This is a genomic window from Anoxybacillus sp. MB8 (assembly GCF_011006755.1).
In the GTDB taxonomy this organism is placed as follows: domain Bacteria; phylum Bacillota; class Bacilli; order Bacillales; family Anoxybacillaceae; genus Anoxybacillus; species Anoxybacillus gonensis.
In genome coordinates this window covers 1-43650 of the sequence record NZ_RXXX01000021.1, presented here as the reverse complement: position 1 = coordinate 43650, position 43650 = coordinate 1, and the positions used below count along the sequence as shown (strand labels likewise).

Genomic DNA, 43650 nt, shown 5'->3' with positions numbered 1-43650 from the left:
GGTCAAGGGCGAATCCAATTCCACTATCCTCTTTATTTTCCTTCAACAGGTAGACCATGATGACTTTTCATAGATTTTTTGACGCTACCTTAATTGTACATACTCTTCTTCGCTCAGCTCTTTTGCTTTCCATAAAGCAAATGCTTTCTTTAAACATTCTTTATATTCATGTTCTGGTTGAGAATCAATAACGATTCCTGCCCCCGCCTGTACATAGGCAAGACCATCTTTCGCAATCATCGTTCGAATCGCAATGTTTAACTCCATATCGCCATTAAATCCGATCCAACCAATGGAACCTGTGTAAACACCACGTCGAACAGGCTCTAGCTCTTCGATAATTTCCATTGTTCGTACTTTCGGAGCCCCTGTAATCGTTCCACCTGGAAACACAGCGGATATCACATCGAACGCGTCTTTCCCTTCTTCAAGTCGTCCAGAAACATGCGAGACGAGATGCATTACGTGAGAATATTTTTCAATCACCATAAACTCGTCTACATGTACCGTCCCATATGCACATACACGTCCAAGATCGTTCCGTTCTAGGTCAACAAGCATTAAATGTTCCGCTCGCTCTTTTTCGTTTGCTAATAATGACTGCGCAATTTGTTCATCTTCTTGAATTGTTTTACCACGTGAACGCGTTCCTGCAATCGGACGTGTACTCACATACTCCCCCTTCTTTTTCACAAGTAACTCTGGGGAACCGCTTACGAGTTGAAATTCAGGAAAATGCATATATGCCATGTATGGTGATGGATTTAATGTACGTAATTTTTCATACACCGCAAACGGATGAGTAAGTAACCGTTTCGACTGTCGCACAGACAAGTTCACTTGAAAAACATCGCCTTGCGCAATATACGCACGCACTTTTTCGACAGCTTCCATAAACTGCTCTTCGCTCATTGATACCGTTTCTTCCTTCTCATAGTTCGGAATAAACGGACGAGAAGCATCAGCCAAGTCCGTTGTCCATAATTGCTCGTATCGTGCAAGACGTTCGTGCGCTTTCTGCTCTTCTCCGTCTACATAGTGAGTAATGAAATAAAGGGACGATTCAAAGTGATCATATACAAACACATCGTCAAATACGAGAAAATACAAATCGGGCATATTTAAATCGTCACGTGCGATCGAAGGAAGCTTTTCAATATACCGCGCACAATCGTAACTGATGTATCCAATCGCTCCGCCTTGAAAGTCTGGGCCTTCCTCTAATTTTTCTATCTTCCATTGATTGAACCATTTTTTTAATGATTGCAATATATTCCCTTCAAACGTCTCTGTGCGATGTTTCTGCCACACTGTCAACTTGTCATCTTTCCCAATGACAACCGCAAATGGTTGTAAACCGATAATACTGTATCGACCGTCCCGTCCACTCTCAAGCAAAACATGATGCAACTGTTTTCGTGACAATGCTTTATATTGAGAAAACCAATCACGTTGTGCGTATGTGATTTTTTTCATCATCGGTCGTCGCTTTTGCTGGGTCACAGATGTCCACTCCTCTCCATCAGTCCATACGCTTATTGTACAACGAACATATAGAAACAATCACGAAAAAAAATTCGGCAAGAATGTCCTTGCCGAATTATTCTTCAAACTGATATAGTGGTGTGCTCAAATAACGTTCACCGTTACTTGGAATAATTGCTAACACTTTCTTTCCTTTTCCTAATTTTTTCGCCACTTGCAACGCTACATGAATCGCTGCACCGGATGAAATGCCTCCTAAAATGCCTTCTTGGCGAGCAGCTAGACGAGCGGCTGCAAATGCTTCCTCCGTCTTTACAGTAACGACTTCATCGTAAATGGATGTATTTAAAATATCTGGGACGAATCCCGCACCGATACCTTGTATTTTATGCGGACCTGGTTTTCCACCTGAAAGCACAGGAGAATCAGCTGGTTCAACCGCATAAATTTTAATGTTTGGATATGCTTGACGCAACACTTCTCCAGCTCCTGTAATCGTTCCACCCGTTCCAATTCCGGCTACAAACGCATCTAATTGATCGCCCATTTGCTCAACGATTTCTTTTCCTGTCGTTAAACGATGCACTTCTGGATTTGCTTCGTTTTTAAATTGTTGCGGCATAAAATAACCGTGCTCTTGTGCAAGCTGCTCTGCTTTTTGAATAGCCCCTCGCATTCCTTCGCTTCCTGGGGTTAATACAAGCTCTGCCCCATAAGCACGAAGTAAGTTACGGCGCTCTAAACTCATCGTATCAGGCATAACGAAAATGGCTTTATATCCTTTTGCGGCAGCAACCATTGCTAAACCAATTCCCGTATTTCCGCTTGTCGGTTCAATGATTGTATCCCCAGGCTGAATTTTTCCGGCTTTTTCTGCTGCTTCAATCATCGCAAGCGCAATCCGGTCTTTTACGCTGCTTCCTGGATTCATAAACTCTAACTTCACATATACATCTGCGCTATCTTCATCAACGATGCGATTTAACTTCACTACCGGTGTTTGACCAATTAACTCTGTAATGGATTGTACTACACGCGCCATTTCATCCACCTCTAATCCCGAGTATTTTTATAGAATTTGTAACCAATTTATCAGTTATTTTCGAAATTGTCAATCATTTATTTTTGTTTTGCTAATTTTTTTAACTCCTCAAGATCTTCGGCCGAAAATGTGTACGTTTCATTACAAAAATGACAAGAGGCTTCCGCTTTCCCTTCCTCATCAATCATTTGTTGAATTTCTTCCGCTCCTAAGCTAATGATCGCATCTGCTACTCGTTCACGTGAACAACGACAAACAAATGATACAGGCATCGTTTCGAGAATTTTTACATTTTGTTCCCCACCAAGCAATTCATATAAAATTTGTTCCGGTGTTAAACCACTTTCAATCATTTTTGAGATCGGCGGAATAGTAGCCAAATTTTTTTCAATGTCGGCAATTGTTTTTTCTTCTGTACCCGGCATAAGTTGTAAAATAAAACCACCCGCCGCTAATATCGTATTATCCGGATTCACTAACACACCAACCCCAACGGATGATGGCGTTTGTTCAGAGGAAACGAAATAGTATGTAAAGTCTTCACCAAGTTCTCCAGATACGAGCGGAACTTGTCCTGTAAAATAATCGCGTAACCCTAAGTCTTTCACAACTGTTAATGTTCCATTTGTCCCAACTGCTCGAGCGACATCGAGCTTCCCATTCGCATTCAATTCAAAATGAACATGTGGATTGGATACGTAACCGCGCACATGTCCTTTGGCGTTACTATCAACAAGAATATGCCCAATAGGTCCGCCACCTTCAATTTTAATTGTAATTTGGCTATCTCCTTTTAACATCGCTCCCATCATCACGCCCGCTGTCATCGCACGACCTAATGCTGCAGACGCTGTCGGCCATGTTTTATGTCGCCGCTGCGCCTCCCGAACGGTTTCTGTTGTTCGTACGGCATACGCTCTCACTTGCCCATCGTATGCCAACGCTTTTACTAAATAATCTGCCATTGCTGTCACTCACCTTTCTTGTTTCGCTCATATAACAATTGCAATCCTTTTAACGTTAAAAATGGATCAACGATATCAATCACATTCGATTCATGGGCAATTAATGATGCTAATCCACCTGTTGCAATTACTTTTGGAGGAATAGTGCTTTTTTCTTTCATCCGTGACACAATTCCTTCTACTTGTCCAACATATCCGTATAAAATACCTGCCTGCATCGCACTCACTGTATTTTTCCCAATAATATCGTCTGGACGGGCAATTTCAATGCGTGGAAGTTTAGCAGCACGAGAATAAAGCGCTTCCGTAGAAATCGTAATACCTGGCGCAATAGCTCCTCCCATATATTGTTTATGCTCGTTAATATAACAGTATGTTGTTGCGGTACCGAAATCAACAATAATGAGCGGTGCCCCGTACAAATGAATGCCCGCTACAGCATTGACAATTCGGTCTGCTCCGACTTCTTTTGGATTGTCATACTTAATGTTCAGCCCTGTTTTAATGCCTGGACCGACAATGAGCGGCTTAATATGAAAGTATTTTGTACACATTCGCTCTAACGCAAACATAATTGGTGGAACAACGGAAGAAATAATGATACCGTCAATATCAGAAAAATGCAATCCGACATCTTGCAATAACATTTTCACGATCATCCCATACTCATCTTCTGTTTTGCTCCGGCTCGTTTCAATGCGCCAGTGAAACTTCAGTTCATCTCCGTCATATACACCTAGTACGGTATTTGTGTTTCCAACGTCTAATACAAAAATCATCGCTCATCCCCACTTTTCCACAATTTGTTCCTTTTTTCATCATACCATAAGCGGACGGTAAAAAAAGATGCCTCTATAAAAAGAGACACCTTTATTCTTCTTTTTTCGTTTGAATATTTACTTTTACCTCATCTTGTTGATTGCCATTTCGATTTGGTAACGTACCGTGCTCAAACAAATGCTTGATTTGTTCCGCATCAAGCGTTTCAACTTCAAGCAACGTATTCGCAATCAGCTCCAGCTTATCGCGATTTTCCGTTAATACGCGTTTCGCTTTTTCATAACATTCTTTAATAATGCGCTGCATCTCAAGATCGATTTCGTATGCGATTTGATCGCTATAATTTTGCTCGTTATGCAAATCACGACCTAAAAACACTTGACCGTGAGATTGGCCAAACTGCATCGGTCCAAGCTTATCGCTCATACCGAACTCCGTAACCATGCGACGAGCGATGCTTGTAGCACGTTGGAAGTCGTTATGTGCTCCTGTACTCACTTCACCAAATACGATTTCCTCCGCAACGCGTCCGCCGAGAAGACCTGTAATTTTATCAAGCAATTCTGGTTTTGTCATAAAATAACGGTCTTCTTTTGGTAGCATGACCGCATAGCCGCCTGCTTGACCGCGCGGTACGATCGTTACTTTATGTACCATTTCCGCATCAGCAAGCACCATGCCAATGACTGTATGACCTGCTTCGTGATAAGCGACAATTTTTCGTTCTTTTTCAGAAATGACGCGACTTTTCTTAGCAGGACCAGCAATGACGCGATCCGTTGCTTCATCAATATCGCTCATATCAATTTTTTTCTTGTTGCGCCGAGCTGCAACAAGCGCAGCCTCATTTAATAAGTTTTCTAAATCTGCACCAGAAAAACCAGGTGTACGCATCGCAATCGCTTTTAAGTCAACAGATTCATCAAGTGGCTTGTTGCGCGCGTGCACACGAAGAACGGCTTCACGTCCTTTCACATCTGGACGATCAACGGTGATTTGACGGTCAAAACGACCCGGACGTAAAAGAGCAGGGTCTAAAATGTCTGGACGGTTTGTTGCAGCGATAATGATAATTCCTTCATTTCCGCTAAATCCATCCATTTCAACGAGCAATTGGTTTAATGTTTGCTCCCGTTCATCATGTCCTCCACCTAAGCCGGCACCGCGTTGACGCCCGACCGCATCAATCTCGTCAATGAAAATGATACAAGGAGCGTTTTTCTTCGCTGTTTCAAATAAATCACGCACACGCGAAGCACCGACACCGACAAACATTTCAACGAAATCTGAACCGCTAATAGAGAAAAACGGAACACCTGCTTCTCCAGCAACAGCTCTTGCCAATAATGTTTTCCCTGTTCCAGGCGGTCCGACGAGAAGAACCCCTTTTGGAATGCGAGCACCAAGCTCGACAAACTTGCGAGGATCTTTTAAAAACTCAACAATTTCAACAAGTTCTTGCTTTTCTTCATCCGCACCGGCAACGTCTTTAAAGCGCACGCGCTTCTTATCTTCGTTATACAATTTCGCACGGCTTTTGCCAAAATTCATCACTCGGCTGCCGCCGCCTTGCGCTTGATTTAATAAAAAGAAGAACAAAATAAAAATGATGATAAACGGAATAATGGACGTAAAAAACGTCACCCATCCGCTCGTTTCATCAGCAGGCAACACTTCTACTTTCGCCTGCTTCGCCGCCTCATCGATTCGCTGAAGCACTTGTGGGCTGTTTGCGACATATGTTGTAAAAAACTGCCCTTCAGCGTAAGTTTTTAATTGCCCGCGAATCTCATAAACGCCTCGTTCTGGCTTCAATGAGACATACTTTACATCACCATTTTCTAGATGGGTAATGAACGCATCGTACGTCATCCGTTCCGCCCGTTGATTGCCGCCATTCAAAAAGCTGACAACGCCAATGACGACAAGGAAAATAAGTAAGTAAAAGATTGTATTACGGAAAATGCGGTTCATCTCCTACCTCCTCCCACACTTAAAACACGCTATAGTCAATAGTATCATAGAAAAACGTTCCAAAACAAACGATGTGCATGAAAAAATTATTTGCTATATACTTCTGGCTTTAACACACCGATGTACGGAAGATTTCGGTATTTCTCACAATAGTCTAACCCATAACCGACAACGAATTCATCTGGAACGATAAAACCGACATAATCGGCTTCAATATTTGCTTTTCGACCAGATGGTTTATCGAGCAAAGTCACGATTTTAATCGATTTCGCTTTACGATAACGGAATAAATCTGCTAAATAACTTAGCGTTAAACCGCTATCAATAATGTCTTCAATGATGAGCACGTCGCGGCCTTCAACTGATGTGTTTAAGTCTTTCAAAATTTTCACTTCTCCAGAAGACACTGTCGCGTTTCCATAACTTGATACATCCATAAAATCAATTTCTAAATATGTATCTATATGCTTAATTAAGTCTGCCATAAACGGCATAGCACCTTTTAGTACACCAACCGCAAGCGGAAAGCGACCTTCATATTCTTTCGTCAATAATGCTCCTAACTCTTTTACTTTTTGTTGAATTTGTTCCTCAGTAATTAAAATTTTTTCCATATCTTGATGCATACCCATATTCTTTCCTCCTACCATCATTCATTGCTTTTTATAGTGTAATACAATATAACGATTTTTTGTAATATTTGTTGCTGTATAAATCGATTTTTTCACACCAGGAATCCATATGATGTTCCCATTTGCATCTTCAACAATTGGCCATTGTTCCCGTTCGTTCGCTGGGATTTTTTCGTCAATAAAAATGCGGGACACTTTTTTCGGACGTTCCATTCCTTTTACTTTCATGCGATCTCCGCGCTTTCTCGTTCGCACCCGAAGCGGCAAAGCTAATTGATCAACATCAATCACTACATGCTCATCGTCTTCAATGACGGGATAACGATCAACAAACTGACTAGTGAGTTGACATCCGTTCGGCAATCGGAGCGTATCAGGAACTTGGAGAAGAAATTCATATCCATTCGTTTGTTCCTGGTGAAACGTAAATATACACACCTCGTATTGACGAATAAGCTTTAATCCATTTGGAAAATGAAGCATACCTGAAGGATGTTGTCGTTTTAAAAAAAGTAGCGCTTGGTTTATATGTATAGAAGATAACGACGATGGAACATTCCCATAAAGATAGTTTAATATTAGTTGAATCCCTCGCCTTTGTAAAGGTTTTGGCATGCGCATAAACAAAGGAATATCGATACGGACGTGCCCTTCTTGTTGATCAGCAACATCCTTCAATTTTTCTTTCGTTAATTGCTCTAAAAATGCTTCATCTTCGCTTATCATCTCGCTGAATTGTTGCACATGTTCATGAGCATGACTGTTTTCACTTTTTAAAAAAGGGAGAACGTAACGGCGAAAACGATTGCGCGTATAATCATCTTTTTCATTGCTCGGATCGTGACGAGCACGCAAACCATTCTTTTGACAATACTGTTCAATTTGCTGTCGATCAATGCATAAGAAAGGACGAATAATATATCCGTTTCCAAATGGACGCTTGATTGGTATGCCTGCATATCCTTTCGATGTGCTTCCGCGCACAAGTCGCATAAGCACCGTTTCCATCTGGTCATCCCCGTGATGAGCTAAAGCAATACAATGCGCTTTGTACTTACGCATCACTTGTTCAAAAAAGGCGTAGCGGCAATCACGAGCTGCTTCTTGCACCCCTTTTCCCGTTTGCTCCATATATAATTGGACGTTCAACTGTTTAGCCTCACATATAATACTACGTTGATCGCAAAAATGTTTCACAAAATGCATATCTTCTTCCGACTGTTTTCCTCGTAACATATGATCAACGTGTGCCACAACGATTCGAATGTCATATCGCTTTCGTTCGCTCCATAAAAAATGGAGCAACGCTAACGAATCCGGACCGCCCGATACACCAACAACGACGGTCGTATGACGCTCGAGCAATTGATGCTTTTCAATAAATTGGTGTACAACTTCTAACATACGCTCCCTCTTAACAACGTCGTTTTTTACAATCGTACCATATCTCATTCCTTATACTCAAAACGAACGCAGAAAAAAATTAAAGAATTTGAACGTACAAATAAACGACATACATAAATAAGACGCAAACAAACAAAAACATCGTCTCTACCCAACGAAATTTTTTCTTTTCTTTTACCCGCACTACTCTCTCTTCTCGTTTTTTTTCTTTCTGCATAGACGGTTGTTGTATACATTGCAATAGCTCTTTTCTCATTTCATAAGCGGAAGTATACTTTCCATCGAGTGCACGCCATAATATTTTTTCATATGTTTTTAAATATGGATGGGAAGAAATCATGAGACGCAACTGCTCTCGTCCATTTTCTTTTCTTTCAAATCGCTTTGGATAGCACATATTAATCATAATCATCGCTACGGCAAACAAATCATACGATGGCTCTGCTTTCCTTGTTCCCATCCCCCAATACCCTCGATCAAAAAACTCTGTAAATTCTTTAATTGCCCTTCCACGAATCGTCGTACCGCCCACATCAATTAACCGCACTTTTGGAACCTTCCCGGAAACAATTAAATTTTCCGGCTTTAAATCTCCAAACACCCATCCTTTTTCATGTAACTGATGCAAATCGCCTAGCAGCTGCAACATAATCACAACGATCCAGTCTTTTCCACGCTTTTGAATAAAAGTTAATAAGTCATCTCCTTCAATATACTCCATCACATAAAATGAATAAAATTTTTTTTCTTGCGGATAAAACCAATCATCTACATCTAATAAACAAGGTCCGAGGGCGACTCCCTGGACCTCTGAAAATCGTTTCAGTACATTTACTTCTGACATCATAGCTGTTGCTTCATTGCTTATTTTTAGCGCTACAAACGTTCGTCCTTCTTTCGCTAAATAAACAACCCCGTTGGCTCCTTTACCGAGCTGCTTAATAATTTCATAGCGACGTTTATGCCACTTTCCTTGTATGACCGTTCCTGTTCGGATATTACATAGATTGTTCGATGTATACATCGTCATCACCATCGTGAGTAAATAAACTTTTTAATGGACGTCTTTTTTGGAATTGTTGTAGCGCCTCGCGAATAGCTGGACCGGTCGGTGTAATTCCCCCAGATGTTAGCTTCGGAAATATACTTGAAATCGACTCCATTTTCGGCGTCCAATCTAAAATGCGGTCTACCTCTCCTTTTTTCCCGGGAAATACAAAAACAGAAAATTCATTATTTCCCAAACGAGCATTTAAACTAATTGATAAATCCAACAATGCTTCTTTCACAGTTTGCAACTTCGTCTTCATACTTCCGCTTGTATCTACTAATATTAAAACTTGTAAATTCACTGTTTCCCCTAATTCTTCGACAACTTCCATCACTTCTCCCCTTTTTTCTGGCGGAAGCTGCTCGATCGAAGCTTGCGATCCTAAAATTTGTTTCAACTCTCGATTAATGACCCCTTGCAACGTCTGTGTCATCGCTTTTCTCGTTACCATCTGTACCGTCTGTGACAATTGTTTAGCATACACAACTTGACTAATTCCACCACCTGACTGAGCAATGCCTTCAATTTCACGCAACCCTTGCTCATCAATGATGTCTTGGTCAAGAACACCGATCACATTTACTGTAATTCCTTGCTCTTTCGCTAATGCTGCCATAGCAATTGGATCTTCACCGTGATTTGAACAACCATCTGTAATTAATAAAATTTGACGTAACGTCCCTTTCCGCATACGTTTATCCCCTCCGAAAAAGTAGTATACTCCCATCATCGACGTTCAGAGGGGATTTTATACCTTTATTTCATATATTGATATGCCGGAATGACCGCCCATTTCGGTGTATTATGCTTAATGCGTGCAACAACAATTGTCATATCATCTTCAATTTCTCCACCATTGACACGAATGACTTCTTCTAACAGCAATTCTGATACTTCTTGCGGATCATTCGTTTTTAATTCTTTAATTTTCCGTTTCATCCATACATCATGATTTTCAATGTGCGACACGCCATCTAAAATGCCGTCGCTCATCATAATAAGCAAATCTCCTGCTTTTAATTGTTCTTCAATCATTTCAAACTCTACTCCTGTAATAATGCCAATTGGCAAATTACTCGATTCGATTTTCATCACGTTGTTTCCGCGTTTAATGAAGCTTGGCGAAGAACCGACTTTCAAAAATTTTGTTGTCGCATTTTGCAAATCGACAATAGCCAAATCTAGCGTCGAAAAAATTTCTTCTGTCGTCCGTAAAGCTAAAATGGAATTAATGGATTTAATCGCAATTCGTTCTTCAATTCCTGATTGTAAAATTTTTTGTAACAGCTTGAGCGTCTCTTTACTTTCATAATGCGCTCGTTCACCATTCCCCATTCCGTCGCTAATAGCTAACGCATATTTCCCTCCGCCAATCTCCATCATTGCATAGCTGTCGCCCGAAATGAATCCGCCTCCTTTTGCGACATACGCAACACCTGTGTCAATGACAAACGCTTTCGAAGAACTAAACGCAACCCGACAATCCCCATTCGGATATACAGAACAATCTTCTTTTTTTACAATGATCGTCTCACCTAAAATATCAGATAACATCGGTGCAATAAGCTTTTCGCACTCCCCTCTTCCATCGCAATACGGAACGACCATCTCAATGTCAACGCTTCCTTTATCTAAACTATAAATTTCAACATCGTTTACATCGATCCCAAACTGTTGAAGGGCATGTAAAATTTGTTCTTCCTGCACATAATAATTTTCACGTTCTTTTTGAATTTCTTTCGCAAAGTCTTCCATGACTTGCGATACACCTAATAACTGTTCTGCGACAAGTCTTCTGCTCTCTTTCATTTGTTGCTTTAATTTTTTATTCGCTTTATAAAACGAGACGTCTTTTTCAATAATTTGAACGACTTTATTCGCTTTCACACAATGTTTGTTCCATTCGCGTAACAACTTCGTATTCGTCATTTGATCATTTTCGCCTGCTTCTTGCATAATCTTTTTCATGTAATCATATGTTTTATCAAAGTGGGTGATCCAACATTGGTCTTTCTTAAAACACGTTTGACATGTTTTCGCGGCAACATCGCTTAAAAAGTAATCAATTTCACGTTCTTCCTCTTCCTCATGCGTAAGCACACCGTATGACGAGAAACTTTTCGATAACGCTTGAAACACATGAGAAAATTGTTCAACTCGTTGAGCTGTAACATCGCGAATTTTTCTTACATATTGTTGTTGCTCATTCGTATGCTCAACCGTTCCCGGCACATATTTCGCCATTTTGCTCGTTAACGATTGCGGAGTGATCATGAAAAGAAAAACCGCAAATAACGATTCGACAACATTTGGGATGATGTCTGCTATCCCTTGGCTATAAAGGGCAATGAGCAATGTTGCAACGACGAGACCAAATGAAACACCTAGCTTTCTTCCCTCCTTTAATAGTCCACCGAGCAATCCAGCGAAAGCTAGTAAGCTCATTTGGTATAAATTCGATACGTTCGCTAAGCTTAAAATGAGCCCTGTAACGACACCGACAGTCGAACCAACGGTCGCACCGGCGACAAAAGCGAACAAAAGCAATAAATAGCGCGCCGCCACATGCTCTAACGAAAGATCGTAAATCGACCAACCGACCATTCCTGTCAGCATGGAAGAAATAAGAATGACAAAAGAAATGACTTCTTCTGGCTTTAACGTTTGTTTATATTTTTGATGGTCAAATAACGGAACGCTTTGTAAAAAAATGAGCGTTAAAATGAAGGCAAGAGCAGCTTCAATAAACATCGTCATTCCTTCGTATATCGTCCATCCATCATTCCACGTATAAATCATGGCTGTTTTCGCAAAGACAGAGGCGAAAAAGACGACAACCGGCAATCTTTTCGGTGGAGCATCAATCCAATAAAACAAGCGATAAAAAACGAGAAACATAACGATCGAAGCAACAATAAATAAAGAGGTGGAAAAGGAAACGGTCAACGCTCCCGCAAATAAAGCAATAAACACAAAGCCTAACTTATCGCGACGAAGTAAATAAATTGCCGCAAAAAAAGGTAAGGCAAACGGAGTCATTTTCGTTAAAATGAGGGCTCGTCCAAGCAAAAAGCCAATGACTAAAAACAAAAATCCTTGCTGAAATAACAAATGGCTTAGACGAACCGTAAACCGTTGAAACCATTGCGAAACTGTTGTTCTTGTCTCACTTAAAGGTACTTCCGCCATTTGATTGACTAACTTCCGTTCTAATCTCTCCATATTCATCCTCTCCCTTTTTTCCATATATTCGTCTATTACTCTGTATTATACAGACTGAATTATCAAAATTTTGTCAAAAAAAGAAGATGAATCATATAAATCTTTCGACGGAATCCCACAAAAAACGGCTTACATAAACAAAAAAACACCAATTTCGTGACGAAATTGGTGTTTTTTTGATGACCCGTACGGGATTCGAACCCGTGTTACCGCCGTGAAAGGGCGGTGTCTTAACCACTTGACCAACGGGCCACTATATCATTTGGTAGCGGCGGAGGGAATCGAACCCCCGACCTTACGGGTATGAACCGTACGCTCTAGCCAGCTGAGCTACGCCGCCATGCAACGACATTCATTATACTAACACGTTTCTTAAACAAAGTCAATAGTTTTTTTCACTATGAAATTCAAACGAAAAAGCATCCACTCATGAAATGGATGCTTATATAAACTGCCTCATGTCTCATTCGGCAGCAAGTTAACCGCGTCGAGCACCACGACCTCCTCGTTTCGATTCAGTATGGCGTTTAAGGGATGCTAAGCGATCTTCACTTTCTTTTAAGAAACGGCTAATTTTCTGCTCAAAACTTTCTTTTGAAGCGCGATCATTTCCTTTATTGCGCGGACGTGAAGCTTGTTCTTTTGCCTTTTTGATCGATAAACCAATCTTTCCATCTTTCTCAACATTAATGACACGAACTTCGACAACATCGCCTACTTTAAGATGCTCGTTAATGTCTTTTACATAGCTGTCAGCTACTTCACTAATGTGCACTAAGCCTGTCGCGCCTTCTGGTAACTCAACAAACGCTCCGAATTTTGTAATGCCCGTTACTTTTCCCTGTAACTTGCTGCCTACTTCAATTGACATAAAAAAAGTGCTCCTCCTTAAAATCTGAAAAATCGTTTCTTTCATTATACATAATGAAAAAAACAAGTGTCAATAAGCCTTATGCCTATCTCTCTTACTCATCAGGAGTGATGAAAATAATTTCTCCTTCTTTCGACAAAAAATATTGTTTTCGCGCCAATTCGGCAATATATTTATCATCATTTAATTTTTTGATCTCTTCTTTTAACCTTTTTTCATCTTTTTGTAACGTGCGCAACTTTTCCTCTAGTTGCTCTTTCGTTTTTATTTGTTCATCGATTGCGGAAGATTGTGTCATCATCGTATATAAAAACAGCGAAGAAGCGGCTAACGCCATCGTTGCCACAAGGCTAAAGCGAATAACGATTTTTTTGCGACGTCGCGCCTTTTTATGTTCTTGTTTTTCTTGTTGAATAACATACGACGTTTGAATTTTTTTTACTTTGCTTTTTTGTGGGGCGCCCATGTTTTTCACCGCTCCTTCTTCATTACCCTTTTTTTCTAAATATATTCGTGATTTTGATGAGAAACCCTTTTCCAATATGAAAGAAACGTCCAACCGCTGCTTGAAAGCGAAGTGGGGTTTTTCGCCAAATGAAATGTCCAATCCATATAAATGGTTGCAATAAAAAGCGGATACATACATATATGGCTTTATATAAAATTTTACCAATAGATAAAACAAAATGACAAGTAGCGATCAATAAAAAAACAAAAAAACGGTAAAGAAGTCGGAGTGGAAATACGATGATGTAATAAAATAACCGCATAAGGAAACGATATAACGTCACAACGATGCGAATAATCTGTTGCAACAAGCGAACATACATATTTTGAAACAACGCTTGGTAAGCAGCGTACCCACATAAAATAGCTAAAAAAATGTACAAGCGAATTTGCCCATTATTCACGAGCAATAACGTGTAAAATACATATAGCGCTTGTACGATCCAAAAAAGAATATCTGCAATCCATACGATCAGCCGATGACGTTCGGAACGATGGAATATATGTGCGTATGTATCAAAAGATGCACCGATGATGATTCCTGTTCCAATCATCGCAAGCAAAGTCGTAAATTGCACATGTAAACTCATTTAAACAACTTGCTAAAGAATCCTTTAGCTTTCTCCGTATGGTGTTCGTCCAAGTAAACGATTTCGAAAATTTTCCCCTTAATTGACACAATTCCTTTATCTACGTCTAAGTTTTTCATTTGTAGATTTTGTCCTTTAATAGACAAAAAGCCCATAACCGTTTCTAATAAAAATTCTTCATTATCAAAGCTTTCGACTTGCTTCACACCCGTAATGTCTAACGTGCGGCGACCGCGCATCACAATGTCATGTTCTTGAATCGGCCCTTTATTTCCAATATTTTGCGTCATCATTGTCTCCCCCTCACAACGATCGTTTGTACAAGTGTATGAGGGGGAAAAATGGTTTAGAACAAGCTATTCCACTCGCTCTTCTTTTACGATTTCATATAAGGCGCTCGCTTCTTCTTTTTTCGCATGTTCTTGTAAGTCGACCACCTTCACTGTCACATGTTTTTGACCAAATTGGATCATAATTTCATCGCCTATTTTTACTGTTGAACTTGCTTTCGCTTGTTGACCGTTAATAAATACACGTCCTTGCTCAGCTACTTCTTTCGCTAATGTTCTTCTTTTAATGAGTCGAGAAACTTTTAAAAACTTATCGAGTCGCATATTATAACCCCTCCCTTTTTGCTTCTTCCCATATTTCATCTAGCTGGTCTAGCGAATATGATTTCCAATCTTTCCCGCTTTGTTTTACTTTTTGTTCAATGTATTGAAAGCGACGGTGAAACTTTTCGTTCGCCATTGCTAACGCTTCTTCAGGATTGACCTTATAATATCGACATACGTTAATAAGCGCAAACAATAAATCACCAAACTCCATTTTTAATTTTTGTTCATCCATGCGATTGGCTTCTTGTTTCACTTCATTCATTTCTTCTTCCACTTTACGCCACATCGACTCTACTTCCGACCAATCAAAACCAACTTCCGCTGCCTTTTTTTGATATTCATATGCTCGCAAAGTGCCTGGTAACGCTTTAGCCACCTCGTCAAGCAATGAATGGGACGCACTTTGTTTTTCTGCCTGCTTTATCGCTTGCCAATTACGCACAACTTCTTCAGCATGCTCGACATGAGTATCCCCAAATACGTGTGGATGACGACGAATCATTTTTTCTGTAATGACCCGAATGACATCATCAATCGAGAACATTCCTTCATCTTCTCCAATTTGAGCATGAAGCATGACTTGTAACAATACGTCACCTAATTCTTCAATCATGTTTTCATCGTCTTGCTGATCAATCGCATCCAGAAGCTCATATACTTCTTCAAGCAAATATTTTTTCAGCGACTCGTGCGTCTGTTTTCGATCCCAAGGGCAACCGTTTGGCCCACGCAATGTCGCAATGACACGTCGTAAAGTAATAAAATCATGGTACAACAGTTCATCTGTTTCTACTTTCGGCACATAGACGCTCGTCAAATTGCTAACGGTCATCGCCCGATCAAGCTCGTACAGCGGAACTTTTTCGATGCGCTCTTGTTTACTTCCTGCTGCATAAACGATAAAAACCGGATAATCGTGCGGTAATTTTTCTAATAAAGCTAGTTTGACATCGGATGCAATAAACGAATCATATACTTGGCAAAAAATGATATGATTTCGCAATTGAATTTCGTCCGATTGAAATGAAGTCGCATCAATCAATTGAAACCCTTCAATCGGATCGAGACGAACTGCGGCAAATAGCGCATCAAGAAAGCTTTGTCCTCCTTCAATGCGAACGGATATATGATCTCGTTTTTCAAGCAATAACTTTACTGTGCGCTCAGCAACAAGTGGGTGTCCCGGCACAGCATATACGATATCCCCTTTTTTTGCTTCTTCACATAAATAAGCAACAATATGTTCATACACTTGTTCAAATTGATCATATTTTTCATATATATCGTCAAATGATTGAGCGTGTATTCCTTCTGCCTCTAATTGTGCAACAACAGGATGATCTTTTGTTCTCACAAAGAGGCGCTCCGCTTGTTTTAACGTACGGTACACACCTAAAGACAACTGATCGATATCTCCTGCTCCGAGGCCGACAATTGTAATTGTACCCATGACTATCCAGCCTTTCTTTGTTTGATGTTTGTTAAATAGCGACCAAGTGGAATAGAAAGCAATTCCCTATCGGTGAAAACCCCTTTTTTAACGATCATTATAATATAAACAAATGCCCCTATAAAAACCCCAACAACTGCTTGAAGCGATGAAAACATCCTTCCTTGATGAACAGGTAACTCGTTCGTTAACATGATGTATCCGATTAAAATGATTGCCATTACTGCAGCCGCTTGCATCGTTCGCATGACCGTAGCGCCCGAAAACAAAGGACGGGACATTCTTTTTTGCACATAAAAAAGAGCGCTTGTACACATGACAACATATGCGATGAATGTTGCCATTGCTGCCCCAACCGTATGCCATAAAGGAACGAGCCATATATTTAACACCCACTTCGTTACCATCCCTATACATACGATGACAAGCGGACGAAATATATCCCCAAGTCCTTGTAAAATAGCAATAAACGTTAACGTTAACGAAGTAAAAAAAATACAAATAGACAAAATCATTAACTCCATTGCCCCAGCATGATCTTTAAACAACATGATATTCGCTTGTTTTAATATACAAACTAAACCAACTGCTGCTCCTAATCCAATAACAAAAGCTACCCGAACAGCTGTATATATCCCTTCACGTTGTGCTTGTTCGCGTGATAACATCGGCACAATCGCTAACGAAAAAGAAGTAGCGACTACGGTTCCAAGTTGAATGAACGGTTGACCACGATCATAAATTCCTTTCGCCGTTTTAGCTAGCTCATGTAATCCTGCTTGTTGCAGCAAAGGTAAAAGAGTAAATGAATCAACGAGCTGCATTAAAACGAGCATCATGTTCGCTAAGCAAATCGTCACTCCGTGAATCGCTAAAAATGACAGCACTTTTCGCTTTTCCTGTTTTGGCAATTGTATTCGCGTATAGGCATTCATTCGTCTTCGCAACATATATGCAACGAGAACGAAAAGCGCTGCAAAACTTCCCATGAGCGAGCCAAACATCGCACCAGCTCCTGCTTCATAAACGGTAAATCCGCGATGAAGCAAAAGAAAAGATAGAAACAAAATGGCTACTACACGTATGAACTGCTCCACGACTTGTGAAACAGCTGTCGGAACCATCTCCTCTCTCCCTTGAAAATATCCGCGTAAAACAGATGTAAATGGGAGAAGCAAAAAGGCAAACGAAATCGCACGAATGAGCGAAGCTAATTGATCATCTCCCATCATGCTCGCAAGAAACGAAGCACCAAAATACAAAACGGAAAACATAATCATGCTGATAAATGATAAAAAATAAAAAGAAAGCCGCACAACCGCAAACTCATATGTTGACTGTTTATTTTCAGCAATCAGTTTTGAAATCGCAACAGGGTACCCATACGTTGATAAAGCAAGAAAAATACCGTAAAACGGATAAACTTGTTGGTAAATATAAAATCCAACATCGCCCGCAATATTTTGATACGGAATACGATAAAAAGCGCTCAATATTTTTGTAAATAAGGCCGCAAGCGTCAATATGAACGCTCCACGCAACCAATCTTTTCTTTCCATCATCTTTCACCTTTTCAATCGCGTATAATGATACATCAAAAAAAGGTAGCGAGATGCTACCTTTATTGTTCCATTTGACGAGCAAGGAAGCTCGCTGCCGTTTCTGCTGCTTTATGCTCCACTTCGCCAAGTGTTTTATCTTTCGAGAAAATAATAACTGCCCCGATCGGATCTCCTCCGGCAATAATCGGTGCAATCACATATGATTGCATATGCTCTTCATGGGCTTGGGCAAATGACACGTTTGTTTCTTCTGTATGCAAAACGGACTGACGATCTTCCATCACTTTTTCAACAAGTTCACTGACGCTTTTGTTTAAATATTCTTTTTTCGATCCACCTGCTACTGCAATAAATACATCGCGGTCACAAATGAGCACAGGTTGTCCTAAGCTGTCAAATAGAGCCTCAGCGTACTCTTTTGCAAAGTCGCCTAGTTCGCTAATCGGCGAATACTTTTTCAAAATGACCTCACCATCACGGTCCACAAATATTTCAAGCGGGTCTCCTTCACGAATGCGAAGTGTTCTGCGAATTTCTTTCGGAATGACTACTCGTCCTAAATCATCGATTCGTCGAACAATACCTGTTGCTTTCATCTATCGATGCCTCACTTTCATGTAGTTATTAAAAATGGCACTGGTGAAGCAGTTGAATAATTCACCATTGTTGTGATTAGTATCCGTAACAAACGAAGTTATATACACAATGAAGGGGGATTTTTTTTAAAAAGTGAAAATCCCCCATCTTCATCATTGCCACTTATTTATAAACAATAAACATAAAACAATCAATTATTTTTTAGCATATTTTAACCCTTTTAGCAACTCATAAATGATCATCATCCATTGTTGTGGCTTCATTCCTTTCGCATGAACGACAATTTTAAATCGATCGCCGTCCATGCCAAACCCAACATCTCTTCCATACGGTTCACCGAGTTTAAACAATTTGCTGACATCAATTTGCTTTGTCGTTTCTTGTGAAAACAAAATCGTAATATCTTGTTTCGTTTGCTTAATGGACTCAATGAGATGCTGTTTTGCATATATTTTCATTTCTGCGATTTGGAATAAATACGCCACTTCATCTGGATACTCACCGAAACGGTCTAACATTTCCTCACGCAATTGTTCGAGTTCCTCTAACGAGTCAAGTGCGCGGAATCGTTTATACATCTCGATTTTTTGTTGTTCATTTGAAATGTAATGCTCTGGGATATACGCATCCACTTCTAAATCCATTTCCACTTCAAACGGTTTTTCTTGCTTCATTCCTCGTCGTTCCTCAATAGCTTCTTTCAACATTTGAGAATAAAGCTCAAAACCGACGGAATCAATAAACCCGTGTTGCTGTGCCCCTAATAAGTTCCCAGCTCCTCGAATAGACAAATCGCGCATCGCAATTTTAAATCCTGATCCAAGCTCTGTAAATTCCTTAATTGCCTGTAATCGTTTTTCAGCGATTTCATTTAGCACTTTATCTTTTCGATACGTAAAGTACGCATACGCAATGCGATTGGAACGTCCCACTCGCCCACGCAATTGATACAGTTGGGAAAGTCCCATTTTGTCGGCATCATAAACAATTAACGTATTCACATTCGGAATATCGACACCTGTCTCGATAATCGTTGTACTTACTAACACATCGTACTGTCCTTCTAAAAACGCAAGCATGACCGCCTCTAATTCATGTTCGGACATTCTCCCGTGCGCATACGTGACGCGCGCATCAGGCACGAGCATCGAAATTTCTTCCGCTTTACGATCGATATCTTCAATGCGATTATAAAGGAAAAACACTTGTCCTCCGCGCGCCATTTCGCGCTCAATCGCTTCTCGCACAATGATCGGACTATATTCCATCACATACGTTTGTACGGGGAAACGATTTTCCGGAGGTGTTTCGATGACAGATAAATCGCGGACACCGATAAGCGACATATGCAACGTGCGTGGGATCGGTGTAGCGGTTAATGTTAATACATCGATATTTGTTTTTAGTTGTTTAATTTTTTCTTTATGAGCAACACCGAATCGTTGTTCCTCGTCAATAATTAATAAACCTAAATCTTTAAACGATACATCTTTTGATAAAAGCCGATGCGTACCAATCACCATATCAATCGTGCCGTCTTTTAAACCTTGAATCGTTTCCGCTTGTTGTTTTTTTGTACGGAAACGACTTAATAAACCGACGTTAATCGGGTATCCTTGGAAACGTTCACGGACCGTTTCATAATGTTGCTGGGCTAAAATTGTCGTTGGGACGAGAAATGCGACTTGTTTTCCGTCCATAATCGCTTTAAATGCGGCACGCAATGCGACTTCTGTTTTTCCATAACCAACATCCCCACATAATAACCGATCCATCGGCCGCTCGCTTTCCATGTCCCGTTTAATTTCGCGAATTGAACGAAGCTGATCTTCTGTTTCTTGATATGGGAACGCTGCTTCAAATTCCCGTTGCATTTCATTATCAGGTGAGAAGGCATATCCTTTGCTTGCTTCTCGCTCGGCGTACAGCTTCATTAAATCTTCAGCAATATCTTGAACGGAAGACTCTACTTTCTTTTTTACTTTCTTCCATTCTGTTCCACCTAGTTTGTAAATTTTCGGTTCTTTTCCTTCTGAACCAACATATTTTTGGACGAGATCCATTTGATCAACAGGAACGTATAACGTATCATTCCCTTGATATTGAATATGAATGTAATCTTTATGAATTCCGTTAATTTCTAACGTTTCGATTCCTAAATACTTTCCAATTCCATGATTGACGTGAACGACATAGTCACCAACTTTTAAATCTGTATAACTTTTAATACGTTCCGCATTCGACAATTTTTGACGTCGCATAGGACGTTTCAATCGCTTTTTAAATAGCTCTTCCTCCGTAATGACAGCCAGTTTTTGCATCGACAATTCAAATCCTGCGACGAGCCCAGACGGAACGATTTGACATTTTCCATGTAATAACGCATCGTCTTTTCCAATTTGAATCGCATCAATCTCATAATCTTCCAACGTTCGCTTCAGCTTTTTCGCCCGTTCTTCGTCCCCCGCTAGCAACACAACAGCATAGTTTCCCTTTTGCCAACGTTCGATTTCCGCCTTTAACAATTGCATTTGACTATAGAACACTTGCATTTGCTTGCAAGATATATTGACAATATTTTGCGGATGTGTATATGGGATATGACGTAAAAATAAAGACAAATAAATGGTTTGCTTCATCCGTTTTTGTAGCACTTCGGGAAACGAATGAGAAATCGATACGTTTTGTACGATTTTTCCTTCTTCCAATAAGTTCGTATACCACTCTGCCTCTTCTTGCTCGAGTTTTTCTGCTACTTCTTGAATGCGACTCATTTCGTCAATGACAACTACACCGTTGTTTGGAATATAATCTAGCAAACTTGCAGCCGAAGGGTAAAAGAATGAGAAATACTTGTACATTTCTTCGATTGATTTTCCATTTTTCAGCTGTTCCAATTCAAACGACACATGTTCGTATAAGCGATTTTTCGTCTTTTCATCATGAATATGCTGCAACGTATCATGAAATTGTACTTCTAGTTTTTGAATAGCTTCAGCCATATGTTGTTGTTCAATAATGAGCTCCGTCGCTGGACCGATGAATACTTCTTCTATTTCAGCTACCGAACGTTGATCGTCAACTGCAAACGTCCGAATGGACTCAATCTCAATATCAAATAACTCAATACGATAAGGAAGTTCTGCAGTGAGGGGATAAATATCAATAATGCCTCCTCGAACGCTAAATTCCCCTGGCGTCGAAACGACTGATACACGCTCATATCCCATCGCAACAAATTGTTGCAAACAACGTTCGACATCGACTTGCTCACCAACACGAAAATGAAGTTGATAACGCTCCCATACATCTTTTGGTGGAAGTAGTCGTCGCAATGCTGCAATTGGAGCGATAACGATTCCTTTCTTCCGTTCACACCAATAGTTCAATACTTCTAAACGTTGTGCTCTCAATTCTGGACTAGCTACAGCTAATTCAGCTGCAATTAATTCATTGACCGGATAAAGAAATACTTCCTCCTCATCCACTAATTGAATCAGATCATCATATATTTTTTGTGCTTGAAATAAATTGTGCGTTACAATGCATAAAGGCCGTTCTGTCTCCTCATACAAAGAAGAAATAAAAACAGAACGGGCTGAACCAGATAACCCTGTTACAAGCTGCTCTTTTAACCCATTACGAATGCCTTCTGCAACCGATTGCATGTCCGCATGATTGATAAAATATTGTCGTAAGCCTCGCAAAAAACTCCCTCCTCTCCAAACATAAATACAAAAACGCTTTGGGAGCCCCAAAGCCAATTATTGAATGAATTTTTCATATTGATGAAGATCAGGATTCCGATCTAATGCCTCTTGGCAATGTTCGCAAATAGATTTCACGTAAACTTCTCCTGAAGGGAGATACTGAATCATATCTAATCGTTCTTCTTCCGTTAACTGATGAAAACCTAATTGCTCACTTTCTAAATCGAGCACATCAAGCGTCCCCATTTTCATGCCGCAATGGCGGCAATAATAGTGTAATGCCATATCGTATCCCCTCCTAAATGGTTAATTCAATCGAATACATTTTGAACCATTTAGGAGGAAATTATTCAACTACTTATTGAATTCATTCATCACTTGAGCAAACGGAATTTGTAACGATCGCTCGCACGCATCAGCTGCCTTTTGAATCGCTTGATCAATATTTATTTTTTCTTCAGTTGTAAACCGACCTAATACGTAGTCGCTCACTTTCATCCCATTTTTCGGGCGATCGATACCGATGCGGATACGTTTCAATTGCTCTGTTTTCAAATGATGAATAAGTGATTTCATCCCATTATGCCCGCCTGCACTTCCTTTTGGTCGTAAGCGAACCGTCCCTGTTGGTAAGTCTAAGTCGTCATAAATGACAATGACATCATCGACGTCAATGTCGTAATAATCCATCAACGGCCGAACACATTCGCCCGATAAGTTCATATATGTAAGCGGTTTGCATAATATGACTTTTTCTCCTGAAATGATACCACTTGCAAATATACCTTGAAACTTCGTTTGATTGAGGGCAAACCCCCAGCGATGAGCAAGTTCGTCAACGACCATAAAACCTACATTATGTCTCGTTTGCTCGTACTCTTTTCCTGGGTTGCCTAAACCAACAAACAGTTTTGCCATTTCCCCTGCTCCTTCTCTCCATACTGCAAAAGACGTAACCAATGATGGCTACGTCCGTCACGGCGTTGTTTCGCGTCCTTCTTCCGATTCCGGTTTTCCTGGTTCTTGTTCTTCACCGCTATGAATTTCTTCTTCTTGCTTCGGTGGCAAGATCGATGCGATCACTTCTGTCGGATCATGATTTATTTCGTAAACACCGTTCGTTTGAATATGTGAAACTGTAATGACATCGCCTACTTGTAAATTTGTTATGTCTATATCGATAGACGGTGGAATATTGGACGGTAGCGCCCGAATGGACAATTGATGCATGGCCTGTTGCAGTACACCACCGTCTTTTACACCTGCTGCTTCGCCAATCAAATGAATAGGAACGTGAACATCAATTTCTGTCTTTGCATCAACCGCTAAAAAGTCAATATGAATCACATCATGGCGAATCGGATGCTTTTGCATATCACGAACGATGATGCGAATATGATTGTCATTTAATTGAGCGTCTAAAAGGCCGCTCCCGCCAACAGCCCGCCATTGTTTCAAAAACTCGGCCGCATCAACAAAAACAGGTTGGCTATTCGTCTTTTTTCCGTACAAAACGGCTGGGATGTGACCTTGTTTTCGCATTTGTTTCACATAAGAACGTCGATGATCTGTACGTAATTGAAGTTGTAACAATGAAATCACCTTCCTATTTTAGAATCGCTCATAGCTTCCCCTAAAATAGGAAGGTCTAAACGCCATTAATCGAACAATGCGCTAATCGATTGTTCTTCGTGTACACGAATAATTGCTTCACCGATAAGCGGAGCAACAGATAGCTCTACAATTTTATTCATTTTCTTTTCTTCAGGAATCGCAATTGTATTCGTTACGACAAGCTCTTTAATTTTCGAGTTTTGAATTCGTTCAATCGCTGGACCCGATAAGACAGGGTGCGTACAACATGCATACACTTCTTTCGCCCCATGCTCAGCTAACGCATTTGCTGCTAAAGTAATTGTTCCAGCTGTATCAATAATATCGTCCACTAAAATCGTCGTTTTCCCTTGCACATTACCAATAATGTTCATCACTTCTGCCACATTTGGTTTTGGACGGCGTTTGTCAATGATGGCAATAGGCGCTTTTAGGCGATCTGCCATTTTCCGTGCGCGCGTCACACCGCCATGGTCTGGAGAAACAATCACAATATCATCAAGTTGTTTTTCTTTAAAGTAATCTGCTAAAATCGGAACACCCATTAAGTGATCGATTGGAATATCAAAAAATCCTTGAATTTGTGGTGCGTGCAAATCAAGTGTAATGACGCGGGAAGCACCTGCTGTTTCTAATAAATTGGCAACCAATTTTGCAGTGATCGGCTCGCGAGAACGGGCTTTCCGATCTTGACGAGCATATCCGTAGTACGGCATAACGATATTAATTGTTTTAGCAGACGCTCGCTTTAATGCGTCAATCATAATAAGTAGTTCCATCAAATGTTCATTTACAGGGGCGCTTGTTGATTGAATAACATAAACATCGCAACCACGAATACTTTCTTCAATGTTAATTTGAATTTCCCCGTCGCTAAAACGAGAAACGGAACATTTTCCTAGTTCAACACCAATGACTTTTGCGATTTCTTGGGCTAAAATCGGATTCGAATTTAACGAAAATAACTTTAAATTAGAATTCAAATACTGAGACATGGGTAAGTAAACCTCCATTAGGATTTTTTCTTTTCTTGTAGACGTTCAACATAATTTTCTTTATTTGTTTGCCGAGCGCGCGCAATAGCTAAAGCGCGGTTAGGTACATCATCGGTAATAGTTGAGCCAGCTGCTACGTATGCTCCGCTTCCTACAACGACAGGGGCAATCAAGTTCGAGTTGCAACCGATAAACGCACCATCTTCAATTTTTGTCACATATTTATTTACCCCATCATAATTTACCGTAATCGTACCACAACCGATATTTACATCAGCCCCTACTTCAGCATCTCCGATATAGCTTAAGTGCGATGCTTTACTTCCATTTCCAAACGTCGCTTTTTTAATTTCAACGAAGTTTCCGATTCTCACATCGTCGCCAATTTTAGATAGCGGACGAATGTGGGCAAATGGACCGATCGTTACATCTTTGCCTACTTCGCTGTCATGTACAACAGAATGACGAATCGATGTATTGTCACCAATACGACTATTTTTAATTTCGCTATTCGGTCCGATAATGCAATTTTCACCAATTACCGTATAGCCTTCAATCCATGTCCCAGGATAAATGATCGTATCCTGTCCAATGTGCACATCAGGTGCTATATACGTATGCTCAGGATCAATGATTGTCACACCATTTGCCATATGTTGTCGGTGAATGCGCATACGCATAATTTTTTCTGCTTGCGCAAGTGCAATGCGGTCATTCACACCTAACGTTTCTTCAAATATTGGCGTTTCGTACGCTGAAATGATTTCGCCTTGTTTTTTCAAAATTTCGATGACATCTGGTAAATAATATTCCCCTTGCGCATTATCGTTCGACACTTTCGTAAGCGCTTCAAATAGCGCACGATTATCAAAACAATACGTTCCTGTATTAATTTCACGAATCATTCGCTCTTCTTCTGTTGCATCTTTATGTTCTACAATTTTTTCGACATGTCCATCTTGATTGCGGACAATGCGACCATATCCAGTTGGATCTTCTGCAAGGGCGGTTAAAATGGTTGCTTTCGCTTTCGTCTGTAAATGATGTTGTAAAAGCGCTTCCATCGTTTCTGAGGTGATCAGTGGTGTATCTCCGCAAACAACGAGAGTCACACCATCTTTATCAGCTAAATGAGGTGCTGCTTGCATGACAGCATGTGCTGTCCCAAGCTGTTGTTCTTGAATGACGTACTCACTTTGATTGCCGAGTTGTTCTTTGACTCGTTCTGCTCCAAAACCAACAACTGTAATTAATCGATCGACATGTAACGTAGAAATGGCATCTACTACATGCTGTACCATCGGCTTCCCACAGACAGGGTGTAACACTTTATAAAGCTTCGAACGCATACGCGTCCCCTGTCCAGCCGCTAAAATGATCGCATATCGTTTCATCGTAAGGCCTCCATACCTCTCTTTATCCATATTGAATATATATCAATTATGTATGTATTTCAAGGAAACATTGTCATCTACCAAAAAAATTCATCATTTTCACTATATGTTCTTTACTAATAGAATGAACATTATTTTCATATGAAAAGGACCCTTTTTTAACGAAAGGGTCCTCTGTTATGATTTACGAAGCACCTGCTTCTTCAAGCTCTTTTTCCAACTCACCAGCACGGTGATATTCAGCTAAAACAGCTTCTTGAATTTTCCCGCGGGTTGTTGAGTTAATTGGATGAGCGATGTCACGGAATTCCCCGTCAGGAGTACGCTTGCTTGGCATTGCGACAAACAAGCCGTTATTGCCTTCAATCACGCGGATATCATGAACGACAAATTCATGATCCAACGTAATCGAAGCAATCGCTCTCATACGTCCTTCGGTATTCACGCGGCGTAATCTCACGTCAGTCACTTCCATTCTGTTCACCACCTTTTCCCTATATAAGAACTTAAGTGAATTTATTCCACGTCGTTTTTTATTTTCCTGCTAACATGAAAAAAATTTTTTTACGATTGTTTGACAAGCGCAACGACTTCGATTTCAATTAACGCATCTTTCGGTAAGCGGGCAACTTCAACAGCGGAACGCGCTGGTTTATGATCGCGAAAATATTGTCCATATACTTCATTCATCGCTGCAAAATCATTCATGTCTTTTAAAAACACTGTTGTTTTTACAACTGTTTCTAAAGACGCTCCTGCCGCTTCAAGTACGGCTTGTAAGTTTTTGAATACTTGATGCGTTTGTGCTTGAATGTCCCCTTGTACCATTTCCCCTTCCGGCGTTAAAGCAATTTGCCCAGAGCTGTAAAACATATTGTTAACGATAATACCTTGGGAGTATGGTCCAATCGCTTGTGGAGCTTGATTTGTGTGCACAACTTTCATGTCTCTTCCTCCTGTATGTAAAAATCATTTATTTTTATTTGACAAAATGAAAGTAGTTTCCTTCTTCTACGGTAATTTGTTTTTCTTTGACATTCACAGACGTGAGTTTCACAAGGGAAACATATTCATCAACGAGTCGTTCTTCTGCTTCTTCTGACTCAACGAGCACACCAATGCCAACAACGTTTGCACGAAACTCTGAAAGCAAACTAATCATACCGTTAATTGTTCCGCCAGCTTTCATAAAATCATCAACAATTAAGACGTTTGCTCCTTCTCTTAAACTCCGCTTAGATAAAACCATCGTTTGAATGCGTTTCGATGAACCGGACACGTAATTGATGCTGACCATTGATCCTTCCGTTACTTTACTATCGCGACGAATAATGACGACAGGTACATTTAAAAAACTTGCAACTGCATAAGCTAACGGAATTCCTTTTGTAGCAACCGTTACAACAAAATCAATATGTTCATGCGCAAACGCAGAAGCATATAGACGCCCAATTTGGTTGACGATGCGCGTATCACCGAGCAAATCCGTCATGTACAAATACCCCCCTGGTAATAATCGCTCAGGGTCTGCTAGGCTTGTACATAATTGCTGAATAAACTGTTTTGCTTCTGCTTCCGACATTTTCGGGACATATTGCACTCCTCCGGCAGCCCCAGGGAGCGTGCGCAATAAACCGATTCCTTGTTGTTCAAACGTTTGCTTAATAATAGCTAAATCTTCACTAATAGACGATTTTGCTGATCCATATCGCTCTGCAAAAAAAGTCAGCGGTACAAGTTGATGTGGGTGATAAAGCAAATAGTGCGTCATATCCACAAGCCGACTGCTTCGCCTTAATTTCATGTGATAACCTCCTTATTGTTCGTGCCTTTCCCCGATTAATCGAACAGCATATACGTGTTCACAAAAACCCCGCAACCCGTTATATACACGTTGCAAACGCGAATCGTGTTGAACAAGGCCGAATACGGTTGGACCACTGCCACTCATTAACGATACATCTGCTCCAAAACGCTTCATTTGTTCTTTAATTTGAGCTACTTCCGGATGCATGTTTAATGTGACACTTTCTAGTACGTTCCCCGCAAGTGCACAAATTTTTTCGTAATTTTTCTCTTTAATGGCCGCAACCATTCCATCTACATTCGGATGATCAACGGATTGTAAATTTAAATTGCGATACACATCCGCTGTTGATACTCCGATTGTGGGCTTAGCTAAAATGACCCAACTTGGCGGAGGGGCAGGAATATGTTCAATTTTTTCCCCACGTCCTGTTGCAACCGCCGTTCCCCCATATACACAAAACGGAACGTCCGAACCGATCTCTGCGCCAATTTCAGCAAGCTCATCTAAACTTAAACCTAACCCCCAAAGCTTATTTAATCCGCGCAACGTTGCAGCTGCATCGCTACTCCCACCCGCAAGACCTGCTGCAACAGGGATGCATTTCGTAATAGAAATGGCTACGCCGCGACGAACGCCAAACTTTTCTTTTAACAATTTTGCAGCTTGATATGCTAAATTTCGTTCATCATCCGGTACAAAACGATTGTGGGAGATAATTTGAATCTTATCACAATATAAATCCGCTAACTCTACACGGTCAGCTAAGTCAATTGTCGTCATCACCATTTTGACTTCATGATAACCGTCCGGACGCTTATGTAAGACATCAAGAGATAAATTAATTTTCGCTGGTGCTTTCACTAACAACCTCAACCTGTTCACCTACTTTTCCGACTTCAAACTCCTATCGACATTTTACCACAAAAAATAGTGAACAAATACGTGCCTTTTCAATAGCTACAAAAAAAGAGACAACCGATATAGGTCGCCTCCTTCACTATCATGAATGTGAGCTGCTCATCGCTACTTGTTCGTCATCGAAAAATGTAAGCTGCACCGTCTCTGTCAATACGTCTGCATAACTATATGATACACGTTCAAAAGCGTTTTCTTCTTGATCGAGTTCAACGACAAATACGGACGGATATGTTTGGGCCAACACGCCGCAACGCTCGATTGTCTTTCGACGCCCACCGTTCGCTTTCAACGTCAATCTTTTACCGAGATTCGAATCCAACACTTTTTTAATTTCCGACAATGTTTTTCCCATCGTATCCACCTCACTATTACGTAGTATAACAAACAGAAATGAATAAGTCAAAAAATAAGAATTATATCAACAAAAAATATTTTATGTCAATACTTTTGTTTTTATTATGGACAATAATAAAAAAAATTATGTATAAAAAGTGTTAAAAAACAAAATCATATTGCCTTATCTTGTCTTTTTACCACAACGGCAAAAAGACAAGAGGCATTTGTTTATGTTTGCTCAGCAATCGTCCGAAACGGCATTCCTGTTCGCAAAACGCCTCGCGTTTCAACACCGCCAAGCCCTTTTTCTCCCGTTAATGTATTTCTTAGCACATCCCATACATTGACACGATCCATAAAAGGAGTAAAACTAATACGTGAAACAATATATACAGGGTCAAGCGCATGAATATTGACGCGTGCAGGCGAGCTAGCAAAGTTCGCACCTGCTCGAATAAGCGATTCGAAATGAGATTGACAAGCCCCAGCGAAAATGACGAGTTGATCGAGATTCGGAATTTTTTTGCGTGCCTGTCGCACCGTTTGCACAAAATATTTCGAATGACGATACGCTTTTAAATCATCCACCGATCCTTTTGATTTTGAATATGCATCATGCCCAGTGACAACTAAAATATCTGGACGCACTTGTTCAAGTAGCGGAATAATCCGATCAGGCATGTCTGTTTCGTGACAATGAACACCATATACCGGAACACCAATTCGTTCATACAACTGCATACATTTTCGTAAATAAAGCGGGTCTCCATCGATATGAAGCACTCGTCCTGGCAGTTGGAAAAAATCCATTTTCACTTCGTATCCACCAGTCGCTTCATATTCGCTTTTTTCCCGCAACAATCGATAATCTTGACGCAGTAATTTATAACATTGCTCAATATGTTGTTTCTCTTTTTCTTCCCGCTTCTTCTTTTCTCGCTCATCAATAACAACTAAATCGGAAAATGGAGCGTCCGCTATAAGTCGAACGTCTTCTCCATATAAAATTGCTTCTTTTTCTCCTTCTTTTTCTTTTATATCAATGACTCGAAACAAAATATCATATTCATACGATTTTCGCGCAACAATGTCACCAATTTGAATCATACACGCCCGCCCTTTCATCTGTTTTGTTTGTAACATATGCAACGAGAAGATCGAACGTGTAAAAAAAGAGGCTTTAAGCCTCTTGTGAAAAACTGTCGTATAGTCGCTCGCTCAAAAGAGCAAATTCAGCGATAGTAAGCGTTTCTCCTCTTCGCTTCGGATCAATATGAGCAGCTTGAAGCGCCTTTTCAATTTCATCTTTTTTCTGTTTACCGCCTGGTAAGTGGCTCATTAAATTGTTTAAAATCGTTTTACGCCTTTGCCCAAAACTTGCACGAACAACAGTAAAGAAAAAATCTTCGTTCGACACAGCGACAGCAGGTTGTTCTCGCTTCAATAAACGAATGACTGCAGAATCTACATTCGGCTTCGGTACAAATACAGTTCGTGGCACATGCATGACCGTTTCCGCTTGCGTATAATATTGAACAGCAATCGTTAAGGAACCGTAGTCTTTCGTTCCAGGCTTTGCCGCCATGCGCTCTGCTACTTCTTTTTGCAACATAACAACCATTCCGCGAATAGGTAAACGATCCGTTAACAACTTCATAATAATCGGTGTCGTGACGTAATATGGTAAGTTGGCAACAACCACAATATCTTCTACATCCGCTAACTGTTCCGATATCACTTGTTGAACGTCAGCTTTTAAAATATCTTGGTGAATAACGGATACGTTTGAATACGGGGAAAGCGTATCCGCTAAAATAGGAAGAAGCCGCTGATCAATTTCGAATGCGACTACTTTTTTTGCTCGCCGCGCTAATTGTTCTGTAAGCGCCCCAATTCCCGGTCCAATCTCGATGACACCTGTTCGCTCAGAAAGCTGAGCAAAATCAACAATACGATGTAAAATATTCGGTTCAATTAAAAAATTTTGTCCAAGGCTTTTTTTAAACGAAAAGCCGTATTTCGCTAAAATTTCTTTTGTACGCGTCGGTGTAGCAATATCTTTATACATGTTCTTCCTCCTGCATCACTTGCTTCATCGCTTCCACAAACTGTTCTTTTGAAATTTGAAACATTTGTAACCGTTTATGCAATTGTTTTCCATTTGTATATCCGATTTTTAATAGTTTACCTAACCTTTCACGACGAGCACGCGCTAGCGGCCCCCCGATTAATCCTGCATCGACAAGCTGCTGAAATGAAATCTCTTCTTGCGGATCGATCATTTCTTCGTACACACTTAAAAGCGCTGTGCGAATCGCTTCAATGGAGGCATGTTCAACGCCGAGCCCTTTTCCGTGTTTGCCTCTCGCTTCTTCGCGCGTCAAAAATGCGTGTTTACATCCTGGCACACGCTCAGCAATTGTTTTACGAATTTTTTCTCCTGGGTAATCAGGATCCGTAAAAATAATCACTCCTCGCTGTTGCTGGGCTAAACGAATACGCTCGATCGTCTCATCATTAATCGCTGCTCCGTTCGTTTCAATCGTATCTGCATCTACCGCGCGGCGAATCGCCACCGTATCGTCACGTCCTTCGACTACGATAATTTCTTTAATTTTCATAAAAACCTCCATCTATCCATTTATCTTCACTCATTATAACGAAAAAAACAGAGGATCGCGAAATCCTCTGCAGTTATTTTAAAATTTTAATTTTCACACGCTTTGTTCCCCAACGATAAGCGGTCGATTTATCTGGGAAAAATACGTCAATTTTATATCCTCTTACATTCGCTCCTGTATCTGCAGCAACAGCATATCCGTACCCCTCAACGTATACCTTTGTTCCAAGCGGGATGACACGCGGATCGACGGCAATTACCTTGGCGTTTGGATTTGAACGTAAATTTACGCCTGTTGCGGTCGTTCCAGAACAACCACCACAATACGCTGTATATGCTGTGGCAATCACATAAAGTTCTTCAGCTACCTCACCACTTCCACGGGAAGCTAATATTCTTGGAGCTTGTTTTGTTCCAATCGCAACAATACGATTTTTACTTTGTTTAATCGTCTCTGTTTTAATAAGCTTGCGCGATACTTCTTTTCCGTTTTCTAAAATCACTTCATATTGCTTTGCGACAAGCCCTTTTTCCCCTTCGCTAATGACCTTTTGTTTCCCTTTTTCTAATTGGGCATCTTTCTTTTTTACAACAGTATAATTGACTGGTTCTTCCACTACATCGGTGACTTTTTCAACTCGAACAATGTTTATTTTTGTGTTTGGTTGAATCATGTCATTCAATTTTGGTTGAACGCGATCCAGCTCTCGTAATGTAATATGTTGTTTAGCTAAAAAGTCAGCGACCGTAGTCGAAGTAGACCAAACTTGTTGCTGTTTGCCGCCGTCATTTACCGTAATCGGAAACGCTTTACTTATCACTATTTTCATGTTGTCTTTCACTTTTTCGTCGACGTTTGGTGATATTTCATCATAATCACGAAGCTGGATTTGCTGAATATGCAATACATCCTTCACCGTTTTCGCCGTCGTCCTTAACCTCTTTTCTACCCCATCAACGACTAATACAATCGGCTTGCTTGCTTCCCATTTCACCGTTAAATGATCAACAATTTTAGTTTTCGGGGAAGGAGATATAAAATCGTCTTGTTTTAACTGAATATTTTGTTCTTTTAGTAACTCAGCAACCGTATTTGCATGCGTACGCACTTTTTCCTCTTTTCCGTTTGCATACAACGTCACCGTCTCTTTTGTCCATTCATAGCTAGCATATCCCGTCATGCCAGATAAGGCTAAAAACCCTCCAGTAGCAAGTGCAATCTTCTTTTTTGATGTGGATTGCAATAATTTTTTTACATACGTAATCAAAATAAAAACGCCTCCTTTTCCGATAGATGATCGCGACGACCCTCCCTTTCTATGAAGCTTATTATCTATTATTCAAAATATTCTTTCATAAGGGAAGGAAGACTTGTCGACAAGCTTATTGTATGCTTGCAAAAAAAGTTGTAGAACAATCTCGTTTCATCTTTTCTTTAGACAAGTCTTCCTAATCATCGACACGATTCTCTATCAAACGATGCCGAATAATCGCTTCGCATTGTCGGACGTTTTTTGGGCGACTTCTTCAAAAGATAACCCTTTTAATTCAGCGATCGCTTCAGCAATATATTTGACGTAGCTCGGTTCATTCCGTTTTCCTCGAAACGGATGTGGCGTTAAATACGGACAGTCCGTTTCAATAAGTAACCGATCAAGCGGAATTTCTTTTGCCACTTCTTTCGGTTTTTTTGCATTTTTAAACGTCACAGGACCGCCAAATGAAATATAAAAATTCATATCCATGCATTGTCTTGCCACTTCTATACTTCCGCTAAAACAATGCATCACGCCTCCGACTTCCTCAGCACGTTCTTCTCGTAAAATATCAACAATATCGGCTGTTGCATCGCGATTATGTATAATAATCGGCAACTTCACTTTTTTTGCTAAACGAATTTGTTTTCGAAATACTTCTTTTTGTACGTCTTTCGGCGATTGATCCCAATAATAATCAAGCCCCATTTCACCGAGCGCTACAACTTTCGGATGCGCAGCTAAACGTTCAATCATGACAAGATCTTCGTCAGTCATATGAATCGCATCGACAGGGTGCCATCCAACAGCTGCGTAAATAAAGGGATATTTTTCTGCTAGCTCCATTGCCCGTTGAATGGTTGGTCGATCAAAGCCAACGACGACAATATGTGACACACCTTCTGCACGTGCTCGTTCAATCACTTGTTCAACATCTTCGCTAAATTGTGTCGCATTTAAATGTGCATGTGTATCAAATAACATATAACCCCTCTTTTCTTCCGATGTTCAGTTTACCACACAATCCCGTTACATAAATCACAGCTATATAACAATTACATTACAAAATAGAAACAAAGAGGTGTTTTTACAACACCTCTTTACTTCACTTTTGCTCCATTTGGAAGCGATTCATCCACTGTCGCCAATGACAATACTCCATCTTTTTCCCCTGCTAAAATCATGCCTTGTGACAGTTCTCCGCGCAATTTCACAGGCTTTAAATTCGTCACGCAAATGACTTTTTTCCCAATTAAATCTTCCGGTTTATAATGTTTTGCAATACCTGATACAACTTGTCGCTTTTCATAGCCTAAGTCCAGTTGCAATTTAAGCAAGCGATCCGCTTTTGGGATTGGCTCAGCATGAATCACTTGTGCGACGCGTAAATCGACTTTCATAAAATCATCAATCGTAATTTCTTCGCTCTTCTCTTCATTTTGTTCCTGCTTTTCTTCTACGTTTGCTGATGTCCCGCTCATTTGTGTTTGAATATATTGCACTTCTTCTTGAACGTCTAAACGTGGGAACAGTGGAGCTCCTTTTTCAACCGTTCGCTCTTGTTGTGAAGCACCAAACGTTTGTAAGCTGTCCCAGCTCATTAATTGCTCATCTTGAATGCCAAGTTGAGCAAACATTCGTTTTGGCGTTGCTGTTAAAAACGGTTGCAATAAAACAGCTACATAACGAAGAGACTCCGCTAAATGCGACATGACGGAAGCTAACTGTTCACGCGCTCCTTCGTCCTTTGCCAATACCCATGGTTGCGTTTCATCAATATATTTGTTCGTGCGGCTAATAAGCTGCCAAACAGCTGTTAAAGCTTGTGAAAATTGCATTTGTTCCATCGCTTCTTCATACTGTTTAACAGTATCATATGCCGTTTGCACAAGTTGTTCATCAAATGAGGTATGCGTGCCACGATATGCAGGAATACGGCCGGCAAAATATTTTTCGATCATTGCTACAGTTCGATTAAGCAAATTACCTAAATCGTTCGCTAAATCATAGTTTATGCGCTCGACAAAACCTTCTGGTGTAAACACACCGTCTGAACCAAACGGCACTTCACGAAGTAAATAATAACGTAACGCATCTAAGCCATATCGATCAATTAACGTAACTGGATCAACAACATTTCCTTTCGACTTCGACATTTTTCCGTCTTTCATAAGCAACCAGCCGTGCGCAAACACTTTTTTTGGAAGCGGAAGATCTAAAGCCATTAACATAATTGGCCAATAAATCGTATGGAAACGAACAATTTCCTTTCCAACGAGGTGAACATCAGCCGGCCAATACGTTTTATATTTTTCATCATTTTCTGTTCCATACCCTAAGGCAGTAATATAGTTTGACAATGCATCAATCCATACATAAATGACATGTTTCGGGTCGCCCGGAACAGGAATGCCCCAATCAAACGTTGTCCGTGACACAGCTAAATCCTCTAAGCCCGGCTTGATAAAGTTATTAATCATTTCATTTTTGCGCGATTCCGGCTGAATAAATTGCGGATTTTCTTCATAGAACGCTAATAAACGATCGACATATTTGCTCATCCGGAAAAAATATGATTGTTCTTTTACTTTTTCTACAGGACGTCCACAATCTGGACAATTCCCTTCGACTAATTGTCGCTCAGTGTAAAACGATTCACACGGAGTACAATACCATCCTTCGTATTCGTCTAAATAAATATCCCCTTGTTCTAAAAGACGGACAAAAATTTTTTCAACAACTTGTTTATGGCGCTGTTCTGTTGTACGAATAAAATCGTTATAAGAAATATCTAGTTTTTTCCAAAGTTCTTTAATTCCCGCAACAATTTCATCGACATACTGCTGTGGAGTAACTCCTTTTTCCTCTGCTTTTCGTTGAATTTTTTGACCATGTTCATCTGTTCCTGTTAAATACATCACATCATAGCCGCGCATCCGCTTATATCTTGCCATTGCATCGCCAGCTACCGTCGTATAAGCGTGACCGATATGTAATTTATCGCTCGGATAATAAATGGGTGTGGTGATATAAAACGTCTTTTTCGTCACTTGTACCCCTCCTTGTTGCACGTTTAGTAGAAACGCTCTCGCCCAAAGGACGAGAGCGATTGCATATTTGTATTCTTGATCAATACATCTATTCCTCTTATCTCACCAAAATATACATAAAAATAGAGAGCGCTGTCAACTATTCGACATAGCATTGTCGACAAATCATATATTTTTGTCGAATTTTGTCGAAAATATATCGATAAATTTGTCGAATTTGTGTTGAATTTTGTCGAATAATATTTATAATAAGGTTTGTATCGTCTTGAAAAGTAGTTAAAAACTGTTATGCATCTCTTGTCAAATCATTCGGATTTTGTCATTTCAGCTATCATTTTGTCGAATTTTATATGCAGCGACATGTAAATCATACATTTTTTTAAATCATTGCATATAAAAGGATTGACGCTTAATGGAAAAGTTGTTATGATAAATCCATAGAGATTTTGTCGAATATTGACGAAAAAAGATGAAAAGAAGGAGAGGAGAATAAAGATGAAATCAACAGGTATTGTTCGTAAAGTTGATGAGTTAGGTCGTGTTGTTATTCCAATCGAATTGCGCCGTACATTAGGAATCGCAGAGAAAGATGCGTTAGAAATTTATGTAGATGATGAGCGCATCATTTTGAAAAAATACAAACCAAACATGACTTGCGTAGTAACTGGGGAAGTATCTGACGACAACTTTAAGCTTGCAGATGGAAAAATCATTTTAAGCAAAGAAGGCGCAGAAACGTTATTACAAGAAATTCAAAACCTTCTTCAACAATCAAAATAAAAAGTTTCTCTAGACTTTTCTAGAGAAACTTTTTTTACTTATGATACGCCTCATACACATCCCGCTTCGGTAATTGGCGATCTTTTGCTACTTGTTTAATCGCTTCTTTCGATGTATATTGCTTCGCTTCTATATAATAATTTACATGTTCAACAATAGTTAAATCATTCCACCATATCGGTTCTTCATCATATATGTGATTTCCTTCAACAAGAAGACAAAACTCTCCGCGAACTTCATGATGTTCTGCCCAATGCATCACTTCTTCTATCGTTCCGCGAATAAACTGTTCAAATTTTTTCGTTAGCTCGCGCGCCACAGCCATTTGTCGATTGCCAAATATATGATACATGACCGTTAACGTTTCTTGAAGACGATGCGGCGCTTCGTAAAAAATAAGCGTATCTTTTATATGTTTTAATTGCTCCAGCTCTTTTTTCTTTTCTTTCTTATGCCGCGATAAAAAACCATAAAAATAAAAATGATTTGTCGGTAATCCAGAGGCTGTTAACGCGGTAATGGCCGCATTCGCACCAGGAAGAGGAACAACTTTACATTGTGCACGTAACGCTTCAACTACAAGCTCATGGCCTGGGTCGGAAATCGTTGGCGTTCCAGCATCACTCACTAAAGCGATATGTTTCCCTTGTAATAGAGAAGCAATAATATGCTCTCCTCGCGATTGTTTATTATGTTCATGGTAACTAACAAGCGGCGTATGAATATCGAAATGATTAAGCAATTTCTTCGTTTGCCGTGTATCTTCAGCCGCAATGAAATCTACTGTTCGTAACGTTTCAATCGCACGCAACGTGATGTCTTCTAAATTGCCGATCGGCGTCGGGACGATGTACAAAATTCCTTTTTCATCTTCTTCAATAAAACTTTTTTGTTCGTTCATCTCATCTCATTCCCCGTATAAAATATGTTTTAACTCGCTCGTATACTCTCCATTTTGTTCGTATACAAAGAGAGGAGGTAATATTTTCAACCCTTTATTGCCGTCTTTCGTTCCTTCAATTAAAATGGTGTTCGCTTCCTTTCCCTGTTTTGGATAAACAAAACGCAACCGTTTCGGTTCTAAACGATATTGTCGCATAAACGTAACGATATCTAACAACCGCTCAGGGCGGTGAACGAAAGCGGCCTTTCCACCTTGTTTGAGCAATTGACTGCTTACGCGAATGACATCTTCTAACGTGCAGTAAATTTCATGGCGCGCAATCGCGAAATGTTCATTTTTATTCATTTCTTCTTCGTTTGGTGTTGGGAAATACGGAGGATTGCACGTCACAACATCAAACTTACTATACCCAAGATGAGCAGGCATATCTTTAATGTCACCGTGAATGATTTCAATTTGCTCCTCTAATTTGTTGTATTGTACGCTTCGTTTCGCCATATCATAAATTTTTTCTTGAATTTCTACCCCAATCATTTTCCCTTTCGTTCGTTTGCTTAACAATAGTGGAATGACTCCATTCCCTGTACATAAGTCAACTAAATTTCCTTTTTGAATCGGAACGTATACAAAATTGGCCAACAACACCGCGTCAAGTGAAAAAGCAAATACGGATGGACTTTGAATAATTTTCATATCTTCTGCTAGCAAATAATCGAGTCTTTCATCCTCACGCAACATATACAATCCCTCTTTCTACGACAAAATAGCCTTTCCAGACCATTCGTCAGAAAGGCTATTTTTTATTTAAAAATGACAAACAAAATAAACAATCCCCATCGGTCCGTAAACTTCCGTAATGTACATTGCAAATGTGAAAGCCTTCTTGGTACAGACGAGCTAAGTTGTCGTATCCTTCACCAATATCAACTAATTTTTCTTTCGTTTGTTTTTTGCCTTGTTCGACTTTTCGCTCAGACAACTGTTCGAGCCGTCTGCGCAAATGATCATTTTCAACTTGGAGGCGATGATTTTCTTCAATTAACTCTCCAAGATAGCTTTTCAACTCACCTAGCTGTTTATATAAATGAGCAATTTGTTCCTCGATGCTCGTTACAGATTGGAAAATCTCTTTTTTATTCACGCGCCATCCACCCCATCACTCTGTGGCTTGAGTAGGAAGAACTTTTTCCTTTAATAATTCGTCAATCGTATACTCAACGACCCGATCTTTTTCGACTAATTCCACTTGTAACACTCGTTCTAAAATATTCAATCCAACGACTTTTCCTAATCCGAGAGGAGTTTCAATCATTTCACCTAAATCCGGCAACTGTTCTTTCGCTGTCTCGTATTCATCATTTTCATATTTTAAACAGCACATTAATCGGCCGCATAACCCTGATATTTTTGTCGGATTTAGCGATAAATTTTGATCTTTCGCCATTTTAATGGAAACCGGATCGAAGTCACCTAAAAATGTCGAACAGCAAAGCATGCGCCCGCATGGCCCGATACCGCCTAACATTTTCGCTTCATCACGCACACCAATTTGTCTCAGTTCAATTCTCGTGCGAAAAATGGCTGCTAAATCTTTAACAAGCTCGCGAAAATCAACGCGTCCATCAGCCGTAAAATAAAAAATGATTTTATTGCGGTCGAATGTATACTCGACATCGACAAGCTTCATTTCCAGCCCGTGTTCTTCTACTTTTTTTAAGCAAATGTCGTATGCTTCTTCGGCTGCCTTTTTATTTTCCTCTACAATAAGCTTATCTTTTTGATCAGCCATGCGAATCACTTTTTTCAATGGCAAAACAATATCTTTTTCATCAACTTGTTTTTTAGCGACAACAACCTTTCCAAATTCAATGCCGCGAACGGTTTCAACAATGACATAATCACCGTTTGAAATCGGTAAATCTCCAGGATCAAAATAATAAATCTTTCCTGCTTTCTTAAAACGAACGCCTACAACTTCATACAAATGCAGATCCCTCCCGCAACTGCAATACTAACTGTTCCATTAAAAGCTGCGGATTCATATTCGTATGCAACCGCGCTTTTGCTTGTAAAATGGCCTTCATATGTTGAGCAATTTGCTTTTCAGAATAAAGAAAACGCGACCGCTGAAATTCATTTATGCAATCACTGTATGCAATTTGTTGTTCTTCCCCTAGTAACACATATAATAAATCTTTATATAAATATAATAATAAATCTAACCCTATGCTCATTTGTTCTTTATTCGTAAAATGGCTAAGCCAATGTTGCTGAATGACGAGCAACGCTTGGACATATTGCTTGTTTAATGCTTCATATAATTGTATCACTATTTTTCGTGCTTGTGCAAACCAATCATCTTGACTTAACTGAAATGCTTCTTGCACATTATTTGTTACTCTAGCAGCTAATATCGCTAACTCTCGTGGTACACCTTGTTTTTGTAAATGAGCGTATATTTGTTCTGTCGGTAATTTGCGAAAAGAAATCACTTGACAACGTGAAACAATCGTTGGAAGTATGCGATGTAATTGCTCTGTTAATAAAATCGCCACCGTTTTTGCTGATGGTTCCTCTAAAAATTTTAACAAGCTATTCGCAGCTTGAACGGTCATTTGATCAGCATGCTCAATGATATATAGCTTACGATTCGATTCAACAGCCGTTTTTGTAAACTCCTCTTGCAGCTGCTCAATTTGTTGCTTTTTAATTGAATTTCCATCTGGCACAACGAGATGAACGTCTGGATGATTACCAGATTGAATCCGCCGACAATTCACACATGTTTCGCAAGGGTCATCATGTACATTTGTTAAACAAAACAAACGCTTTGCAAATAAAAGAGCCGCTTCCTTTTTTCCTGTCCCTTTTTGTCCTTCAAATAAGTATGCATGAGCCACTCTGCCTTTTCTTATACTGTTGACGATCATTTTAGCTACATGTGGTTGATTTGTTTCGAGCATTTTCCATGACATGACGATCCTCTCACTTTCTTAACAAAGGCTCTATAAGCGCCCACACGTCTTCAAACACTTTTGTTACAGATTGCGTAGCGTCTACTTTTTTTATGCGATTTGGAAAACGATCTAATAACATCATATATCCATCACGCACTCGTTCATGAAACGCTAGTTCCTCTAAATCAAGTCGATTCACTTCTCTTAATCCATTTTCGCGAATACGCGCTAACCCAAGCGCTGGATCAATATCAAAATAAATCGTTAATGTTGGCATCCAATTTTCAATCGCAAACTCATTAATAGCCAATATCTCATCTATTCCTAAACCACGCGCGACCCCTTGGTAAGCAAGCGAACTGTCAATAAAGCGATCACAAAGAACCATTTTCCCTTCCTTCAATGCAGGAATCACTTTTTCAACTAAATGTTGTCGTCTCGCCGCTGCATAAAGTAAAGCTTCTGTTCGTGCATCCATTCGATCATTATTAGGATGCAAAATGACGGAACGAATTTGCTCGGCGATATCGATCCCTCCCGGCTCACGTGTTGCGACAACATCAACGTGTTGCTTAGTTAAATAATCCGTTAACATGCGAACGATCGTTGTTTTTCCTGCCCCCTCAGGACCTTCAAATGAAAAAAATAAGTAGTTCATCTTAAGCCTCCTCAAAAACTTCGATACAATTTCCTTCTATATCTGTTTGAAAATATGCGCCCGTTTGCTTCAAATATTGAATAAGCTCAACATGTTGCCTTGTCACAATTTCCCCAATAAGTAAAATAGGAATTCCGGGTGGATAAGGGACAACCATTTGAGCACAAACACGTCCGATTGCATCATGAAGCAGCACTTGTTTTGTTTTCCTACCTTTAATCCATTCATAACTCACAGCTTGACAATGCTTTGGTAGTTGAAATTGTACATGTTCGTTTTGTCGTTCGCTTCGAATACATTGTAGCGCATGTTTTATTCGCTCTATAATCATTTGAAATGTTTTGATTTTCGCAAGCGGATAAACAAGTAATACGTTATATGGGTCAGCCATTTCTGTAAAAATTCCGTTTCTTTCTAATATCTGCTGCAACTCGTAACCTGAATGTGCACTGCGCGTTTGTAACGTAACCTTTAACAAATCCGTTCGAATAAGGGGATGCCGTGATTCCACCACATGAATCGCTTCAATTGTTCGCAACTCTTGCTTAAATAATTGAATTTGTTCAACCATTTCATCAATCGTTTCACGTGTCTGTTGCGCAACATAAGCGCGAGCCAAATCAAGCGAAGCCATAATTGGATAAGATGGGCTGCTTGTTTGAAAAACTTGCAAAAAGTATCTTAACGTACGTTCATTTATAAGCTCACTATTAAAGTGCAAAAAAGATCCCATGGTCATAGCTGGAAGTGTTTTATGGGCCGATTGTACAACAATGTCTGCTCCACATTCCACAGCTGATTTTGGAAAAGGTTCCCCAAGCACAAAATGAGCTCCATGTGCCTCATCCACTAACACAGGTATGCGATAAGAATGGGCCAATTGAATAATTTTCGTTAAATCAATAGACATCCCATAATAGTTTGGATTTGTTAAAATGAGCGCAGCGGCATCTGAATGCTCACGCAATGTATGATCAATTGTTTCAAACGACACAAAAGACATCACTCGAACATCTTCATCAAATTCCGGGGAAATAAAAATAGGTGTTGCTCCAACGAGATGTAGTGCATGTAAAATAGATTTATGACAATTACGTTGTACAATGACTTTTTTGTTTTTTTCACATGCAGCTGTAATCATCGCTAAATTACCGGCAGTAGAACCATTAACTAAAAAATACGTCCGTTTTACCCCATATAATTTTGCCGCTAATTGTTGTGCCTGTTCAATCGCTCCCGTTGGATGATGTAAATCATCTAAATGTGAAAGTTCCGTTACATCTAAATGTAGCAATGGTGCAAAAGAAAAAAGAGCTTTTTCATAAAAAACAGCTCCATATTTATGCCCTGGTACGTGAAATGAAATCGGTTGTGTCGAGGCATGTTCACATAAAAGTGTATATAGAGGTGTTTTCGTTTGATCCATCTTTATTCGCTTCCTCGCTCGTTGTTTTTATATATTTATATTAAAATAAAACAGGCCCTAATCATAGTAGGGGCCTTTTGTTATGAATATATTTTATTCTCTCCTATTTTTTTCAGCCGATCAACGTAAAATTTGTATTTTTCATCATTTGTCTCCGTTTGAATGAGATCGTTATGACAATCCATGCATATAAAATGATGAAAAACATGAATTCCTTTTTTATTTTGCCCATCACATACAATACAAGTTTCTTTATAAGACATTTGTTCTCCACCTCCCGCTAACAGTTTTCCCAGTTTCATATAACAATATACTTCGAAACGAATCATTTTGTGCGGGAGTATAAAGAAAGCAATGAGCTAAAAAAGACCAAGACTAAATCGTCTTGGTCTTCTCTTTGCCCGGCAACGTCCTACTCTCGCAGGCGGTGTCCCGCCAACTACCATCGGCGCTGGAGAGCTTAACTTCCGTGT

At 39.9% G+C, this 43650-nt stretch carries 44 protein-coding genes, 2 tRNA genes and 1 rRNA gene; 1 reads left to right on the top strand and 46 read right to left on the bottom strand.

Annotated features, from left to right (window positions below):
- Window positions 1-84: 84 nt before the first annotated feature.
- The 37 genes from trpE to metG all read right to left on the bottom strand — a co-directional run bounded on the left by trpE (window position 85) and on the right by metG (window position 36452).
- Window positions 85-1479 (bottom strand): anthranilate synthase component I, encoded by a 1395-nt coding sequence (gene trpE / locus EKC99_RS09045; protein ID WP_163151527.1) that lies wholly within the window; start codon window positions 1477-1479, stop codon window positions 85-87.
- 121 nt (window positions 1480-1600) lie between these two features.
- Window positions 1601-2527, bottom strand: a complete 927-nt coding sequence (gene cysK, locus EKC99_RS09040) for a cysteine synthase A (RefSeq protein WP_009360753.1) — start codon at window positions 2525-2527, stop codon at window positions 1601-1603.
- 77 nt (window positions 2528-2604) lie between these two features.
- Window positions 2605-3492, bottom strand: a complete 888-nt coding sequence (hslO, locus tag EKC99_RS09035) for an Hsp33 family molecular chaperone HslO (protein ID WP_163151521.1) — start codon at window positions 3490-3492, stop codon at window positions 2605-2607.
- 5 nt (window positions 3493-3497) lie between these two features.
- Window positions 3498-4271 carry a type III pantothenate kinase gene (locus tag EKC99_RS09030; protein WP_009360755.1) on the bottom strand — a complete coding sequence of 258 codons (774 nt, stop codon included), beginning with the start codon at window positions 4269-4271 and terminating at the stop codon, window positions 3498-3500.
- Window positions 4272-4362: 91 nt separating this feature from the next.
- Window positions 4363-6246, bottom strand: a complete 1884-nt coding sequence (gene ftsH, locus EKC99_RS09025) for an ATP-dependent zinc metalloprotease FtsH (RefSeq protein ID WP_009360756.1) — start codon at window positions 6244-6246, stop codon at window positions 4363-4365.
- An 86-nt stretch (window positions 6247-6332) separates the two neighbouring features.
- Window positions 6333-6878, bottom strand: coding sequence for a hypoxanthine phosphoribosyltransferase (gene hpt / locus EKC99_RS09020; RefSeq protein ID WP_009360757.1), 546 nt, complete (start codon window positions 6876-6878; stop codon window positions 6333-6335).
- A 21-nt stretch (window positions 6879-6899) separates the two neighbouring features.
- Window positions 6900-8282: a tRNA lysidine(34) synthetase TilS gene (gene tilS, locus EKC99_RS09015; RefSeq protein ID WP_163151519.1), complete on the bottom strand. Its 1383-nt coding sequence runs from the start codon at window positions 8280-8282 to the stop codon at window positions 6900-6902.
- Window positions 8283-8361: 79 nt separating this feature from the next.
- Window positions 8362-9318, bottom strand: a complete 957-nt coding sequence (locus tag EKC99_RS09010; RefSeq protein WP_163151518.1) for a serine/threonine protein kinase — start codon at window positions 9316-9318, stop codon at window positions 8362-8364.
- Window positions 9281-10060, bottom strand: coding sequence for a vWA domain-containing protein (locus tag EKC99_RS09005; RefSeq protein ID WP_163151525.1), 780 nt, complete (start codon window positions 10058-10060; stop codon window positions 9281-9283). The genes EKC99_RS09010 and EKC99_RS09005 overlap by 38 nt, the downstream gene beginning before the upstream one ends.
- A gap of 29 nt (window positions 10061-10089) precedes the next feature.
- Window positions 10090-12555 (bottom strand): stage II sporulation protein E, encoded by a 2466-nt coding sequence (gene spoIIE / locus EKC99_RS09000; protein ID WP_163151516.1) that lies wholly within the window; start codon window positions 12553-12555, stop codon window positions 10090-10092.
- Window positions 12556-12735: 180 nt separating this feature from the next.
- Window positions 12736-12807: transfer RNA gene (locus EKC99_RS08995), tRNA-Glu, on the bottom strand.
- Between the two features lie 11 nt (window positions 12808-12818).
- A tRNA-Met gene (locus EKC99_RS08990) sits at window positions 12819-12895 on the bottom strand.
- Between the two features lie 138 nt (window positions 12896-13033).
- Window positions 13034-13426: a S1 domain-containing RNA-binding protein gene (locus EKC99_RS08985; protein WP_006323664.1), complete on the bottom strand. Its 393-nt coding sequence runs from the start codon at window positions 13424-13426 to the stop codon at window positions 13034-13036.
- 94 nt (window positions 13427-13520) lie between these two features.
- Entirely contained in the window at window positions 13521-13892 is a 372-nt protein-coding gene (locus EKC99_RS08980) for an FtsB family cell division protein (RefSeq protein WP_163151514.1), read from the bottom strand.
- 22 nt (window positions 13893-13914) lie between these two features.
- Entirely contained in the window at window positions 13915-14511 is a 597-nt protein-coding gene (yabQ, locus tag EKC99_RS08975) for a spore cortex biosynthesis protein YabQ (RefSeq protein ID WP_240468833.1), read from the bottom strand.
- An 8-nt stretch (window positions 14512-14519) separates the two neighbouring features.
- On the bottom strand, window positions 14520-14813 hold the full coding sequence (gene yabP, locus EKC99_RS08970; protein WP_026011753.1) for a sporulation protein YabP: 294 nt from the start codon (window positions 14811-14813) through the stop codon (window positions 14520-14522).
- Window positions 14814-14879: 66 nt separating this feature from the next.
- Window positions 14880-15137, bottom strand: a complete 258-nt coding sequence (locus EKC99_RS08965) for an RNA-binding S4 domain-containing protein (RefSeq protein WP_009360765.1) — start codon at window positions 15135-15137, stop codon at window positions 14880-14882.
- A gap of 1 nt (window position 15138) precedes the next feature.
- Window positions 15139-16590, bottom strand: coding sequence for a bifunctional methyltransferase/pyrophosphohydrolase YabN (gene yabN / locus EKC99_RS08960; RefSeq protein ID WP_163151510.1), 1452 nt, complete (start codon window positions 16588-16590; stop codon window positions 15139-15141).
- A gap of 2 nt (window positions 16591-16592) precedes the next feature.
- Window positions 16593-18149 carry a putative polysaccharide biosynthesis protein gene (locus tag EKC99_RS08955; protein ID WP_163151523.1) on the bottom strand — a complete coding sequence of 519 codons (1557 nt, stop codon included), beginning with the start codon at window positions 18147-18149 and terminating at the stop codon, window positions 16593-16595.
- Between the two features lie 62 nt (window positions 18150-18211).
- Window positions 18212-18748: a stage V sporulation protein T gene (spoVT, locus tag EKC99_RS08950; protein WP_009360768.1), complete on the bottom strand. Its 537-nt coding sequence runs from the start codon at window positions 18746-18748 to the stop codon at window positions 18212-18214.
- 195 nt (window positions 18749-18943) lie between these two features.
- Entirely contained in the window at window positions 18944-22456 is a 3513-nt protein-coding gene (gene mfd / locus EKC99_RS08945) for a transcription-repair coupling factor (protein ID WP_163151508.1), read from the bottom strand.
- A gap of 57 nt (window positions 22457-22513) precedes the next feature.
- Window positions 22514-22744 carry an anti-sigma-F factor Fin gene (fin, locus tag EKC99_RS08940; protein ID WP_009360770.1) on the bottom strand — a complete coding sequence of 77 codons (231 nt, stop codon included), beginning with the start codon at window positions 22742-22744 and terminating at the stop codon, window positions 22514-22516.
- 69 nt (window positions 22745-22813) lie between these two features.
- A complete protein-coding gene (pth, locus tag EKC99_RS08935; protein WP_163151506.1) occupies window positions 22814-23377 on the bottom strand; it encodes an aminoacyl-tRNA hydrolase in 564 nt (187 codons plus the stop codon).
- Between the two features lie 57 nt (window positions 23378-23434).
- Entirely contained in the window at window positions 23435-24061 is a 627-nt protein-coding gene (locus tag EKC99_RS08930) for a 50S ribosomal protein L25/general stress protein Ctc (protein WP_163151504.1), read from the bottom strand.
- A 56-nt stretch (window positions 24062-24117) separates the two neighbouring features.
- Window positions 24118-25068 carry a ribose-phosphate diphosphokinase gene (locus tag EKC99_RS08925; protein WP_009360773.1) on the bottom strand — a complete coding sequence of 317 codons (951 nt, stop codon included), beginning with the start codon at window positions 25066-25068 and terminating at the stop codon, window positions 24118-24120.
- A 17-nt stretch (window positions 25069-25085) separates the two neighbouring features.
- A complete protein-coding gene (gene glmU / locus EKC99_RS08920; RefSeq protein ID WP_009360774.1) occupies window positions 25086-26462 on the bottom strand; it encodes a bifunctional UDP-N-acetylglucosamine diphosphorylase/glucosamine-1-phosphate N-acetyltransferase GlmU in 1377 nt (458 codons plus the stop codon).
- A 184-nt stretch (window positions 26463-26646) separates the two neighbouring features.
- Entirely contained in the window at window positions 26647-26937 is a 291-nt protein-coding gene (spoVG, locus tag EKC99_RS08915; protein WP_003398210.1) for a septation regulator SpoVG, read from the bottom strand.
- A gap of 89 nt (window positions 26938-27026) precedes the next feature.
- Complete coding sequence (locus tag EKC99_RS08910) at window positions 27027-27407, bottom strand: RidA family protein (RefSeq protein WP_004888532.1); 381 nt, start codon at window positions 27405-27407, stop codon at window positions 27027-27029.
- Window positions 27408-27441: 34 nt separating this feature from the next.
- A complete protein-coding gene (gene purR, locus EKC99_RS08905; RefSeq protein ID WP_163151502.1) occupies window positions 27442-28266 on the bottom strand; it encodes a pur operon repressor in 825 nt (274 codons plus the stop codon).
- 12 nt (window positions 28267-28278) lie between these two features.
- The gene (ispE, locus tag EKC99_RS08900; RefSeq protein WP_026011756.1) at window positions 28279-29145 is read right to left on the bottom strand and encodes a 4-(cytidine 5'-diphospho)-2-C-methyl-D-erythritol kinase; all 867 of its coding nucleotides are present in this window, start codon (window positions 29143-29145) and stop codon (window positions 28279-28281) included.
- Window positions 29146-29272: 127 nt separating this feature from the next.
- The gene (veg, locus tag EKC99_RS08895; protein WP_009360777.1) at window positions 29273-29542 is read right to left on the bottom strand and encodes a biofilm formation stimulator Veg; all 270 of its coding nucleotides are present in this window, start codon (window positions 29540-29542) and stop codon (window positions 29273-29275) included.
- 212 nt (window positions 29543-29754) lie between these two features.
- Window positions 29755-30633, bottom strand: coding sequence for a sporulation peptidase YabG (gene yabG / locus EKC99_RS08890; RefSeq protein WP_163151500.1), 879 nt, complete (start codon window positions 30631-30633; stop codon window positions 29755-29757).
- A 73-nt stretch (window positions 30634-30706) separates the two neighbouring features.
- On the bottom strand, window positions 30707-31594 hold the full coding sequence (rsmA, locus tag EKC99_RS08885) for a 16S rRNA (adenine(1518)-N(6)/adenine(1519)-N(6))-dimethyltransferase RsmA (protein WP_163151498.1): 888 nt from the start codon (window positions 31592-31594) through the stop codon (window positions 30707-30709).
- Window positions 31587-32159 carry a ribonuclease M5 gene (gene rnmV / locus EKC99_RS08880; RefSeq protein ID WP_163151496.1) on the bottom strand — a complete coding sequence of 191 codons (573 nt, stop codon included), beginning with the start codon at window positions 32157-32159 and terminating at the stop codon, window positions 31587-31589. The genes rsmA and rnmV overlap by 8 nt, the downstream gene beginning before the upstream one ends.
- Window positions 32160-32220: 61 nt before the next feature.
- Window positions 32221-33414: a resuscitation-promoting factor gene (locus EKC99_RS08875; RefSeq protein WP_163151494.1), complete on the bottom strand. Its 1194-nt coding sequence runs from the start codon at window positions 33412-33414 to the stop codon at window positions 32221-32223.
- 204 nt (window positions 33415-33618) lie between these two features.
- Complete coding sequence (locus EKC99_RS08870) at window positions 33619-34386, bottom strand: TatD family hydrolase (protein WP_163151492.1); 768 nt, start codon at window positions 34384-34386, stop codon at window positions 33619-33621.
- Window positions 34387-34502: 116 nt separating this feature from the next.
- Complete coding sequence (gene metG, locus EKC99_RS08865) at window positions 34503-36452, bottom strand: methionine--tRNA ligase (protein ID WP_163151490.1); 1950 nt, start codon at window positions 36450-36452, stop codon at window positions 34503-34505.
- A gap of 489 nt (window positions 36453-36941) precedes the next feature.
- On the opposite strand from metG, the gene EKC99_RS08860 reads away from it, so the two are divergent.
- On the top strand, window positions 36942-37232 hold the full coding sequence (locus EKC99_RS08860) for a transition state genes transcriptional regulator AbrB (RefSeq protein ID WP_171335231.1): 291 nt from the start codon (window positions 36942-36944) through the stop codon (window positions 37230-37232).
- 34 nt (window positions 37233-37266) lie between these two features.
- On the opposite strand, the gene rsmI is transcribed toward EKC99_RS08860, so the two are convergent.
- The 9 genes from rsmI to rrf form a co-directional block, all read right to left on the bottom strand.
- Window positions 37267-38133: a 16S rRNA (cytidine(1402)-2'-O)-methyltransferase gene (gene rsmI, locus EKC99_RS08855; protein ID WP_021095964.1), complete on the bottom strand. Its 867-nt coding sequence runs from the start codon at window positions 38131-38133 to the stop codon at window positions 37267-37269.
- A 6-nt stretch (window positions 38134-38139) separates the two neighbouring features.
- Window positions 38140-38874: a tRNA1(Val) (adenine(37)-N6)-methyltransferase gene (locus EKC99_RS08850; RefSeq protein ID WP_021095963.1), complete on the bottom strand. Its 735-nt coding sequence runs from the start codon at window positions 38872-38874 to the stop codon at window positions 38140-38142.
- A gap of 55 nt (window positions 38875-38929) precedes the next feature.
- The gene (gene yabA / locus EKC99_RS08845; RefSeq protein WP_021095962.1) at window positions 38930-39277 is read right to left on the bottom strand and encodes a DNA replication initiation control protein YabA; all 348 of its coding nucleotides are present in this window, start codon (window positions 39275-39277) and stop codon (window positions 38930-38932) included.
- A gap of 15 nt (window positions 39278-39292) precedes the next feature.
- On the bottom strand, window positions 39293-40120 hold the full coding sequence (locus tag EKC99_RS08840) for a PSP1 domain-containing protein (protein ID WP_021095961.1): 828 nt from the start codon (window positions 40118-40120) through the stop codon (window positions 39293-39295).
- The gene (gene holB, locus EKC99_RS08835) at window positions 40113-41111 is read right to left on the bottom strand and encodes a DNA polymerase III subunit delta' (protein ID WP_009360789.1); all 999 of its coding nucleotides are present in this window, start codon (window positions 41109-41111) and stop codon (window positions 40113-40115) included. Before holB ends, EKC99_RS08840 begins: the two co-directional genes overlap by 8 nt.
- A gap of 10 nt (window positions 41112-41121) precedes the next feature.
- Complete coding sequence (gene tmk / locus EKC99_RS08830; RefSeq protein ID WP_009360790.1) at window positions 41122-41751, bottom strand: dTMP kinase; 630 nt, start codon at window positions 41749-41751, stop codon at window positions 41122-41124.
- Window position 41752: 1 nt separating this feature from the next.
- Window positions 41753-43177 (bottom strand): aminotransferase class I/II-fold pyridoxal phosphate-dependent enzyme, encoded by a 1425-nt coding sequence (locus EKC99_RS08825; RefSeq protein WP_019418064.1) that lies wholly within the window; start codon window positions 43175-43177, stop codon window positions 41753-41755.
- Between the two features lie 80 nt (window positions 43178-43257).
- Window positions 43258-43440 carry a sigma factor G inhibitor Gin gene (locus EKC99_RS08820; RefSeq protein ID WP_019418065.1) on the bottom strand — a complete coding sequence of 61 codons (183 nt, stop codon included), beginning with the start codon at window positions 43438-43440 and terminating at the stop codon, window positions 43258-43260.
- Window positions 43441-43576: 136 nt separating this feature from the next.
- Window positions 43577-43650 (bottom strand): 5S ribosomal RNA (rrf, locus tag EKC99_RS16135); the annotation flags it as partial.

Bases quoted from the DNA above. Each gene is read 5' to 3' on its own strand.
- yabN (WP_163151510.1), bottom strand. From the start codon at position 16,590: ATGGGTACAATTACAATTGTCGGCCTCGGAGCAGGAGATATCGATCAG.
- hpt (WP_009360757.1), bottom strand. From the start codon at position 6,878: ATGGGTATGCATCAAGATATGGAAAAAATTTTAATTACTGAGGAACAA.
- cysK (WP_009360753.1), bottom strand. From the start codon at position 2,527: ATGGCGCGTGTAGTACAATCCATTACAGAGTTAATTGGTCAAACACCG.
- holB (WP_009360789.1), bottom strand. From the start codon at position 41,111: ATGTCATGGAAAATGCTCGAAACAAATCAACCACATGTAGCTAAAATG.
- EKC99_RS08825 (WP_019418064.1), bottom strand. From the start codon at position 43,177: ATGGATCAAACGAAAACACCTCTATATACACTTTTATGTGAACATGCC.
- trpE (WP_163151527.1), bottom strand. From the start codon at position 1,479: ATGATGAAAAAAATCACATACGCACAACGTGATTGGTTTTCTCAATAT.
- yabG (WP_163151500.1), bottom strand. From the start codon at position 30,633: ATGATTCAAATTGGTGACATTGTTGCGCGAAAATCGTATGAATATGAT.
- EKC99_RS08955 (WP_163151523.1), bottom strand. From the start codon at position 18,149: ATGGAAAGAAAAGATTGGTTGCGTGGAGCGTTCATATTGACGCTTGCG.
- spoVG (WP_003398210.1), bottom strand. From the start codon at position 26,937: ATGGAAGTGACTGACGTGAGATTACGCCGCGTGAATACCGAAGGACGT.
- ftsH (WP_009360756.1), bottom strand. From the start codon at position 6,246: ATGAACCGCATTTTCCGTAATACAATCTTTTACTTACTTATTTTCCTT.
- EKC99_RS08985 (WP_006323664.1), bottom strand. From the start codon at position 13,426: ATGTCAATTGAAGTAGGCAGCAAGTTACAGGGAAAAGTAACGGGCATT.
- hslO (WP_163151521.1), bottom strand. From the start codon at position 3,492: ATGGCAGATTATTTAGTAAAAGCGTTGGCATACGATGGGCAAGTGAGA.
- rsmA (WP_163151498.1), bottom strand. From the start codon at position 31,594: ATGTATAAAGATATTGCTACACCGACGCGTACAAAAGAAATTTTAGCG.
- spoVT (WP_009360768.1), bottom strand. From the start codon at position 18,748: ATGAAAGCAACAGGTATTGTTCGACGAATCGATGATTTAGGACGAGTA.
- EKC99_RS08910 (WP_004888532.1), bottom strand. From the start codon at position 27,407: ATGAAAGTTGTGCACACAAATCAAGCTCCACAAGCGATTGGACCATAC.
- EKC99_RS08980 (WP_163151514.1), bottom strand. From the start codon at position 13,892: ATGGGCGCCCCACAAAAAAGCAAAGTAAAAAAAATTCAAACGTCGTAT.
- EKC99_RS08925 (WP_009360773.1), bottom strand. From the start codon at position 25,068: ATGTCTCAGTATTTGAATTCTAATTTAAAGTTATTTTCGTTAAATTCG.
- EKC99_RS08965 (WP_009360765.1), bottom strand. From the start codon at position 15,137: ATGCGACTCGATAAGTTTTTAAAAGTTTCTCGACTCATTAAAAGAAGA.
- tmk (WP_009360790.1), bottom strand. From the start codon at position 41,751: ATGAACTACTTATTTTTTTCATTTGAAGGTCCTGAGGGGGCAGGAAAA.
- yabP (WP_026011753.1), bottom strand. From the start codon at position 14,813: ATGACGCAAAATATTGGAAATAAAGGGCCGATTCAAGAACATGACATT.
- fin (WP_009360770.1), bottom strand. From the start codon at position 22,744: ATGGCATTACACTATTATTGCCGCCATTGCGGCATGAAAATGGGGACG.
- EKC99_RS08820 (WP_019418065.1), bottom strand. From the start codon at position 43,440: ATGTCTTATAAAGAAACTTGTATTGTATGTGATGGGCAAAATAAAAAA.
- glmU (WP_009360774.1), bottom strand. From the start codon at position 26,462: ATGAAACGATATGCGATCATTTTAGCGGCTGGACAGGGGACGCGTATG.
- tilS (WP_163151519.1), bottom strand. From the start codon at position 8,282: ATGTTAGAAGTTGTACACCAATTTATTGAAAAGCATCAATTGCTCGAG.
- rnmV (WP_163151496.1), bottom strand. From the start codon at position 32,159: ATGGAGGTTTTTATGAAAATTAAAGAAATTATCGTAGTCGAAGGACGT.
- EKC99_RS09030 (WP_009360755.1), bottom strand. From the start codon at position 4,271: ATGATTTTTGTATTAGACGTTGGAAACACAAATACCGTACTAGGTGTA.
- EKC99_RS09010 (WP_163151518.1), bottom strand. From the start codon at position 9,318: ATGGTGATGACGATGTATACATCGAACAATCTATGTAATATCCGAACA.
- EKC99_RS08850 (WP_021095963.1), bottom strand. From the start codon at position 38,874: ATGTTGCGTGAGGATGAAAGACTCGATTATTTGCTAGCAGAAGATATG.
- rsmI (WP_021095964.1), bottom strand. From the start codon at position 38,133: ATGAACGAACAAAAAAGTTTTATTGAAGAAGATGAAAAAGGAATTTTG.
- EKC99_RS08870 (WP_163151492.1), bottom strand. From the start codon at position 34,386: ATGTTATTTGATACACATGCACATTTAAATGCGACACAATTTAGCGAA.
- pth (WP_163151506.1), bottom strand. From the start codon at position 23,377: ATGGCAAAACTGTTTGTTGGTTTAGGCAACCCAGGAAAAGAGTACGAG.
- spoIIE (WP_163151516.1), bottom strand. From the start codon at position 12,555: ATGGAGAGATTAGAACGGAAGTTAGTCAATCAAATGGCGGAAGTACCT.
- EKC99_RS09005 (WP_163151525.1), bottom strand. From the start codon at position 10,060: ATGGGAGTATACTACTTTTTCGGAGGGGATAAACGTATGCGGAAAGGG.
- veg (WP_009360777.1), bottom strand. From the start codon at position 29,542: ATGGGAAAAACATTGTCGGAAATTAAAAAAGTGTTGGATTCGAATCTC.
- purR (WP_163151502.1), bottom strand. From the start codon at position 28,266: ATGAAATTAAGGCGAAGCAGTCGGCTTGTGGATATGACGCACTATTTG.